The sequence below is a fragment of the Streptomyces harbinensis genome (assembly GCF_900116145.1).
Taxonomy (GTDB): domain Bacteria; phylum Actinomycetota; class Actinomycetes; order Streptomycetales; family Streptomycetaceae; genus Streptomyces; species Streptomyces carpaticus.
Window position 1 is genome coordinate 445635 of the sequence record NZ_FPAB01000004.1, and the last position, 57142, is coordinate 502776.

Genomic DNA, 57142 nt, shown 5'->3' on the forward strand with positions numbered 1-57142 from the left:
CCGGGGACGGTGACGGCGCCGACGCCGGGGGCGTTGACGGCGGGCATGTTCGTGCCGACGCCGGGGACGGTGACGGCGCCGACGCCGGGGGCGTTCACGGCGGGCATGTTCCCGCCGATGGCGGGCACGGTGACGGTCCCGGGAGCCGGGGTGTTGACCGACGGCATGGAGGTGCCGACGTTGGTCACCGGTACGACCCCGATCCCGGTGGCAGGCGGGCTGACCACCGGCACCATGGGGCCGAGGGTCGGCGCGCCGATGGCACCGACACCGGAGAACGGCACGTCCGCAATCAGCGCGCCCATGTTCGGCAGCGGGGGCAGGGAGAAGCCGACGCCGCCGATGTTCTGGTTGGCGAGGTTCAGACTGATCGGCGGCGGCGAGACCACCTGGACGCCGGCGGAGAAGTTGCTGCCCAGGCCCCCCGGCGTCAGCCCGCCGCCGATGTTCACCGGCGGCATCGTGCCGAACCCGCCGTGGTTGAAGCGCACCAGCTCACCGATGCCGGGCGGCGGGGAGAAGATGTTCACCCCGGCGGCTGCCGCGCCCGACACCTTGCTGGCGCCGCCGGCGAGCACGGCCGGGTCCAGACCGTAACGGTGCATGCCGAACAGACCGCGGTCGATGAACCCGATCCTCAGCGCCTGGCCGAGACCGACCAGCCGGATCTCGTTGGCCGCCACCGGCAGGAAGAACCGCAGGCCCTGGGTGCCGGTGATCCCCCGCCAGATGTTCACCGGCAGGTTCTTGACCGTGAAGACCGCGCCGGCGAACAGCTTGCCGATCTGGAACGACCTGACCCCGACGTTGTTGATCACCGACAGCCCGGCCATGCCCGGGGCGAACCGGAAATGGTTCAGATTGGCGCCGAACCTCAGCCCGAGGTTGTTGGTCTTGAGGAAGTTGGACGAGAAACGGAAGCCCTGCCACAGTCCGCCCGCGCCCTTGATCCACATGGCCCCGAACTGGGCGGCGCTGGTGATGCCGAAGAACGCCTTGCCGCCGGCGACACCGCCCTTGAAGCCGCCCTTGATGCCGCTCCACAGCTTCCCGACCGACAGGCCCTTGGTGGTCGGGGCGATGACACCCAGGATGGACAGCACCAGTTCGGTGACGCTGGCCTTGCCGCGGGAGAAGTCGACCGCGGTCTTGATCAGCAGCGCCACGTTCAGCGCCAGGGTGAACAGGGCGAGCGGGCCGCCGACGATGATGGCGGGGACGATCAGGATGATCGCCAGCCACCCGAGCGCCTTCCAGAACTCGTCGCATTCGTTCACCGGCGAGTCGATGCTGTTCCCGGCCTCGCGCATGACGCTGGCGGCCGTGCTCGCGGCGCTCTCCAGGTTCGACTTGGCGTCCTCGGCGGTGGACTTGTAGCCCTCGCGCTCGGCGTCGTCGTCCTCGCCAAGACCCGCGGCGGCGGCCAGTGCCTCGTCCGCCCGGCTCTGCTCCGTCCGCATCACCTCGACATAGGTCTTGAGGGCGGATTGGACCTTCTCGTGGGCCTCCTTGAAGGAGGAGACGTAGTTCCGCAGATCGTTGTCGATGATCTTGCGCAGCGCGTCGGCCGTCTTGCCGACGAACGCGCCGTCCGCGGTGTTCTTGACCTCGGTGAGCCCCTCGTCGATCGTCGTGGCGAGCGTGACGAGCTTCGCCTGGGACGTGATCAGCTCGTCCAGCTGGCCCGGGTCGCCGGGCGTCGGGTCGCTCTTGAGACCGAGGGCGCTCCAGTCCTCGGGACGAGCCATGGTCGGCACTCCTTCCGGGTCCCCGTGTTCGGTGAGGGCACTCCCCGGCGACACTGCACGGAGGGGTTTCCACCACTACTACGCGGCAGGCCCTCCGCCGGTTCAATCGGATCCCCGGAACAGCGGGCTTTCGCGTCATGTCACCGGAGGCTGCCGTCCGTTCACCCGCGCGGCACCGGACCGACCGCCGGGGAACGGGAGATGACGGCGCGGGAAAGGGCGCCCGGCGGGACCGGAACGCGGTACACCTCACGCGCGGGCGTTGAACCTTCTCCCCGGCTGGGGCGTAGAGAGGGCAGTACCCGAGGACCGTCCGGAGGACCCGTGGCCGACTTCTCCATCGACTACAGCCAGCTCCACACCGTGCAGGAGAAGATGCGTTCCCTGGCGGAGCAGGCCGGGTCGGGCGGTGGCGACGGCAAGTTCAAGGAGGTCGGCGAGGGCAGCCTCGGCGACGCGACCACCGTCTTCGGCAACCGGCAGCTGGCCGCCGCCTTCCAGACGTTCTACAGCCGCTCCCGCAGCCGGACCAAGCAGGCCAAGGACGGGCTGACCGAACTCGCCGACACCTTCAAAGGGGTCTCGGACTACTGGTTCGACACCGACGCCAACATGGCGGCCAGCGGTGGCGTGGACGCCCAGCGCGGGGAGTTCAACGAGTGGGTCAGCACCAAGGAGGCCCACGACCAGTGGGTGGCCGACAAAGAGGCCTGGGACAACATGCTGGAGGACATCGGGGCCACCGAGTACTTCCAGGAGAACCCGGACGAATCCATCCGCCAGGTGTGCAGCGGGTCGGACGCCCCCGACTTCTGCGAGGCGTGGCGGGAACTGGAGGCGGAAGGCAACCATGCCCTCAAGCCCGGCGACGAGCCCCCGAAACCCAAGGGTGACAAGCCGCCGACCGAGTACACGTACACGGACGACGAGGGCACGGTCAAGGTCACGCTCGAATACGACGACGACTACAACGTCACCAAGCAGACCTCGGAGATCAGCAACCCGAACGGCCTGTCCTACACCTCGGAGCAGGAATTCGACGGGCCGGCCCGGGAGGTCACCGTCGACGGCGACAAACGCACCATCCAGGACTACACCATGACCACCACCTACGGTGACGGCACCGAGAGTGTGGCCGTGGTGCGGTGGAACGAAGACGGTACCGGAACCATGGAAGTCACCGCCGATGACGAGGTGACCAAGTACACCCACAACGGCAAGAAGGACGCCGAGTGGGAAGAGGTCAAGGACTAGACCTCGCGACCGCAGCGACAAAGGGAGAACCACTCATGGCTGCCAACATCAGTCTGGACTACGCCGAGATCGAGCGGGTGTGCGGTGTCCTGGACGACGCCGTCGACAACACGCTCGTGCCGCGCATGAAGGAAGCGAAGGACGAGGTCGACGCGCTGCTCAACACCGGCCTGGTGCTGACCGCGACCAGCCCGGCGCTGGAGGCCAAGTACGAGACGTTCACCACGAACCTCATCGCCGGCGCCGAGGCCATCAAGGAGTACGCCAACCAGTTCAAGGAGATCAAGAAGTCCATCGAGAACATGGACGCCGACATGGCGGAGAAGATCAACGCCGGCTGATTTCCCTGTCGCACGCACCACCCACCACCACCGGAGAATTCCATGGCGAATGATGTCGTCTTTGATTACGACGCGATCGAGACCACCGCGTCGACGATGGGCAACAAGCTCGCGGATATCGCCGCCGAGCTGACGACCCTCAAGAACACCGTGGCCAATCTGCTCCAGAACGGTCTGGTCTTCGAGAAGGCCAGCCCCGCGATGACCGACGCGTACAACCAGTTCACGAACCAGCTGGACGCCTCGGCCAAGAACATCGACGAATACGCGAAGATGTTCCAGAACTTCGCCACCGAGATGGCCAACTCGGACGAGCAGATCACCAACGACGTCAACGCCGCCGCCGCCGAGGCCGCGGCCAACGCCGAGGGCTGATCCCGCCCGACCGTCCGCGCACAGCCGAACGGCCGCCCCCATCCTCCCGGGGGCGGCCGTTCAGCGTGTCCGCGGCGTACGCGGACGCCGGCGGCGTCAGCCGTCCAGCACCGTCAGCGGGACCTGCACCGCGATGGCGTGGCCGCCGGGACCCGACGTCCAGCCCCGGCCCTCCGGCAGCGCCGTCCGCACCTGCTCCGACGACAGCCGCGAGCCGATCAGATCACCCTCGCCGATCGTCTTCGGCCCCAGCAGCACACCGCTGCGCGAGCGCCGTGCGGCGCCCATCCAGCCGAGCGAGGAGATGGACTCGGCGGGCCCGGCCAGCAGCAGTCCCCGGCCCTGGTCGCGGCCCGAGGTGGCCACCGCCCGCAGGACCCGGTCCGCCCGGCAGTTGGCCAGCATGTCCGCGTCGTCCACCACGACGACCACCGGCCGGCCCGCGACCTCCTCCAGCGCCTCGGTCAGCTCCTCCGCCGACGGGTCGGTGTCCGTCATCACTTTCGCCAGCTCGTGCACGCCCAGCCGGCGCAGCTGCGAGTCGCGCGGGGTGATCACCACCAGCGAGGTGCCGCCCAGCAGCAGCGACACACTCATCGCCGCCAGCGTGGTGGAGCGGCCCGAGCGCGGCGGGCCCGCCACCACGAAGCTGCCGCCGCCCGCCGCGAAGTCGTAGCCCAGCGGGACGCCGGCGTCGCCGCCGATGCCCAGCAGCGCGAACAGCGGACGCCGCTGCTCGGCCGGCAGCTGCTCCATCGCCTCGGTGAAGCCGATCAGCCCGGGCAGCTGCCCGATGCGGAACGGCCGGCGCGCCTGCGGCACCTTGGCGTCCCGCTTGCTGGTCCGCCGGCCGACGGCGCGCAGCGCCTCGCCCTGGTCGGCCGCCGGGTCGCCGTCGCCCTCCTGGGGCAGCAGCCCGATCTGGGTCTCGACGCCGGACGGCGCCATCCAGCCGCGGCCCGGCGGCACATGGGCGGGCACCTTGCCGCGCGCCATGCCCACCAGGTGGTAGTCGCTGGGGTCGGTCTGCCGCAGCAGCAGCCGCCGGTCGTTGTGCGCGGCCAGCCGGCCGCCCAGCAGCAGCCGCTCGGAGGTGGCGATCACATGGATGCCCGCCGCCTGGCCCTCGCGGACCAGCCGGATGACGTCCGTGTACATCCGGCCGCCGTCGTAGTCGTCGATCATGGCGCTCAGCGCGTCCCAGCCGTCGATGAGCAGCAGCAGATGGGCCGGCCGCTGGTCCTTGGGCAGCTTGGCGCGCAGCTCGGTGAGGCTGGAGCAGCTGTGCTGGGACACCGCCCGCTGCCGGGTGGTGAGTTCGGTGACCAGCCGGCTCACCAGACGCTCCAGGCGTTCGGCGTCGTGCCGGTCGACGACCGCCCCGCAGTGCGGCAGCGTCTCCAGCGCGGCGAGCCCGCCGCCGGCCGAGTCGATGCCGTAGATGTGCAGATCGGCGCTGCTGACGGCCATCGCCGCCGAACCGGCGATCGTGCGCAGCACCTGGGTGCGGCCGGAGCGCGGGGCGCCGATGACGTACAGGTGGCCGAAGGTCGCGAAGTCGATGCTGCCCAGCCGCCGGTCCTGGAACTCGGGCAGGTCCAGCAGCCCGTACGGCACCAGCGGCAGCCCGCCCGGGGTGTCCGGTGTCTCGGTGGGCGGCAGGTCCTCCAGGCGCAGCTGCTCGGACAGCGGCGGCAGCCACGGGCTGGGCTGCTCGGTGTAGCCCTCCAGCTGCGCGGCGGCGGTGCTGATGGCCTGCACCAGGGCGAGCAGGTCGGTGGGGCGCTCGATGGGGACCGGGCGTTCGGCGTCCGGGAGGTCGTCGTCGTCCGCACCGAGGTCGGTGGGCCGGCCCAGGCCGCTCCAGGTCAGCTCGGCGGCCCGCACGGTCCGCCCGGGCGCCGGTGCCTGCGGCCCGTCCTCGACGGCCCCCGTCTGCTGCGCCGGGTCGGTGTCGGTGCGCTCGGCGCCGACCCAGGCCGTCTGGAACGGGGTGGGGTTGTTGTGGCCGCGGCGCAGCAGGGCCCGTCCCGGGTTGCCGGCGGAGATGGCCGCGGCGTCCGGGTTGTTGATGATGTCCTGGCTCTCGGAGCGGTCGGTGACGCGCAGCGCGATCCGCAGGTTGGTGTTGGCCTTGATCTCGTTGTTGACCGAGCCGCCGGGCCGCTGGGTGGCCAGGATCAGGTGCAGGCCGAGCGAACGGCCCCGCTGGGCCAGGGAGATCAGCCCGGGGACGAAGTCCGGCAGCTCCCGCACCAGGGTGGCGAACTCGTCGATGACGAGCAGCAGCCGGGGCAGAGCGGGCAGCCGCGGATCGCGGGCGCGCTTGAGCCGGTACTCGGGGTGGTCCTTGGCCTCGACGTCCGCGAGCAGCTGCTCGCGGCGGCGCAGTTCGGCCTCCAGGGAGGCGAGCGCGCGCTGGACGAGGTGCCCGTCCAGGTCGGTGATCATGCCCAGGGTGTGCGGCAGCTGGGCGCATTCGCGGAACGCGCTGCCGCCCTTGTAGTCCACCAGCACGAAGGCGAGTTCGTCGGGCCGGTTGGCGGCGGCCAGCGAGGCGATCATCGTCTGGAGGAGTTCGGACTTGCCGGATCCGGTGGTGCCGCCGATCAGTCCGTGCGGGCCGTCGCGCACCAGGTCGATGCGGAGCGGCCCCTCGTACCCCTGGCCGAGGGTGAACGTGGTGGAGGCGGGGCGCCGGGCCCAGGTCTGGAGCAGCACCTGCGGGTCCGGCGGCTCCTGGTCGATCAGCGGCAGCAGCCGGACATCGGCCGGCAGCCCGGAGTCGGCGTCCACCGTCACGTCCCGGATCGGGGCGATCGCGCGGGCGACCTCCTCGCACCAGTCGCTGGTCACCAGGTCGGCGCGCACGCCCTCGACGGTCGGCAGCCCGGAGATGCGGACCGTCAGGGTGTCCTTGTCCGCGGCCGAACTGTCCGAGGAGGCGGTGGTGATGACGGCCGTGCACTCCTCGGGCAGCAGCCGCTCCCGCTCGTCCAGGCAGACGCTGAAGATCCGCACGCCGGGCCCGGCGGTGAGCACCTCGATGATGCCGGGGACGTCCCGCAGCCGGCGGGAGCCGTCCAGGATCACCAGGGTGTCGGGGAAGTGCATCAGGGTGCGGCCCAGCGCCGAGGAGGCGGCGTCGGTCCTGGCCTTGATGTCGGCGACGAGTTCGTTGACGCGGTGCGCGGTGGACTCGGGGTCGTTGCCGACCGAGATGATGGTCCCGGCGGCGGCGGGCCGGTCCTGGCGCAGATGCGGCAGCCACCGCACCCAGCTCCAGGCGTCCGCGTGCTCGTTGCTGGTGAGGACGACGATCCGCAGATCGCGCGGGCTGTGCAGCACGGCGGACTGCGCCACCGCCCAGCACGCCACCCGGCGCGGGCCGGCGCCGGGGCCGGTGATGCCGACGACGCCGAGCTGCGTCATCTCCACGCAGTACGGCACGTCCGCCAGCCGCCAGTGCACGGAGGTGTGGTTGCTCTCCCGGGCCGAGTCGTTGATCTGCTTGAGCGAGGCGCGGGCGATGGTACCCACCCGCAGCGCCAGATGGTCGGGGTCGCGGCGGCGCCGCTCCCACAGCTGGTGGCCGGGCCCGGTGGCGGTCAGCAGCAGGGACGCCGGGTCGGGGAAGGTGTCGTTGCGCAGGACGCGTTCGGCGACGGTCGCGTTGCGCACCTCCAGCTCCAGCGCGGCGCGGCGCAGCCGGAACAGCCGCAGCTGCTCCTCGTACTGCTTGCGCCCGCTGCGCCGGCCGACCAGCCAGTTGCCGATCGCCATGATCGGGGTGAAGAAGACGAAGACGACGAAGAAGAACGTTCGGAAGAGGCTGACCATCACGAAGCCCATGACGAGCGGGGCGATCAGCATCAGGAACGGGAAGGGCCGGTTGCCGCGCTTGGCGGGCGGTCCCGCCATCCGCATGGACTCGGCGTCCAGGTGCGGGGCGATGCGCGGCGGCCGGTTGTACTCCACGGCCAGGCCGTCGGGGGAGGGGTTGACGGCGGCGTCGGCCTCGAACGGGGTGCTCAGCCGCAGCAGATGGTCGCCGAGCGACAGATCGGCCCAGGCGGGCCACTCCTCCTCGCCGTCGTCGGGCTCCGGCAGTTGGTGGACCGGCGGCAGCGGCGGCGGGGCCGGCTGCCCGTCGGGGCCCGGCGGGGGAGGCGCCACCGAGTGGCCGCCGGGGCCGCCGTCCTGGGTGCCCGCGGGCTCCTCGGCGGTCAGCGGGGTGCCGGTCTCGGGGTCGACGGGCGGCGGCGGGGTGAGGCTGCGCAGGCCGCAGCGCTCCGGGTCGGCGTCCTCGGGCAGCCGGAAGCTGACGCCGCCGTCGGCGGCGACGGTGATCCAGGTGCCGCGCCCGGGGGCGCCGCCGCCCGTCAGGCGCAGCGCGCAGCCGCGGTCGGTGCCGATCTCGTGGCTGCCGGGGCCGAGCAGCCAGACGTGGCCGGCGCCGGGGCCCGAGACGTGGCGGACCTCGATCAGCGGGGCGTCGCCGGCGTGCGGGGCCCAGGCGCGGGTGAGGGAGCGGCCGTCGTGGGAGACGGGGGCGTCCACGCCGAGCAGGGCGCCCTCGCGGATGCCGCTGGCGCCCAGGGTGGCGTCGGGGTCGAGCTGCCGGTCGCCCAGGTAGAGCTGCCCGGCGCCGAGTACGGAGCCGAGGTCGGCGACGGTGGCGTCCTCGGGGACGTCCAGCAGGTGGTCGGTGGGCGGGCCGTCGGGGACGGCGGTGGAGACGGTCAGTTTCACGGGAGTCCAGCGGCGTCGGGCGCTCTCGGGTCAGCTCAGTGCTGCGGGGAGCGGCTGGTGGTGGAGGGGGAGGTGGAGCCGGTGCCGGGGGACCGGGCGGCGGAGGTCTCGCCGGCCTCGGCGTCGGCCACGGATTCGAGCGGGGCGGCGGCGCTGCGCCCGAGCGGGACCTCGTCGGGTTCGGCCGCGCGGGGCTTGGCCAGGGTGATCTGCTGCTGGGCCTGGCCCTCGGCCTCCTCGAAGAGGTCGCCGGCGGCGTTGCCGGTGGGCGGGGCGGGCGGCAGGACGGGCGGGATGGTGGGCAGGACGCGGGCCAGGGCCCGGCCGAGGGCGTCGAAGAACGGGAGCAGCGGGGTGCCGGTGACGTACACGCGGGCGTGCCGGTCGGCGAGCAGCCGGCGGACGTGGCCGCGGCCCGGTCCGGTGACGATGACGCGCGGGACGGTCAGGTCGGCGGACGGCGGCGCGCTCAGCTCCACCGGCAGCGGGTCGGGCAGTTCGGTGGCGATGAGCACGGGCGCCAGGCCGAAGTGCGGTTCGGTTTCGCGGGCGGCGCGGTAGGCGTTGCGGACCGGCTCGCCCGGGTGGTTGCGGTGGACGCCCTCGGCGACGGTGACCAGGCCGGCCGGCAGCCGTACGTCCAGCTGGGCGGCGATGGCCTGGAGCAGGGCGGCACAGGCGCGCTGGTCGCCCTCGATCGCGAACTGCTGCGGCCCGGTGGCCAGATCGAGGAAGACGGCGCGGCCGGTGCCGTCCTCACTGGCGCCGAGCGCGACGATGACGGGGCGGTGGGCGTCCGGGTCGGGGGTGACGGCGGGGAGTTCGGCGCGGTCGATGCTCCAGGTGCCGGCCTCGGAGGAGTCGGCGAGCAGGACGGTGACCTCGCGGTCGTCGACGAGCGCGGCGTACGGGCGGGCGGGGGCGGCCTCCTGACGGGCGCGGACCAGGGCGCGTTCGGCGTCGCGCCAGGTGAGCGGGGCGCCCAGGTGGTGCACCAGCCGCCGCAGCCGGCGCCGGTGCTGGAACCAGGCGCGCACCGGTGCGGCGAACGCGTTGCGGGTCACGGCCAGTTCGCGCTTGACGCGGGCCCAGGCGGCCGACCAGCCGCCCATCCGCATGGCGATGGCCCGCAGGATGAGGAAGATGATCAGCAGCACGCCGATGATGCCGCAGATGCGGAAGATCGTCTCGCGGTGCTGGCTGAAGAACTCGAAGGGATCGGTGTTTCTCATGCCGCGGCATTCTCCCGTCGCATCTCGCGGCGCATGGCCAGCAGAGCGTAGTGGGTGCGGGACTTGACCGTCCCCTGGGGTACGCCGATGGCGCGGGCGGCATCCGCGCGGGACCGGTCGCACAGGTGGACCTGCACGAGGACCTCGCGGTGTTCGGGGGTGAGGCGGGCGAGCGCTCCGTGCAGCACGTGGCGGTTGACGACGGTGTCGGCGACGTCGGTCTCGGTGGTGCGCTGGAGCATGGGCGCCGGGACCACGCCCATGGGGACGGTGCGGTCGCGGCGGTGGGCGTCGACGGCGAGGTTGCGGGCGACGGTGTACAGCCAGGCGACGAGGCGGTCCTCGTCGTAGCCGGGGTCCTCCTCGGCGGCGTCGGCCGGCGGCGGATGCTGCGCGGCCAGCCGCCACACCCGGAGCATGGCCTCCTGGACGATGTCCTCAGCGCGGTGGGGGTCTCCGAGCGTCAGCCGGTTCACGTAGCGCAGCAGCCGGGCGCGGTACCCGGTGATGAGCCGGTGCAGCAATTCGCCCGGATCGCGTTGAGCGGTACGCATGGTTGCTCCATCCTCAGCGGCACGGCTTGGAGAGCGTATTCATTCGGCCTCCATATTTCTCCAGACCGAAGGGAAAATCCCGCCCATGAGGCTCAGATGTAGCTCAGATTTTTTATGACCGATACCTGCGGTTCTTCGGACCCGGGCGGGATACGGGCGGTATCCGGGCCGTAACAGGCGCGGAAACGGGCCCGGTTGTGGTGCCGTCGCAGGCCGGGGGCGGGGTTCCGGTGCCCGTTCGGACGGGCCCGGCCCCGTCGCGGGGCGCGGATTTCCACGCCCCGCGCGGAGTTCATCCGTGCCGGTCCGGGAGAAAAGAAAGAAGGTTGCGCAATGCGCGGACAGCGGCCGGATCAAGCGGTGCCGCGCTCAGATAACGGCCGGCGATCCCCAGTTGCCGGCCGGCCTCGGCGACGGTGGCGGTACGCCCCCCGGCGGCCTCGATACGGGCGGCGGCTTCCGCGGGTCGGTCACCGGCGGCCAGCAGCGCGGTCAGCGCGCGGGCGTGCGCGGGCGGGGCGCCGGCGAGCGCGGTGAGCACCGGCAGGGTCTTCTTGCCCCGGCGCAGATCGCCGTACACCGGCTTGCCGGTCAGGGCCGGGTCGCCCCAGATGCCGAGCACGTCGTCGCTCGCCTGGAACGCCACCCCGGCGTGCCGGCCGGCGCGGCGCAGCGCCTCCACGGTGCGGTGCGGGGCGCCGCCGAGGACGGCCCCGAGGGCGGTGGCGCAGCCGAACAGCGCGCCGGTCTTGCGCTCGGCCATCCGCCGGTACGCGTGCGGGGTGACGGCGCCGGGGCCGTACCAGGGGCGGTTCTCGAACCGCAGGTCCTCGGCCTGGCCGCGCACCAGGTCGCCGAGGGCGTGCACGAGGTGGCGGACGGCGGAGTGGGCGTGCGGGCCGCCGGAGCGCAGCAGGGTGTCGAGGGCGAGGGTGTGCAGCGCGTCGCCGGCGAGGACGGCGGGCCCGGTGCCGTACGCCTTCCACACGGCCGGGCGGGATCTGCGGCGTTCGTCGCCGTCCATGATGTCGTCGTGGACGAGGGAGAAGGTGTGGATCAGTTCCACGGCCACCGCGCCGGGCAGGGCGTCCTCGGGGTCGGCGCCGACGGCTTCGGCGGCCAGCAGGACGAGGGCGGGGCGCAGGCCCTTGCCGCCGGTGGTGTGGGCGGCCATCTCGCGCAGCCAGGGGTCGAGTTGACCGAGCGCGGCGTCGAGGGCGGGGGCGGTACGGGCGCGGGCGCGGGCGAGCGCGTCGGCGGCGGCGCCGTCGAGGGCGGCCGGCGGCTGGAGTTCCTGGATCATGGGGCTCCCTCGGCGGGCGTACCGAGCTCGGCGAGTGCCTTGTCGGTCATGTCGGCGGCGTGGTACAGCCCGATGCGCCGGAACTCGGCGCGCAGGGTACGCAGTTCGGTGGCGGTGCGGGCGCTGTCGCGCTCGCCGAGCCGGTACAGGGTTTTGGCGAGGCCGAGCCGGCACAGGGCCTGGCCGCGGAGTTCGTCGATGGCGCTGAACTCGGCCAGCGTCTCCTCGTAGGCGCGTCTGGCCTGCCGGTAGCGGCGGGCGCGGAAGAGGACGTTGGCGCGCATCTTGTGGTTGTAGGCGAGGGCGGAGGTGAGGTTCATCCGGCGGCAGGCGCGTTCGGCCTGCTCCAGGATGCGCAGCGCGCGGTCGGCGTCGCCGTCGCGGACCGAGACGATGTCGGCGATGCCGCGCTGGGCCCAGGCCCAGCCGCGTCGGTCGTCGGCGCCGCGGGCGATGGCGGCGGCCTCCTCGAAGAGGGCGAGCGCGCGGTCGAAGTCGCCGGTGTTGCGGTGGATCTGGGCGATCCCCTCCAGCGCCCAGACCGTGTGCCGGGCCTCGCCGCGCTTGCGGGCCTCGGCGAGGAGTTGTTCGTGCAGCCTTCCCGCTGCCTGGAAGTCCCCCTGTATGCGTCCGGTTTCGGCCAACCCGGCGAGGGCGTAGCCGCGGGCGACGACGTCGTCGCCGCGTTTGCCGAGATCGGCGGCGAGGGCGAGCAGCCGGCGGGCGAGCGGCAGGGCGCCGCGCTGCCGGGCGAGGGTGCCGCCGCTCCAGACCGCCCAGGCCATGGCGCCGAGATCGCCGGCCGCGCGGGCGGTGCGGTAGCTGGCCTTCCAGGCGGCGTCGGCCTGGGGCACCTGGCCGAGGCGGCGGTGCGCCTCGGCGACGGCGAGCCCGGCCCGGGCGACTTCGCGCTGGTCACCGTCGGCCTCGGCGGTGCGCAGCTGTTCGGTGGCGCGGTCGAGCACGTCGGTGAGGGAGGAGTTGACGGACAGGGTCGTCAGCGCGCCCTGGTATTCGGGCGCGAACGCTTTGGCGTACATGCGTGGCGACTATACACCAGATGTATACTCAGTATGTATAGCTGTGGTGCTGCTCCGACGATGAGACGAGCCGGAACCGCGAACGGCTCCGGCTCGTCCCCGCGTTCACCGATTCATCACCGCAACTGCCCAATCACCACCTGCACCTGGTACCCGAGCGCCGCCCGCGCCGTGTCCGAAACCGCACCCCTCGGCGCCCGCTCCAGCTTCCGCGCGAACGACTCCAGCGACGCCACCGCCGCCCGGCTGTTCCCCAGCTGCTCCCACTGGAGCTTCGCCACCAGCAGCGGCACCCCCAGCAGCGTGCCCGTCACCGGCTTCACCTCGCCCGAGCGCACGAACCCGTCCAGCGCGTCCTTCAGCGCCGACACCGCACCCGGCGTGTAGTAGTCCGGCACCGGCACCTTCGCCCACTCCGTCCCCGAGGACAGATGGAAACTCGGGTACGCCGGCTGGTTGTACGTGGTCTGCTGCCGCGCCACCTCCACCCGGTACTGCGGGTCGTGCATCAGCGTGTACAGCTTCCGGTCGGTCACCTCGGTGCTCGTGTAGATCCGGATCGCCGAACTGTCGGCCGTCCGCAGCAGCAGCTCCTCCCGCCAGTCACCGAAGATGTCCGCCACCAGCGACGGGTTGCCCTTGGTGTGGTTGTTCGCCCGGGTACCCTCCGCCGTCAGCAGCCGGCCGCGCTGCCAGTCGTCGATCGTCGGCGTCACATCGATCGCACCGTTCACGAACTGCGTCGTCATGTCCGCCGACCAGCGGATGCTCATGTTCGTCCCCGGCGTCTGCGCGCCCAGGTACTCACCGGTCGCGCTCCACAGCCCGATCCCCGAACCCCAGGTCTCAAGACCCCGGCGCTCCGGGTCGATGTCGCCGATCATGCCGCGCCCGGTGTCCACCCCGGTGTACCCGCCGTACAGCACCTCACCGGTCGCCGCGTCCCGCAGCGCGTACCCGTACGGCGCCCACGGGCCGCCCTCGTGCACCGTGTAGATCTCCAGACCCGGACGGTCCGGGTCGATGTCGGCGACATGCATCGCGTCACCGTGCCCCAGCTTCACGTACTCGCCGGGCACGCTGCTCTCCGGCGGACCGTAGTCGTACGAGCTGTACAGCAGCGAACCGTCGTGGTCGATCGTCGCCGAACCGTAGACGATCTCCTGCTTGCCGTCCCCGTCCACATCGGCCACCGACAGCGAGTGGAACCCCTGGGTGGTGAGCGTCCCGAACTCCGGGTCGGTGCCCTCCACCCCGTGCGGCGAGTCGTTGAACGGGTTGGACATCGGCGCCCAGCCGCTGTCCACGTACCAGTCCTCGGTCAGCTTGCGGCCGTCCCACCGGTAGGACACCAGCGTGCTGCGCGTGTAGTAGCCGCGCGCGAACACCGCCGAGGGGTGCTCGCCGTCCAGATAGGCCACCCCGCTGAGGAACCGGTCCACCCGGTTGCCCGGCTCGATGCGGTTCATCGCGTAGTCGCCCCACATCAGACCGTCGTCGTGCCGGCCCGGCTTGTAGGGGATCGTCTGCAACTCGGCGCCGGTCAGACCGTTGAAAACGGTCAGATACTCCGGACCGTCGACGATGAACCCCTCGAAGTTCCGCAGCCGGTTGTTGCCGCTGCGGCTCGGCGCGTACTCGTCGATGAAGTAATCCACCAGCTCCTCGGCGTCCGGGCGGGAGAGCGGGTACGCGAAGTCCAGCTCGTCCTCGGCGCCCAGCGCCTCCTCGATGGTGGCGGGCCAGTTCCCGGCCACCACCTCGGGGTGCTCGTGCCAGCCCTCGAAGACATCCGCCAGGTGGGCGGCGTACCCCTCGGCGCTCAGCCGGTAGTCGTCCCCGTGCCCGTACCCGGCGCGGACGTCCTCGCGGGGCATGGTGATGTACTTCTCGGAGGCGACCTCGCCGTTCTCGTCATAACGGATGATCTTGGTGCCGGGCGCGGTCTTGAACATCATCTCCGCACGGCCGTCACCGTCGAAGTCGTAGACCAGGAACTGCGTGTAGTGCGCGCCCGCCCGGATGTTCACCCCCAGATCGATCCGGTGCAGCAGCGTGCCGTCGAAGCGGTAGGTGTCGATGTAGACATTGCCGGTGTAGCCGACCTGGGAGACATCCTTGGAGTTGGACGGGTCCCACTTCACGATGAACTCGTACTGACCGTCGCCGTCCACGTCACCGACGCTCATGTCGTTCGCGGAGTACGTGTACGCCTCACCGGCCGGGGTCACCCCGTCGGCCGGCTTGCGCAGCGGCAGATCGTAGTACCCGTCGGACCACGGCGAGACGGCCGCGCTGCGGTCCACCTCCACCCCGTCCACCAGCGCCGCCACCTGGTACGTCGCGCCGTCCGAGCCGTCGCCGTCCAGGTAGTTGGTACTGTCGGTGACGGTCCCGAGCAGCTGCCCGTCCCGGTACACCCGGAAGTCCGCGCCGGTCATCCCGTGCTCACCCGCGCCGGTGACCTCGTGCCCGAGCAGCCGCCAGCTGAGGAATACCCCCTCGTCGGTGGCGACGGCCACCAGACCACGGTCCAGCTCCTCCAACTGCACGCCGCTGGGCCCCGGCTGCCCGGGCCTGGCCTGCGCCACCCCGGCACCCGCCGCGCCCGCGAGCAACCCACCCGCCAACACGACGGCAACGGCGCCGCGCAGCAACCGGCTGTCCCGTCTCGCTCTCGTCGGTCTCATGAACGTCCCTTCGCACCCGACCGATTGATTCGTTTCAATAAACGGCCGCGACGCTACGGGGGCCATGCCCCCGGGTCAAGACTTCGCGCAGGAGTTGCTGGTGGGGAGGGGTCGGGCCCGTTCGCGGATCTCAGTGCTGCCGCTCTTCATGAGGACGGGGAGCGAACGCTGTGGCGGGCTTCCGAGCGACGAGCGGCTTCGGTGGCCGGCTCAGCAGAGCCCTTCCCGGTCGGCCCATGCCGCAAAGCCGCCCGGTTTGAAGGGGAGGCGGTACTGACTGATGAGAAGGTCATCGGCGACTGCCGAGACGAGGGATACCGTGAGGAGTCCCGCGCGGATCCCGTCGCACAGCAGTCCCAGAGTGCCGCGCAGCTCGACAGGACGGTCGCGGGCGGCTTTCCTGGCCACGCGGTCATCGACGACCGCGACGGCACCAGGTAGGGATTCGGCTAAGGCAAGTACCCCGCACTCGCCCATGTTTTTACGCCCGTCCCGACCGACCAACTGACGCTCGTAGTGGACGAAGGCTGTGAGGTGGGCAGGTGATTCGAGGCGGACGGTTTCGATCCAATCCGCCTCCAGCACGGAGCGCAGGTGGTGGTACTGCGGAACTCCTTCGCGCAACTCGGCTTCGACCACGTCGGGAATCACTGCGTCGTATTCCTTGAGAAGGATCTTGAGAACCCCCAGCCACTGTGCTTCTGCAAAGTGGCTCAGCGGCCCGGTGTCCAGGACGTAAGCAGTCCGGGCGCTGGTCATGAGGTCATTTTCCAGATCTCCGCCTCCGGCGCAGGGGGCAGGTCGGGCAGCGAAGAGCGGTCGAAACTTCCACGGAGCAGCCCGAGAGCACGCTCGGCAGTGATGACCTCGCGCCGGTAGAGCTTGAGTACCGCCTGTTCGTAGGGTCGAGGCATGGCCAGCGGCGCGAGTTCGTCCCGGACGACGAGATTCTTCTCCACGATATCGGCCTGTTTGGTGTGCACCCGGCGGATATCCTCCGCGCGGTGGTTTTCCACCAGGTCAAGGTCGAGGAGCCTGCGCGCCAGCGTCGCCATGTCTGTTCCGTAGTGGCTCGCGGCTCGCACGGCAGCGTCACGCCACGTCTCGTCAGAAGTGCGCAACCAGGCCGCCCATCGCTCTCGCAGATCGTCCCTGGGCAGGAGCAGCGCACGCGCGAAACGGTCCAGCCTTGCCTCGATGTCACGGGTTTCTGGTGCGCTGGTCACTCGCCAGTCCAGCGAAAACTGATCGGCGACCAGGTAGTGCCCCAGTTCGTGGGCGGCGGCGAGGCGGCGCCGGCCGACCCGCCAATGTCCGTTGATGAGCGCGACGCCGCCACGTCTCAGCAATACGGTGCCCGCGTCCGCCCCTTCACCCAGATCCATTGCGAAGACCAGCAGTCCCACGCCGGCGGCCAGTCCGGAGATGTCATGCAGCGGCTGGTCCGGCTCCAGGCCAAAGAGCCGGCGCGTCGAGGCCGCCAGATTCTCCGCATCCTCCATCGTCGTGGGGTGATCCACGGGCTCCGGCTGTCCTCCGACCACATCCGGGCAGTGGGCGGAGACGAACTCGGCGTCTCGAACCAAAGAGTCCATCTCTGTGTCGATGACCTGTACCGCCACCCCTGGCTGGGCATTGCGGTATGAGGTGAGCGCGGGCGGAGCCTCGTCGACGAACCATTCCACACGGCGTCTCAACTCACGTGCGATCGCCACCAACTCCACAGCGGCTACGCGGCGAGTTCCGGACTCGATCTTCGCCAGCACAGTGCGGTCTATGCCAATGGAGGCTGCCAGCTGATTCTGGGTAATCCCGAGCTCTGCTCTGGCCTCGGCTACGCGCCTGCCAATCTCCATGTGTGCGAATTTAGCACAGTGCATCGCGGATCGACTACACACAGTGCAGGGGAATGGCTTAAGGTGACTACTGCTGCGGTCCCGCGATACGGCGGTGGGCGTCCTCCAGCATGTGGCGCATCGACATGCGGAAGAGTTCGGCCTGGTGGGCGGCGCCGATGAACGTCGTGTGGCCGAACACCTCCAGCACCACCAGCCCGTGCATGTGGCCCCACAGGCTGAGCAGCAGGGAGGTGGCGGGCGGCGGGAGGGTGCCGTCGGCCATGGCGTCCAGGTGGCTGCCGAGTTCGGGGGAGAGCCGGGCGGTGTCAGCGGCGGCCAGTTGTTCCGGGGTGAAGCCGCCGAACAGTTCCTCGTGGAAGATCGCGCTGATCCGGCGCATCGCCTGGGTGGTGGGCCCGTCCGGGGGCGCCGCGTAGTTGCGCAGCGGTGTCCCGTACAGGAGCTGGAACTCCTCGGGATGGGTGATCGCCCAGCGCCGGTAGCCCTCGGTGCCGGCCAGGACGCGGGTGACGGCGTCGCCGTCCGGGGCGGTGTCGATCGCCGCGCGGACGGCGTCGGCGAGGTCGTCGTACGTCGCGGTGATCAGCCCGGTGATGAGGGCGTCCCGGCTGGGGAAGTAGTGGTACAGCGACTGGACGCTCATCCGCAGGTCGCGGGCGATGCCGCGCAGGGACAGTCCTTCGGGGCCCTTCCCGGTGACCTGGCGGCGGGCGGCGTCCAGGATTTCCCGGGTGGCCGCTGCCCGGCGCCGCTCGCGGAGGGTGAGCGGGGGCGTCGCGACGTCGTCCGTGGGCATGGCGCCGACCCTACGACGGTGCGCGGGGCGGTCGTTCGTGCGGGGGTGTCAGGTAAATCTGACACTCCCGTACCCGCGTTCGGCTCATTAACGTCGTGGCCGCGCCGGTCGATCGGCGCTCCCCCCTTGGCAGCCCCTGCCTCCGCACCCCGCTCCACCCTGCCCATGCACAAGGAGAATGTCCGTGTTCGACCGTATAGCCGAGCTGGCGATCCGCCGGCCCCGGCTCATCCTCATCGTCGCCTTCGTGGCGGTGCTCGTCATGGGAGCCGTGGGCGGTGGCGCCTTCGACAGACTGCGCGACGGCGGGTTCGACGATCCGGCGTCCTCGTCCAGCCGGGCCGGCGAGATCATCGAGGAGAAGTTCGGCGGCGAGACCAATCTGATCCTGCTGGTCGAGGCCCCCGACGGGGTGGACGACCCGGCCGCACGGGAGAGCGGTGCGGCGCTGGTCGCCGAACTCCGCTCCGAGGACGGCCTCGCCAACATCGTCTCCTACTGGGAGACCGGCAGCCCCGATCTGCGGTCGCAGGACGGCACCGAGGCGCTGGTCCTCGCCCATGTCCGGGGTGAGGAGACGGAGCTGGCGCAGCACACCGACGCTGTCGTCGACGGGTACACCGGTACGTACGACGGCACGCTGACCGTCCGGGCCGGCGGTGGCGCCGCCATCGGCTCCGACATGTCGACGCAGGTGGTGGACGACCTCATCCTGGCCGAGGTCATCGCCGTGCCGCTGGTCCTGCTGCTGCTCCTGGTCGTCTTCGGCAGCGTCGTCGCCGCGCTGCTGCCGCTGGTCATCGTGGTCATCGCCATCGCGGGCACCTTCGCGCAACTGGCGATCCTGGGCGGCATCACCGAGGTGTCGATCAGCGCGACCAACCTCACCACCGCTCTGGGCCTCGGTCTCGGCGTGGACTACGCGCTGCTCATGACCAGCCGGTTCCGCGACCGGCTGGCGGCCGGCGTACGGGTCGAGGACGCCGTACGGCAGACGGTGGTCACGGCGGGCCGGACCGTCGCGTTCTCCGCCGCGACGGTGGCGGCGGCCCTCGGCACGCTGCTCGTCTTCCCGCAGTACTTCCTGCGGTCCATCGGCTACGCGGGCGTCGGGGTCGTCGCCATCGCGGCGGTCAGCACGCTCTTCGTGATGCCCGCGCTGTTCATGCTCCTGGGCCACCGGGTCAACAAGGGCCGCATGCCGTGGGCCAAGCCCGGCGCCCCCGTCGTCCAGGGCTCGCTGTGGGGCCGGCTGGCGCGCGCCGTGATGCGGCGTCCGGTGCTCACCGCGCTGCCGGTGCTGGCGGTCCTGCTGGCGAGCACCGCGCCGCTGCTGGGCATCACCTTCGGCGTTCCCGACGAGCGGGTGCTGCCCACCGGCGCGGAGAGCCGCCAGGTGTCCGAGGCGCTGCGCGACAACTTCGAGGGCAACGACGACGCCGCGCTGCACATCGTGATCGACGAGCCGGTCGCCGGGCCCGAGCTGGCCGGGTACGCGGTCGGACTGTCGGCGCTCACCGGCGTCGTCCGGGTCGAGTCCAGCGCGGGGACGTTCGCCGACGGCTCGGCGACGGCGGTCGCAGCGGGCAACCCCGGGCTCGGCCGGGACGACGCGGAGCGGATCACCGTGGTGAGCGGTCTGACCCCGGCCTCCGACGCGGCGCAGGACCTGGTCAGGGAGGTGCGGGCGATCGCCGGCCCGGGCGGGTCGCAGCCGCTGGTCGGCGGCTCGGACGCCGCGCTCATCGACTCCAAGGACTCCATCGGGGACCGCATCCCGCTGGCCCTGGGGCTGATCGCCGGCACCACGTTCGTCCTGCTGTTCCTGTTCACCGGCAGCATCGTCCAGCCGCTGCGCGCGCTGGTGCTCAACATGCTGACGCTGGGCGCCACCCTCGGCGTGATGACCTGGATCTTCCAGGAGGGCAACCTGTCCGGGCCGCTCGGCTTCACCCCGCAGCCGATGGAACTGGCCATGACGGTGCTGATGTTCTGCATCGCCTTCGGCCTGTCCATGGACTACGAGGTGTTCATCACCAGCCGCATCAAGGAACTCCACGACGAGGGCGCGGACAACGGGACGGCGGTGGCCGACGGCCTGGGCCACACCGGACGCATCGTCACGGCGGCGGCCGTACTGCTGGCGGTGAGCTTCTTCGCCTTCGGCACCGCCCAGATCAGCTTCATGCAGATGTTCGGCCTGGGCAGCGGGCTGGCGATCCTGCTGGACGCCGTGGTGGTGCGCGGGGTGCTGGTGCCCGCCTCGATGCGGCTGCTGGGCCGCTGGAACTGGTACGCGCCGGCGGTGCTGCGGAAGGTCCACGCCCGGATCGGGCTGCGCGAGGGCGGCACCGCGCCGCAGCCGGCGACCGTACAGCCGCCGTCCCCCGCTCACCCGCCGCTGCCGCGCCGGGAGGACACGACCCGGGTCTGATCACCGGGTTCCGGGTCCGCCGCGTTCAGGCCGGCGGACCCGCCAGGGGCGGCGCCCGGGGCACGGAGCGCCGCCCCGCCGGTGTCAGCGGCGGGGCGTCACCGGGTCACCGGGTCACCGGGTCACCGGGCGACCCAGCCGCCCAGCGTGTTGACGTTCTCCTCGGCCGCCCGGCGGATCGCGTCGGTGGAGCCGAGCAGAGCGGGTGGCAGATACGGGGAGCGGACGGTCAGCTCCCAGCCGTGCACCTGGACGGCGAGGCCCGCCAGGGCCAGGGCGGTCATGGGCAGCAGGGTACGGGGCGCGGGATCGTCGCCCAGTTCGTCCGGGTAGGCGGCGAGCCGTGCGGCCAGCGCGTCCTCGAAAGCCGGTTGGTCGTCGTTCAGGAGAACGCGCAGCAGGCGGTGGTCCGGGGTGAGGTCCCCGGCGGCGGCGTCCAGGGCGCGGGCGGCCTCGGCGCGTTCGGCCGGGTCCGGCTTGCGCAGCGGGACGGTGGGCCAGTGCCGAGGCTGATGGCCGGCCGCCTCGGTCAGGTACGGGCAGAGCGCGTCCATCGCGGCCAGCTCGGCGGGCCGCGCCTCGGGCGTGTACCGGGAGTACGGCACGCCCGTGCGCAGTTCCTTGGCGTAATCCCCCCGCATCACCAGGCCGTGCGCCCGCTGCCAGTCCCAGAACCGGCCGCTCACCACACAGACGGCGAACGCGTCCAGCCAGTCGCCGGCATCGGGGGCCCGGCTGACATCGGTGAAGTCGTCGCTGTCGAAGGTGCAGAGGCGGTCGAAGGTGAGCGGGAAACGGATCTCCTGGTCGCCGTTGGGGAAGCAGCCGACGCTCAGCACGCCCAGGTAGCACTCGGCGGCCGTGTGCAGGATGTCGTCCACGTGCTTGTCGCGCGCGGAGCCGGGCCCGAACCGGGCGGCGAGATGGTCGATCAGCGCCTCGCCCAACTCGCGCAGGCCGCGCAGGGTGATCCCCTGCCGGGACAGCTCGTACGCCTGGTCCCGGACGTGCGCCCGGATGTCCTGCCCGGCGCGGGCCAGCCGGTCCTCGCCGATCGCGTGGCGCGTCATGTCGTCCACCGTCCCTGTCGTGCCTGTCGTTGCTGTCGTTGCCGCCACCGTGTCTGGCGCGGCACCTGGTCCCCGGCCTCCGGTGGCCCCCGCCGCCCGGTCAGCCGTCGTCACGGGAGGCCGCGTCCGCCCACGGCGGGATGTTCTCCTCGGCCGCGCGCCGCATCGCGTCCGTGGAGCCGAGCAGCCCGGGCAGCAGATACCCGGACGGTACGGCGAGGTCCCAGCGGTGCGTCTGGACGGCGAGGGCCGCGAGGGCGAGGGTGTCGAGGGGGAGCAGGGTCCGGGGCGCGGGGTCGTCGCCGAGTTCGTCCGGGTAGGAGGCGAGCCGTGCGGCCAGCGCGTCCTCGAAAGCCGGTTGGTCGTCGTCGAGGAGGACGCGCAGCAGACGCTGGTCCGGGGTGAGGCCCCCGGTGGCGTCCAGGGCGCGGGCGGCTCCGGCGCGTTCGGCCGGGTCCGGCTTGCGCAGTGGCACGGTCGGCCAGTGCTTCGGCAGATGACCGTCCATCGGCGACAGGTAGGGGCACAGCGCGTCCATCGCCGCCAGGTCCGCCGGCCGCGAGCCGGCGGTGTGGCGGGAGTACGGGTTCCCCTCGTGGATCAGCCTCGCGTAATCCCGCAGACGGGGGCCGATCACCCGGAGCCAGGCCCGGATCCGGCCGCTCACCACGGCGATCGCGAAGGCGTCCAGCCAGTCACGGGCCGCCGGGGCCCAGCCGCCGCTGGAGAACCGCGTGTCCTCGCTGCCCAGGACGCGGCCGGTGAGCGGGAAGTGGATCTCCTGGTCCCCGTCCGGGGCGATACCGGTGCTCAGCGCCTCGACCGCGCACTCCGCCGCCGTCTCCAGGATCGCCAGGACCTCCGCGTCGGGCGCGGTACCCGGCACCGTCCTGGCGGCGGCCCGGTCCAGCAGCCCGCCGGCCATGCGGCGCAGCTCTTCCGGCGTGACCCCCTCGTCCTCCAGCCCGTACTGCCACGACCTGGTCCAGTCCCCGATGTCCCGGTCCAGGCCGGCCAGCCGCGCCGCGCCGATCCCGTGCCGCATCGCGTCCCCCACGCCGCTTGCCCTCCCCGCTCACCCGACCGGAACGGAACCGAAGCTACCAGCGGCCTCCGACAGTCCCCGGCCGGACCGCGCGCCCGGACCGCGCGCCCGGCACCACGGCGCGATGACCACCTCTTCCGCTCCCGCCGCCACTACGCTCGGCCTGGCCGCCCCGGCCCGCCCCGGCCCGCCGACCGACCGAGGAGACCCCGTATGCCCGCTGAACTGGTGCTCGGCACCATGACCTTCGGCGACACCGTCGACGCGGCCGGCGCCGCCGCCATGCTCGACCTCGCCGAGGAAGCCGGTATCACCCAGCTGGACACCGCCAACGTCTACGCGGGCGGCGCCTGCGAGGAGATGCTGGGCACCCTGCTGGCCGGCCGCCGCGACCGGTTCCGTATCGCCTCCAAGGCGGGCGTGCCGCACGAGGACGCGCGCGGGGCCGCACCGCTGTCGGCCGGCGCGCTGCGCCGCAGCGTCGAAGGCAGCCTGCGCCGGCTGCGCACCGACCGCCTCGACCTCTTCTACCTCCACCAGCCCGACCGGGCCACCGCCATCGGCGAAACCCTCGACGCGCTCGCCGGACTCGCCGCCGACGGCCTCATCGCGGAGGTCGGCGTGTCCAACTATCCCGCGTGGGGCATCGCCGAACTCCGCTGCGAGGCCCGGCGGCGCGGCGCCCCCGTACCGGCGGTGTCGCAGTCGCTGTACAACCTGATCGCGCGCCGGATCGAGGAGGAGTACGCCGAGTACGCGGCCGGCGCCGGGATCGCCACCGTCGTCTACAACCCGCTCGGCGGCGGGCTGCTGACCGGCCGGCACCGGTTCGAGGAACCGCCGGAGCACGGCCGGTTCGGCGACGCGCGGATGGCGGCGATGTACCGCGAACGGTACTGGGACCGGCAGCTCTTCACCGCCGTGACCGAACTGACCGTGATCGCGGACGGCCTCGGCATCCCGCTCCCCGAACTGGCGCTGCGCTGGCTGGTGGACCGGCCGCTGGTGGACGGCGTGCTCATCGGCGCGTCCCGAACCGAGCAGTTGCGCGCCAACATCGCCGCCGCCGGGCGTGGCCCGCTGCCCGCCGAGGCCGGCGAGCGGATCGACGCCGTGTGGCAGACCCTGCGCGGCCCGGCGCCCGCGTACCACCGCTGAGCGGCGGGGCGGGGCGGGCGGACGGCCGGACCGCCCGCTCGTCCTCAGCGCTCCCCGTCGTCCTCGTACACGTGGACGTGACCGCCCTGCGCCGCGTAGACACGGCTGTTGTCGTGGGCGGTGATGTGCTGCACCTGGCTGCGGATGCCCTCGCGCCGCTCGGCGGTCAGCGCCCGCAACTCCTCGGCGGCCCCGGATCGGCCCCGGGCCGCTCCCGCCGATTGTCAGTGGGGGCGGCTAGGTTGAGCGCTCTGGCCTGTCTCGGGGGGCGGGCCAGCATTCTTCATGTCCGGTCGCCGGGCGGGAGGGGCGCGACCGAGAAGAGATAGAGCCCGGCGTCCCCGGCCACGGCGAGCTGTCCGCCGGACGGCGAGAACGCGGCGTGGTGAAGAGGGGCGTTGGTGCGGAACCAGCAGATCGGCTGGAGGTCGTGGAGGGAGAAGAGGCCGATCAGGTGGGGATCGGCGATCAGGGCGAGGTGGGTGTCGCTGGCGGTGAGACATGCGACGGACTCGATCGGCGGGGTTACTCCGGTGGCGGAGCCGCCGGTCCGGACCGGGACCAGATGGTCCGAGCGGTCGGTCGTGAACTCCCACGGCACCAGCATCGTCTTGCCGTGCAGCCTGAGGGAGCCGATCAGGCGGTCGCCGGTGGGAGCGAAACACAGGCCGGTCCACAGCGGGCGGTCCACGGCAAGGCGGGCCTGTCGTTCCGCTTCTCCGGGGAACACCAGGCGGAGCGGCCCGCGACGCCCGCCGGTTACGGCGTAGGCGCGCTCATCCGGGGCAAAGGCCACCAGGGTCCCGCCGAGGCTGAACTCCTCCGGCCCCAGTTCGCCGATCTCGCGCAGGAACGCGTCCTGCTGCGTCGGATCCCGCCGCGTGTAGGGGTGCGGTTCGACGCGACGCAGGAGACCTCGGCCGGGCTGTGCGGGGTCCATGAGGTACCAGCCGTCCTGGTGGGCCAGGACCGCCACTTCCTCTCCGCCAGGAGCCCACATCACCTGCTGGAGCGCGGTTCTCGGTGCCGGCCTGCGGGCGGCGCCCGCCGAGTCCAGGGCCCAGAGTTTCAGGGTCGCATCATCCTGCCTCGTGATCAGGGTGCCGTCCGGACGCCAGACCACGGCTTCCTGCGGGAGCTCGCCGCGCCCGACACTGACCGGTTCGGAGGCGGGTTCGGCAGGCGTGCCGTGCTGGATGGCCTCGTCCTGGGGAACCGCCCACCGCTGGAGCTGAGTGTCCCCGGACAGCCGGTCCGCCGTCACCAGCTCTCCGCCCGAGGGTGACCACCGGAGGCAGGCGGGCGAGTCCGACTGCCGCTCCCACGTGGTGACGCTCCCGCTCGATGGAAGCAGAACCATGCAGAGGTCTTCGCAGGCGAGTGCGATGCCCGCACCACCCGGCCGCCAGCTCAGGGCGTGGCCTCGGCCGGTGAGGTCCGGATGCCTGCGCGACGTGGGTGGCGCAGGGGTATGCGGTTCGGCCCAGTGGACGAGGGCTCCGTCGCCCGCTTCCGAACCTGTCGCGTGGGCGATGAGCCCGTGGTCGGGGTGCCAGTCCAGGGTGTCGTAAAGGCCGGACAACTCGATGTCTGGCGCCGTCAGTTGCTCGGGCGGCGTGCCGGTCCCGGGAGTCCAGAGGCGTACCTCCCGCCGGCCCCAGGTCACTGCAAGCGAACGGGAATCAGGTGACCAGGACGTGGCGGGGGCATCAGCGTCCCAAGGCTGCCTGGGCACTGTCAGAACGTCGATCTTCTGCCAGGTCGTCGTGTTGAGAACGGACACGGCGTATGCCTCATGTGCTGCCTCCGGATCGTCGTCCGGTATTTCTTCCCGGGGGGAAGCCGACGTGACGAGGACATCGGCTTCCTCGATCAGTGCCAGGCGACGTCCGTCCGGGCTCCAGTGAACGGCCTCGATGAGCGTCCAGTCGTGGCCGGGCCACGCGTACACGCTCTCCCAGGTGTCCGTGTCGTAGATCTCCAACGCCGGTTCGGCGCCGACCGTGGCCAGCAGGGGCAGGGTCGGGTGCAGGTCGATGGCGGTGACGAGGCCGCCCGGCTTCCGCACCGACACCGAGCGCAGCAGCATCCCGTCGTCGCGGTCCGGCAGGGGATGCTCCGCCCGGAGGGGCAGATCCTGGTCCGCGTGTTCCAGGGCCAGTGGCCGTCCCAGCAGTCGGGTGGCCAGGGTCACCGCCACGTCGGTCGCCGCCAGGCCGCCGCCGGTGAAGAGGTGGCCCTCTTGGCGGACGAAGTTTCCCAGCTCGCGGGCGTGGTCGTCCTCCGGGCGGGCCGAGGCGTACAGCGTCAGGTCCGCTTCCAGCGCGGTCGGGCCGCCTTCCGACAGGCGGGCGGTCAGGAAGCGCGTGTCCCGCAGCAGTGCGGCGAACTCCGCCCAGCGCTCCGCCTGGTGCAGGTGGTAGGCGAGCCCGTGCAGGAAGCCGCGTTCCCGCGGCGGCAGCGCGTGCCAGCCGTCCGCCGGGCGCAGCGCGTCCAGCAGCCGGCCGCTCACCGCCGCCATCCCGGGCGGGTCCGCGCGGCGCAGGGTTTCGCGGGGCAGGTCGTGCATCTGGAGGCCGTCGGGGTGCGGGAGCTGGGCCAGGGAGCGGGAGACGAAGCGGCGGGCTTCGTTCCTGGTGCGCAGCGGGCTCAGGTTCCACAGCCGGGACAGCAGCCAGTACGGGATCATCTCGCCCTCGGGGAAGGCCGCCAGCGAGACGTAGTGGTCCCGCGACGCGTCGTCCGGGAGGTCCATCAGGCTCAGTTCGAGGGTGCGGGCGATGCCGCGTTCCACCCGGGGGTCGTGCAGGTCGTCGAGGGCGGCCGGGCCGGCGCCGTCCAGTTCGTCGAGGACGGCGGTGACGGCCTCCTCGACGGTCATGCCGTCCATGTTGACCAGGCGCCGCAGCATGGCGAGGGCCAGCGGCCAGCGCCCCACCCGGTCGAGCAGCGGGCGCAGTTCGGTGCTGCTACCGCGGCCGAGCATGGCCACGGCCTCGTCGTCGCTCATCGCGTCGACGGCGATCTCCGTGCCGTCCAGCAGACCGGGCCGACGGGTGGTGACGAGGACGGTCAGCCCTTCCCCGACCAGGAACGGCCGGACGTCGTCGGCGTTCCAGGCGTCGTCCACGACCAGCAGCGTCCGGTTCTCCGCTGCCGCCAGCGCCGTCCTGAACGCGCCCGCCGCCGCGTGCACATCCGCGTACGTCTGGGTACGGGAGCCGGTGAGCGCGGCGGTCAGTTCCGCCAGTGAGGCGACGATGCGTTCGATACCGGGACGCTGGCCCAGTTCCGCCCACAGCACCCCGCCGGTGAAGGCGCGGGCCGCCCAGCCGGCCATGGCGGTCTTGCCGTAGCCGCCGCCACCGGCCAGCAGCACCAACGCGTCCGGCCGCAGCGCGTCGGTGATCCTCCGGCCGAGCGCCTCCCGCAGGACGAACCGGGTGGGGGCGGCGGGCGCCATCCGGGGCAGCGGGGATGGGGCGGGGGCCGGTGGCGGCCGGTGGACGTGCACCGTGTGGGCCTGCACCACATCGCGTGCGCGGCCCGAGAATTCGTTGCCCGTCTGCCCCTGCTCCCCCTGCATGCGCCCCAGTTTCGGCGACCGGTGGCTGCTCCGACAAGCGCCGCAGGGACAGTCGGGCCCTATCCGTAGCGGCGTATCCGGTCGGCTTCCTCGTCCGTCTGCCGGTCGTACGGGTCCGTGCCGGGGGGCACATTCTCGCGTGCCGGGTCGGGGCCCGGGTCCCGGTCGGTGTTCGGGTCCGTATTCGGTTCGGTTTCCGGGTCGGGGATCGGCTCCAGGGGCACCGGCACGTCCTCGTCCTCCGCCGGGGGTTGTGTGGCGGGGAGAACCGGGGAGGGCACCGGGTCGGGGACCGCGCCCGTCGAGGTGCCGATGCCCAGGAGCGCGAGGCCCGCCAGGGCCAGGGCCCCCGCTCCCGCCGCCGTGGTGAGGGCGGTGCGGCGGCGGCGCAGGCGCCGGCCGCCCGTCACGGCCGCGTCGGTGACGCTGGGCAGCGGCGGTTCGTCGCGCAGCGCGATGTCGAACGCGGCGCGTACGGTGGCCGCTTCCTGATCCGTCATGTCGTGACGCACGTCGCGTCTCATGTCGGGGCTCACCTCCCGGTCACCTCACTCGGCAGTTCTGCGACCAGATGCCGCAGCCGGGCCAGGCCCCGGGCGCTCTGGCTCTTCACGGTGCCCGTGCTGACGCGCAGCGCCCGGGCGGTCTGTTCGACGCTCCAGTCCTCCCAGAACCGCAGCACCAGCACCGCACGGTAGCGGGGCGGCAGCGACATCAGGGCCGTCTGCATCACCATGCGCAGTTCGGGCCCGGCGGGTTCGGGGGCGGGCGCGTCGGGGAGGTCGGCCACCGTGTTCTCCCGCCACAGTCCCTTGCGCCGCTGGTCGATGAAGGTGCGGGTGAGGATGGTCCGGGCGTACGCCTCGACGTTGCCGTCCCGGCGGACCCGGGACCAGGAGGCGTACAGCTTCATCAGGGTGGTCTGGGTGAGGTCCTGGGCCTGGTGCCAGTCGCCGCACAGCAGGTAGGCGGAGCGCCGCAGGTGCGCCTCACGGGCCTCGGCGAACTCCCGGAATTCCCGCTCCCGGCGGACCGCTGCCTTCATCCGCACCCACCTTCGCTCGTTCCGCTCCTCTTCTCTGTACGGGGTGGGGTGCCGGGAAGGTTGCATGCCGGACGGGAGACGGTTGCCACAGCGGCGCCGGGCAACCCGCGTGCGGCGCGGGCCGTACCTCTTCACACACGGGGGCCACGGCCCCCGCCGGTCCGTTGACTCACTGGGGAGATCCTGATGAACGTTCGTATGCGGCGGGTCCGCCGTACGCTGATCGGCCTGGCCGCCGGGGGTGCCCTGGCGGTGGCGGGGTGGGGCGTGGCCTCGGCCGCCCCCGCCGACGGGGAGGGGCCGGCCGCGAGCGAGCGGGTGGAGCCGGCGCCCGCTCCGGTGGACGAGGTGGCGGAGGAGCCCGAGCAGGACGTCGTCGCGCCTGCCCCGGTTCCGGCGGAGGAGGCTGCCGAGGAGTCCGAGGTGCCCGAGGTCGCGCCCGCGCCCGTGCCGCCGGTGGACGAGGTGGCGGAGGAGCCCGCGCAGGACCGGGTCGCACCGGACCCGGTTCCGGCCGAGGAGGAGCCGAGCGAGGTGGCGCCCGCGCCCGTGCCGCCGGTGGACGAGGTCCCGCAGGAGGTGGCGCCCGCGCCCGTGCCGCCGGTGGACGAGGTTCCGCAGGAGGTCGCTCCCGCGCCCGTCCCGGTGCCCGCCGAGGCCGCGCCGGGGAAGTAGACAGCACCCCGTCCCGTCCCTGACGGCCAGGACCGGGCGGCCCGCCGCCTACCCGCCGCCCCCGCCCACCGCCGGGATGCCCTCCGCACCCAGCGCCCGGTTGATGCCCGCCGCCCAGCTCCGCCCGGCGGTGCTGAGCCGGGGGCGGGGGACGAGCGGCACGATGTGGCTGTTGAACTGCACCAGCATCAGCTCGTCCCCCGTACGCACCGGGCCGTCCCCGTCCGACACCCGGGGCCAGCACAGCGCCTCGCCGGGCCCGAGCGCGGTCAGGGACGGGCCGTGGTCCTCCTCCGCCGTCCGGGGGCGGGGCAGCGGGCCCTCGGGTGTGAGCCGGTAGCGGCCGGGGGCCGGCAGGCCCGGGCCGAGTCCGGCGGCGCGCCGTGCGTGGACCAGGATCTGGCTGAGCGCGGGGAGTTCGCCGTGGACGGCGCGCGAGGCGGGCAGTTCCGGCAGCAGCTGGGCCAGGATGTGCAGGCCCAGGACGGGCAGCAGTCCGGCGGCCCGTTCGGCGGCGTGGGTGAGGGAGACCGCGGTGTGGAAGCGCGGGTTGATGCCGACGGCGAGGACCCGGCTGCCCTCGGTGACCAGGTCGAGCCCGAAGACGCCCCGGTAGCCGCGGGTGCGCAGCACCTCGCCGACCCGGTACGCCGCTTCGCGCGCCGCCGCGTGTGTTCCGGGTGGCAGGTCGGCCGGTCCGGTCAGCTGGCTGCCGCAGGGGGTGCCGCGGTGCGGGGTCAGCTCGGGCAGGCCGACCAGCTGGTGGCAGACGGCGGAGACGACGGTGCGGTCGCCGCCCGCGCAGCCGGTGACGGTGAGGGACAGCCCGGGGACGTGCCGGCTGAGCCGCAGTTCGTGGCCTTCCCAGACGCACAGGGCGCGGACGAGTTCGGGCCGGCTGGCGACGCGGACGGTGCCGCGGCCGAGCAGGTGGTTCTCGCGGCGCTGGAGGACGGCTCTGGGCCAGCCGGCGGGCCAGTACGCGGCGGAGCCGAGGCGGCCGGTGGCGGGGACGATGACGTGGTCGGGGACGGGGACCCCGGCCTCGGCCAGCAGCGGCAGGACGTCGATCTTGTCGTCGGCGGCTGCGGTGACGGAGGGTTCGGGGGCGAGCAGCCGGTAGCCGTGGGCGCGGGCCCAGGCACGGGCCCGGTCGGCGGCCGGGGTGCCGGTTCCGGGGGCGAACGCGACGGCCACCCGGCGCGGGTCGGTGGCGGGCGGGCCGTCCGGGGGGTGGGGCGGGGTCGGGCCGGGTGGCTCGTGCCGTATCCGGCGCCATTGAGCGTCGGCCGTCAGGGCGTGGCTGAGGAGGGGCGAGCGGTCCAGCCAGACCGCCTCGTCGACCAGTTCCGCCAGCAGCGCGAACCCGGCGCCGGCCGGTACCCCTTCCAGTACGGCCTCTCGCATCGCGGCCCACCGCCTCCCGACGTCCTCGTCCGTCCGCCCGTCCGTCCGCCCGCCCGTCCGTCCGGCTGTCCGGCCCGGGACCGAGCCGGACGACTGTAGGCACCGCGCCGCCCGCCGGCCGCGGCCGTCCGGGAACTTCACCGCGCAAACACCCCGTTCGGGTGAGACCGGCCCGCGCTCGCCCGAACACCGTTACGGATGCCCCGGCGGCGGGAGTTCAACGCCCGCCGGGTGGGCGATCGGGTGTGCCGCCGGGCCGCGGGCCGGTCGCGGTGCCCGGCTCGGGTGTCCGTTCTTCTCGTTCTTTTCCGGACGGCGTGCTAGCCTCGGAATTAGTTGCAGTTGTGGTTCCCAAGCGTGAAATGCTCCTGTCGCTGCCGGGGTCGTCGATCCCGGTCGGGTAGGGGCTTTTTTGTTTTCCGGTTTTCCTCCGGTGGGGCAATCATCGCGGCGACACGGGGTCGGCAGGGTGCCGGCTCCGGTACTGCCCCGAAGGAGATTTGACATGGCCAGTGGCACCGTGAAGTGGTTCAACTCGGAAAAGGGCTTCGGCTTCATCGAGCAGGAGGGTGGCGGCCCCGACGTCTTCGCCCACTACTCGAACATCGCCACCCAGGGTTTCCGTGAGCTTCAGGAAGGCCAGAAGGTGACCTTCGACGTCGTGCAGGGCCAGAAGGGCCCGCAGGCGGAGAACATCGTCCCTGCCTGATCGCGGACGTTTGCGCGCGCGATGACGTGCGCCGGGCCGGCCCCCAGCATCCTCGGATGCGGGGGCCGGCCCTTTGTCGTGCGGTGTGCCGTATCCCCCGTGGGCCCGGCCCGGCCCGGCCCGCGCCCCGGGCGGTCAGGCGGTGGCGGCCCGGGCCGCCGGCGGGGCGAGGTGGCGGAGGAGTTCGGCGGGGGTGAAGGCGTGCTCGACGACCATGGCCGCCGCCCCGTACACCCCGGCGCGCTCCCCGGCCGCCGACTGGACGATGCGCAGGTCCTGGGTGGCCAGCGGCAGTGACCGCTGGTAGACGACCTCGCGGATGCCCGCCACCAGGTGTTCGCCGGCCTGGGAGAGCGCCCCGCCGATGACGATCCCGGACGGGTTGAACAGGCTCACGGCCGTGGCGAGGACCTCGCCGATCTGGCGTCCGGCCTGCCTGATGAGCTTGAGGGTGGTCACCGAGCCGTTCCTGGCCTGGGCCACCACATCGGCGCTGTTCTGCGCCGGCATGCCCAGCTCCGTGAGCCGTGCCGCCAGGGCGGCGCCGCTGGCCAGGGCTTCCAGGCAGCCGGTGTTGCCGCACCGGCACGGGACGTCGGTCTCGTTCGGCAGCTGGACGTGGCCCATGTCGCCGGCCACGCCCTGGGAGCCGCGGTGCAGCCGGCCGTCGGCGATGAGGCCGCTGCCGATGCCGGTGGCGATCTTGACGTAGATCATGTGCTGCCACTCGGGCCACTGGGAGCGGTGTTCGCCGAGCGCCATGAGGTTGACGTCGTTGTCGACGAGCACCGTGGTGCCGAGCAGCTGGTGGACGTAGGCGGGGACGTCGAAGCCGTCCCAGCCGGGCATGATCGGCGGGTTGGTGGGCTTGCCGGAGGCGTGCTCGACGGGCCCGGGCAGGCCGATGCCGATGCCGAGCAGGTCGGTGCGGTCGCGGCCGGCGGCGTGCAGCAGGGCCTCGCCGTGTTCGCTGACCTGCTTGAGGACGGTCTCGGGTCCGGCCGCGATCTCCAGCGCCAGGTCCTCCTCGGCCAGCACGGTGCCCGACAGGTCGGTGACGGCGGCCTTGGCGTGGGTGGCTCCGACGTCGGCGGCCAGCACGACTCGCGCGGCGGCGTTGAAGGCGAAGGCGGACGGGGGCCGGCCGCCGGTGGAGCGGGCGTTGTCGGTCCGGTGGAGCAGCCCGGAGGCGAGCAGGGTGTCCACGCGTTCGGCCACGGCGGAGCGTCCCATGCCGGTTTCCGCGACCAGTTCGGCGCGGGTGCGCGGGCGGCCGTCCCGCATCAGCCGCAGCAGTACGGCCGCACCGGCCGCCTGCCCGGCCGAGGGCAGGCCGTCCTCCGCCTCCGTCATGGTGAGCCCCGCCCTTCTGTCGTTTCCGGACCGTAAGCGCATGATTCACGATACAACGCAGGGGCCTTACGTCATGTACCACCCGATCTTCCCGCACAAACTGCTGCACTTTCTATTGACGCCCGGCAAAAGCCTCTTTACGTTGACGGCCATGACAGGCCCACCGAAGGCGTCCGGCCCGTCCCCGGCACAGGAACCGGCCACGGACGCAGCCGAACCGCTGCTCGCGATGCACGGCATCGTCAAGCACTTCCCGGGCGTCCGCGCCCTCGACGGCATCGACCTGGACGTCCTCCCCGGCGAGGTGCACTGCCTCCTCGGCCAGAACGGCGCCGGCAAGTCCACGCTCATCAAGGTGCTGGCCGGCGCGCACCAGCCGGACGCCGGCCGCATCCTGTGGCGGGGTGAGGAAGTCCGCTTCCCGCGTCCGCAGGCGGCCCTGGACCGGGGCATCGCGACCATCTACCAGGAACTCGACCTGGTGGACGGGCTGTCCGTGGCGGAGAACATCTATCTCGGCCACGAGCGCGCCGCCTTCGGCTTCACCGCCCGCCGGGAGATCACCACGGCCACCGCCGAGCTGCTGAGGCGCCTCGGCCACCCGGAGATGTCGCCGTCCACCGAGGTCGGCGCGCTCTCGGCGGCCGGGAAGCAGATCGTCTCGATGGCCAGGGCCCTGTCGCACGACGCCCGGCTGATCATCATGGACGAGCCGTCCGCCGTCCTGGACCAGGAGGAGGTCGGACGGCTGTTCACGGTCGTCGCCGATCTCGCCGCCCAGGGCATCGCGATCATCTACATCTCGCACCGCCTGGAGGAGATCCGGCGGATCGGCGACCGGATCACCGTCCTCAAGGACGGCCGCACCGTCGCCACCGGGCTCGCGGCCGCCGACACCCCGACCTCGGAGATCATCCGGCTGATGACGGGGCGCTCCATCGAGTACGTCTTCCCCGAGCGTCCCGGCGTCGCCGAGGCGGAGCAGCCGGTGCTGGAGGTGGAGAACCTTTCGCGCCCCGGCGAGTTCTCCGATGTCTCCTTCGCGGTGCGCCCCGGGGAGATCCTGGGCCTGGCGGGTCTGGTCGGCTCCGGCCGCTCGGAGATCCTGGAGACCGTCTACGGCGCCCGCAAGGCCGCGACCGGCACGGTCCGGGTCGGCGGCGAGAAGGTCCGCGCGGGGCGGGTCGGCTCGGCGATGGCGGCCGGGATCGGCTTCTGTCCCGAGGAGCGCAAGAGCCAGGCGCTGATCCTCTCGGACGCCGTCTACCGCAACATCACGCTCGCCTCCCTCTCCCGCTTCCAGCGCGCCGGATTCCTGAACAGCGGCGGCGAACAGGAAGCCGCCGCCGAGCACACCGAGGCGCTGGACGTGCGCCCGGCCGGGGTGACCCGCCCGGTGGGCAATCTGTCCGGCGGCAATCAGCAGAAGGTGGTGCTCGCCCGCTGGTTGCTGCGCGGCTGCCGCGTGCTGTTGCTGGACGAGCCCAGCCGGGGCGTGGACGTCGGCGCCCGCTCCGAGATCTACGCCCTCATCCGCGAACTGTCGGCGCAGGGCATCGCCGTGGTGATCGTCTCCAGCGAGATCGAAGAGGTCATCGGACTCTCCGACCGGGTGCTGGTGATCGCCGACGGACGGGTCGTCGCCGAGGCGGCGGCCGATGACATCGACGAGCACCGGGTGCTCGATCTCGTAATGGAAGGTGATGCGGCGTGACCGCGCAGACCCACGCCAAGCAGGCGCCGGACGGCGCCGTGCCCCAGGGGCCGCCGAGCGGCCGGGCCCGGATCGGTGCCTTGCTGAGCAGCCCGGCCGGCCGCAATCTGGGTCTGGTCGTCGCCCTGTTGCTGCTGTGCGTGATCGGCATGGCGACGGTCGGCGACCGGTTCGGCTCCTTCGACAACATGATGACGATCCTGCGGTCCGCGTCGGTCATCGGTGTGATCAGTGTGGGCATGACCTTCGTCATCACCGGCGGCGGCATCGACCTGTCCGTGGGCGCGATCGTGGCGCTGGCCTCGGTGTGGGCCACCACGATCGCCACCCAGCAGATGGCGGCCGACTTCCACTGGATCGTGATCGTGACCACCGCGTTGCTGGTGGGCGCCGGCGCGGGACTCGTCAACGGCTTGCTGATCGCGTACGGGAAGATGGCGCCGTTCATCGTCACGCTCGCGATGATGGCCGCGGCGCGCGGTCTGGCCGAGCTGATCTCGGACAAGCGGACCCAGGTGGTCACCGAGCGCGGTCTGATCGACTTCTTCGGCGGCAAGGTGCTGGGCGTCCCGGTCCTCGTCATCATCTTCGCGCTGGTGGCGGCGGGTGGCTGGCTGCTGCTCAACCGCACCACCTTCGGTCGCCGCACCCTCGCGGTCGGCGGCAACCCGGAGGCGGCCCGGCTGGCGGGTATCGACGTGCGGCGGCACACCACGATCCTCTATGTCCTGCTCGGTCTGGCCTGCGGTCTCGCCGCCGTGATGCTCATGGCCAGGACGACGGCCGGGATCGCGACCCACGGCAGCATGTACGAACTGGACGCCATCGCCGCCGTGGTGATCGGTGGCACGCTGCTCAGCGGCGGCCGGGGAACGGTCGTCGGCACCGTGTTCGGGGTGCTGATCTTCATGACGCTGACCAATGTGTTCGTCCTCAACAACCTCGACACCTCCACCCAGGCCGTGGCCAAGGGCGCGATCATCGTCGCCGCCGTGCTGCTGCAGCAGCGGGTGGCCTCCCGGGGCAGTACGCCCTAGCGACCCGGTTCTCTCCGCGTCATCCGCACCACCCGCACCACCCGCTTCGTCTCTCCTTCCTTTCTCTCTCGCTCGGAGACAGTCATGTCCATGCCCAGAAAAGCCGCTCTGGCCTGTGCCGCCCTCGCCACCACCGGTCTGCTGGCCTCCTGTACCAGCAACTCCACGGACAGCGGAGACAGCGGCGGTTCGACCACCGTCAGCTCCAACGACGACCCCGGCGAGAACGTCGTCATCGGCTTCTCCGGCCCCCAGGCCAGCCACGGCTGGATGGCCGCCATCAACCGCTTCGCCGAAGAGGCCGCCGCCCAGTACGACGACGTCGATCTGCGGGTCGCCGAGGGCACCAACGACCCCAGCACCCAGGTCAGCCACATCGAGACGTTCATCAACGACCGGGTGGACGCCATCGTCCTGCTGCCCACCGACGGCGCCGCGCTCACCCAGGTCGCCACGCAGGCCATGGAAGCCGGCATCCCGGTGATCAACGTCGACCGCGAGTTCTCCGACGACGCCGCCGCCCGCCTCACCCTCCTCGGCGACAACTACGGCATGGGCGTCTCCGCCGGCGAGTACGCCTGCGGGCTCATCGCCGAACACAACCTGGGCGACGACGCCGTCATCGCCGAGATCGCCGGCATCGACTCGCTGCCGCTCACCCAGGAACGCTCCCAGGGCTTCGCCGACGCCCTCGCCACCTGCGGCCAGGACGTCGACAACCGGGTCGCCGCCGAGTTCACCGTCGACTCGGGGGAGCGCGCCGCCTCCAACCTCCTCCAGGCCGCACCCGAGATCGACATCATCTGGAACCACGACGACGACCAGGGCGTCGGCGTCAAGGCCGCCTTCGACAACGCCGAACGCGACGAGTTCTTCTTCATCGGCGGCGCCGGCTCCGCCAACGCCATGCGCTGGATCGAGGCCGGTGAGATGGAGGCCACCGTCATCTACCCGGCCACCCAGGCCGGCGACGGCATCAAGCTCGCCCGTCTCATCGCCCAGAACCGCGGCATGTCCGACCTCGTCCAGATCGAAGTCCCGCGCCGCATCGTGCTCGACGCCCCTGTCGTGACGGCCGACAACCTCGACCAGTACACCCCGATGGGTTTCGAGTCCTAAGGAAGGCCAGCCTTCATGAGCTCTCTCAGCAGCACGCCAACGCCACCACCGGCCCGGGGCGATGACCCCCGGGGCCCGGAGCGGAGCGACATCGGCATCGGCATGATCGGTTACGGCTTCATGGGAGCGGCCCACTCCCAGGGCTGGCGCAACGCCCGCAGCTTCTTCGACCCCCCGCTGCGTCCGCGTTTCGCCGCCCTCGGAGGCCGCAACCGGGAGGCCGCCGGCCATCTCGCCGACCGGTTCGACTGGCCCGTCGTGGAGACGGACTGGCGCGCGCTCATCGCCCGCGACGACATCGGCATCGTCGACATCTGCACGCCGGGCGACACCCACGCGGAGATCGCGATCGCCGCGCTGGAAGCGGGCAAGCACGTGCTGTGCGAGAAACCGCTCGCCAACTCGGTCGCCGAGGCCGAGGCGATGGTGGCGGCAGCGGAGACGGCCCGCGCGCGCGGGATCCGGTCGATGCTGGGCTTCACCTACCGGCGGGTCCCCGCCCTCACCCTGGCCCGCCGGCTGGTGGCCGAGGGCCGGATCGGCGAACTGCGGCACGTCCGCGCCCGCTACCTCCAGGACTGGCTGGGCGACCCCACCGCCCCGTACACCTGGCGGATGTCGCGCGAGCGCGCCGGCTCGGGCGCGCTGGGCGACATCGGGGCGCACGCCGTGGACATCACCCAGTACGTCGCGGGTGAGTGGATCACCGGGGTCTCCGGCCTCACCGAGACCTTCGTGCGGGAGCGCCCGCTGGCGGACGGCAGCGGTACGGGGCAGGTGACCGTGGACGACGCGGCTGTCTTCACCGGGCGGCTGGCCGGCGGCGCGCTCGCCTCGTTCGAGGCGACCCGGTACGCCACCGGCCGCAAGAACGCGCTGCGGCTGGAACTCAACGGCACCCGCGGCAGCCTGGCGTTCGACCTGGAGGACCTCAACGTCCTGCACTTCCACGACGCGACCGCCGCCACCGCCACCCAGGGGTTCACCCGCATCCTCGTCACCGAGGCGGAACACCCCTACCTCGACGCCTGGTGGCCGCCGGGGCACGGGCTCGGCTACGAGCACGCCTTCGCCCACCAGTCCGTCGACCTGCTGACCGCCATCGCCGAAGGCACCGACCCCGAGCCGTCGTTCGCCGACGGGCTGCGGGTGCAGCGGCTGCTCGCGGCGGTGGAGGAGAGCGCCGCGGCGAACGGCGTCTGGACCGCCGTTCCCCTCCCCTGACGCGCTCACCCCCGTCCCCCCGCTCCGCACCTCCCACTCCGTAGGCCACCCCCAACCCACAGGAGCCGTCATGTGTTACGGATACGACGGAGACAGAACACTCACCGAATCCCTGGCCGCCCGCGGCCTCGGCCGCCGCCGGCTGCTGCGCGGCGCCGCCGTCGCCCTCGGCGCCGGCGCGCTGGCGGCCGGCGGCGCGGCGAGCGCCCTGGCGGCGCAGCCCGGCGCCGCGCCCGCCCAGGCCGCCACCGGCCTCGGGCTCCGTCACGGCCACGGGAAGGGCCGCAAGCCGCTGGTGCCGCCCGGCAAGATCAGCATCCAGCTGTACACGCTGCGCGACGCGCTCGGCGGCGAGCCTGGCTACGACGCGACGCTGCGCGAGCTGTCCCGCATCGGCTACAACAAGGTCGAGCAGGCGCTGGGCTACTACGGCCGCAGCGCTCGCGAGCTGCGCCGGTTCTACGACCGGCTCGGCATCCGGGCGACCTCCAGCCACGAAGGCATCAGCGAGACCGACGAGGCGCTGCGTACCAAGATCGACAACGCCAGGACGCTGGGCCAGAAGTACATGAACGTCCCGTACCTGGCCTCCAACAGCGCGGACGAGTGGAAGCGCTGGGCCGAGCGGATGAACGTCGAGGCGCGCGCCGCCTGCCGGGCCGGGATCCGCTACGGGTACCACAACCACGCCCACGAGTTCACCGCCGACCTGGGCCGCGGCCGTACCCCCTGGGACATCCTCTCCGCCGAACTCGACCCGCGCTACGTCCACCTGGAGATCGACCTCTACTGGACGGTGACCGCCGCGATCGAGCTGGGGGAGAGCGACCCGGAGGGCTTCTCGCTGGATGTGATCCGGGCCGCCCCGCAGAGCGTGCTCCAGTTCCATGTGAAGGACCGCAGTGCCACGGACGGGGACACCTCCGACCTGGGCACCGGGATCATCGACTTCCCGCGGATCTTCCAGGCACACCAGGTCAAGGAGTACATCGTGGAGAACGACCGCCCCGATGTGACCCCGATCGAGACCGCGCGCGTCGGCTACCGCTACCTGCGTCGCTGACGGCCATCCCACTGTGCCCCCGGCGGCGGTTGGACGACCGCCGCCGGGTGAGCCCTGCCACCGTCCGCCGGCACGGACGGCGGCGCCCGGGCTCGTACCGCCGGTCAAACCCGCAATGAAACGCACCTATTGGGGATGCAATGCGAAGAAAAAAGACCCTGACCGCCTGGGTGGCGGCGATGGCGGCCGCTGTGATCAGCCTACCCGCCGTCGCGGTGGCCCATGACGGGCATCCGCACCCGGACCCCACGCCCCCCAACCCCACCTCCGAGTTCCAGAAGGTCACCCTCAACGACAGCCCGGGCGAGCCGATCGACCTGGCGGTGCTCCCCGACGGCCGGGTGCTGCACACCACCCGCGACGGGCAGGTGTGGCTCAACAACCCGCGCAACGGCCTCAACACGCTGGCCGCCCAGCTCGATGTGTACACGCACGACGAGGAGGGCCTGCAGAGCGTCGCCATCGACCCCGGCTTCAACGGCCTCACCAACCGCTGGGTGTACCTCTTCTACGCGCCGCCGCTGGACACCCCCATCGACGACCCGGCCACCCCGGACATCAACGAGGGCGACGCGCCGATCACCGGCAGCCCGGAGGACTTCGCCCCGTTCGAGGGCGTCAGCCGGCTCTCCCGGTTCCAGCTGCGCGGCAACACCCTGGACCTGAGCACCGAGCAGCAGATCATCGAGGTCGAGGCCGACCGGGGCATCTGCTGCCACGTCGGCGGCGACATCGTCTTCGACCGGGCCGGCAACCTTCTCCTCTCGACGGGTGACGACTCCAACCCGTTCGACTCGGCCGGCTACACCCCGATCGACGAGCGGACCGACCGCAACCCGGCGTACGACGCGCAGCGCACCTCCGCCAACACCAACGACCTGCGCGGCAAGGTGCTGCGGATCAAGGTCAACCGGGACGGCTCGTACTCCATCCCGCGCGGCAACCTCTTCCCGCCCGGGACGGAGAACGCCCGGCCCGAGATCTATCTGATGGGGCTGCGCAACCCGTTCCGGATGGAGATCGACCCGCGCGACGACACCCTGTACGTGGCGGACTACTCGCCGGACGCCCGCACCGACAACCCGCAGCGCGGCCCGGCCGGCACCGGCAAGTGGTTCGCGGCGCGCACCGCGGGCAACCACGGCTGGCCGTACTGTGTGTCGCCCGACATGCCGTACGTGGAGTACGACTTCGCGACCGGTGTCTCCGGCGAGCCGTTCGACTGCGCGGCGCCGGTGAACGACTCGTGGCGCAACACCGGGCTGCGCGAGCTGCCGCCGGTGGAGCCGGCGCAGCTGCTGTACGGCTACGACGAATCGGCCGAGTTCCCGGAGCTGGGCGCGGGCGGCATCGGCCCGATGGCCGGCCCGGTGTACGAGTACAACTGGCTGATCGACAAGCTGCCGGGCTCGCGGGCCTGGCCGAAGGAGTACGCGGGCAAGCCGCTGTTCTTCGAGTTCACCCGGGACCGGATCTGGGGCCTGTCCCTGGACCGGCAGGCGCAGATCAGCCAGGTGCAGGACGTGCTGCCGGGGATGGAGTTCTCCGCGCTGATGGACATGGAGTTCGGTCCGGACGGCGCGCTGTACGTCCTGGAGTACGGCAAGGGGTACTTCGCGCAGAACCCGGAGGCGCAGCTGGCGCGGATCGACTACATCGGCAAGAACGGCAACCACTCGCCGGTGCCGGTGGTCTCGGCGGATGTGACCAGCGGGCACGCGCCGCTGACGGTGAACTTCTCCAGTGAGGGGACGGTCGACCCGGACGGGGACCGGCTGCTGTACGCCTGGGACTTCAACTCGGACGGCAAGATCGACTCGCGCAAGAAGAACCCGACGTTCACCTACAAGGAGGACGGGGTCTACACGGCCTCGCTGCGGGTGACGGACATCGGCGGGCGGGACCGGGGGCGGTCGGCGAACGCCGAGGTGCAGATCGTGATCGGCAACGACGCGCCCGAGGTGCGGTTCATCAAGCCGGAAAGCGGCGGTGAGTTCTCCTTCGGCGATCTCATCGAGTTCGAGGTGGAGGTCACCGACGACCAGCCGGTGGACTGCGCGCGGGTCACGGTCACCTACATCCTCGGCCACGACGACCACGGTCACCCGATGACGACGGCGCGCGGCTGCTCGGGCACCATCCGCACCGGCACCGACGACTCGCACGACCCGGAGCACGACAACCTGATGGGCGTGTTCGTGGCGAGTTACACCGACCCGGGCGTGAACGGGCTGCCCCCGCTCACCGGCACGGCCGAGGTCACGCTCAATCCGATCCATCACTGATCTGTCCATCTGTGTCATGACTGATTGGGAATGACATCGGGGATTGATCAGGACTGAACGGGATTGACCGGGTGGCCCCGGCCCAGGGACGACGGGGCCGGGGCCACCCGCAGAACCACTGACCAGGAGGTCTGCTCATGTCACCGCGGACACCACGCATCGGCGCGTGGTTCATCGGCGCCCGGGGATCGGTGGCGACCACCGCCACCGTCGGAACCCTCGCGCTGCGCGCCGGGCTCGCCCCATCGGACGGCTGTGTGACGGAACTGCCACCGGTCGCGGCGGCCGGGCTGCCCGCCCTCACCGGCATCGTCACCGGCGGCCACGAAATCGGAGAGGGCTCGCTGCCCAAGCGCGCCGAGGAACTCGCGGCCGGCGGGGTGTTCCCCGTCGCCCTCGCCCGCGCGCTGTGCGCCGAACTCGCGGAGGCGGACGCCCGCATCCGCCCCGGCACCGCCCCCGGCGGCGAGACCCAGCGGGCGGCGGCGCGCCGTATCCAGGACGACCTGACGGCGTTCCGGGACCGGCACGGCCTGGACGAGGTCGTCGTGGTGGACGTCTCCAGCACCGAGCCGCCCGCCGCCGAAACCCCCGAACTCACCTCCCTGGACCGGCTGGAGGAGGCCCTGGACCGGGGCGAGTCCCCGCTGCCGGCCAGCTCGCTGTACGCGTACGCCGCGTTCCGGGCCGGCTGCCCCGTGGTGGCCTTCACCCCCAGCCCCGGGCCGGCGCTCCCGGCCGTCGCCGAACTCGCCCGGCGGGCGGGCCTGCCCTGGGCCGGCTCGGACGGCAAGACCGGCGAGACACTGCTGAAGTCGGCGCTGGCCCCGATGTTCGCCCACCGGGCGCTGGCCGTCCGCTCCTGGGCGTCGGTCAACCTGCTCGGCGGCGGCGACGGCCGCACCCTGGCCGACCCGGCGGCGGCGGAGAGCAAGCTGCGCACCAAGGGCCAGGGGCTGGAGACGATCCTGGGCCACCCGGTCGACGGCCCGATGCACATCGACTACGTCGCCGACCTCGGCGACTGGAAGACCGCCTGGGACCACGTGTCCTTCGAGGGCTTCCTCGGCACCCGCATGTCGCTCCAGTTCACCTGGAACGGCTGCGACTCGGCGCTCGCCGCCCCGCTCGTGCTCGACCTGGTCCGGCTCACCGCGCGCGCCAAGCAGGCGGGCCGCTCCGGGCCGCAGGCCCCGCTCGGGTTCTTCTTCAAGAACCCGGCCGGCACCGAGCAGCACGACCTCGGCGAGCAGTGGCGCGCCCTGGTCGACTGGTGCGCGGAGCTGGCCGCCGAGGGCACCGGCGCTGCGGACGGCACCGGCGACGGTGACGGCACCGGCGACGGTGACGGGCAGGGACACCGGGACGGCACCGGGGCCGGGGCGTGAGGCCGCGCGACGCCGCCGAACTCGTCCGGCTGCCGGCCGCGCTGACCGCCCCGGGCGACAGCCTGGCGGGCGCGGCGGCGGCCGGCTGGCCGTACGGCGGACGCACCTGGGCCGCCCCGGCCGCCTCGGTCTGCCTGTATCTGGCGGGCATGGCGCTCAACGACTTCGCGGACAGCGACCTGGACGCCTTCGAACGGCCCGAACGCCCGGTGCCCTCCGGCCGGGTGGCGCCCTTCCAGGCGCTGGGCACGGCCGTGGCGCTGAGCGGCGCCGGTCTGGGCCTGGCGGCGGTGGCCGGCGGGACGCGGGCGCTGCGGGTGGCCGTGCCGCTGACGGCGGCGGTGTGGAGCTACGACCTGTGGGCGCAGCGCACGGCGGCCGGCCCGGCGGTGATGGCGCTGGCGCGCGGCCTGGACGTGCTGCTGGGCGCGGGCGGTGACCTGCGGCGCGCGGCGCTGCCGGCGTTCGCGGTCGCCGCGCACACGGCGGGGGTGACCACGCTCAGCCGGGGCGAGGTGTCCGGCACCACCGGACGCGCCGCCGCGGCGGCCCTGACCGGCACAGCGACCGCGGCGGCCACGGCGGCGGCGCTGGCCGCCACCCGCACGGGCCCGGCGGCCGGAACCCGGCCGCGTACCGCAGCCGCCCCCCGTACCGCAGCCGCACCCCGTCCCCGCACCGGCCGGCGTACCCGGGTGGCCGCCGGGGTCGCCACCGGCGCCGCGCTCGCCGGGTACGCCGCCACCGTGGGCCGCGCCCAACTCGCCGCGCTGCGCGCCCCCGGCCACGCCCCGACCGTCCGCGCCGCCACCGGCACCGGCGTGCGCGGCGTCACCGGGTTGCAGTCCGCGCTGCTGGCGGGCGCGGGCGCCCCCGTCCTGGCCGGCGCGCTGACCGCCCTGGGCGGGCTCGCCCGCGTCGCCTCCCGAAAGGTTTCCCCCACATGAGCGACGGACTGCGCTTCGGCTACGGCACCAACGGCTTCGCCAACCACCGCCTGGAGGACGCCCTCGACGTCATCGCCGGCCTCGGCTACGACGGCGTGGCGCTGACCCTCGACCACCACCACCTGGACCCGTTCGCCCCCGGCCTGGCCGCCCGAACCGCCGCGGTCGCCCGCCGTCTTGAGCGGCACGGCCTGTCCGTGGTGATCGAGACCGGCGCCCGCTACCTCATGGACCCCTGGCACAAGCACGAGCCGACCCTGGTCTCCGCCGAGGGCCGCGACCGCCGGGTGGAGTATCTGAACCTGGCGGTCCGGGTCGCCGCCGATCTCGGCGCCGAGGCCGTCTCGTTCTGGTCCGGCATCCTGCCGCCCGGCACCCCGCCCGAGGAGGGCTGGGAGCGGATGGCGCGCGGCACGGAGGCGGTGCTGGCGACGGCCGCCGCCCGGGACGTGGTCTGCGCGGTGGAGCCCGAGCCCGGCATGTTCCTGGACACCCTGGCCGGGGTGACCGAACTGCGCCGCCGGCTCGGTGATCCACCGGGCCTGCGGTACACCGTCGACATCGGCCACACGGTGTGCAACGAGAGCGCGGACACCGCCGACTGCGTCCGCTCCGTGGGCCCGCTGCTGGCGAACGTCCAGGCGGACGACATGCGGCCCGGCGTCCACGACCATCTGGAGTTCGGCGAGGGCGACATCGACCTGCCCGCCACCCTCGCGGCGCTGCGCGAGGTCGGCTACGGGGGCCTGGTCGCGGTCGAACTCCCGCGCCATGCCCACGCCGCCCCCACCGTGGCGGCCCGCGCCCTGGCGGCCCTGCGCGCGGCGGAGGCGGCCCGATGAGCGCGCAAGGAGCCCCGCTGTCCGCCGTCTTCCCGGCGCTGGCCCGCACGGTGGGCCGCGCCGGGGCGCACGCCGCGCGCGTCACGCTGCTGCGGGACGCGGCGCGCGCCGGCACCCTCACCGACACCGAACTGAGCGAGCTGTACGACTTCGGCGACTCCGACGAGAAGCTCGCCGTCCTCACCGCCCTGGGCACGCCCGAACTCCTGGACCGCCCCGAGCTGCTGCCGCTGACCGAGGACGCGCTGCGCACCAACGACCCGCGCCTGGTGGCGGCGGCCATGGGCGGCTACGCGGCCCGCCACCTGCCGTCGGCGGCCTGGCGGCACGGCGTCCTCAAGTGCCTGTTCATGGCGGTGCCGCTGGACGCGGTCAGCGGCTGGGCGGACCGCGCGGACGCCGAACTGGTCCGGATGACCCGCGCCTTCGCCGCCGAACGCGAGGCGGCCGGTCGCCCCATCCCGGACGACGCGATACGACTGATGGAACGGAACGCCAGCTGATGCGCATCTTCGACCCCCACATCCACATGACGTCCCGCACCACCGACGACTACCGGGCGATGTACGCGGCGGGGGTGCGCGCCCTCACCGAGCCGGCGTTCTGGCTGGGCCAGCCGCGTACCTCGGTGGGCTCGTTCCGCGACTACTTCGACACGCTGGTGGGCTGGGAGCGGTACCGGGCGGCGCAGTTCGGCATCCGGCACCACTGCACGATCGCGCTCAACCCGAAGGAGGCCAACGACCCCCGGCTGGCCGGCGTCCTGGACCTGCTGCCCCGCTATCTGGCCAAGGACGGGGTGGTGGCGGTCGGCGAGACCGGCTTCGACGCGATGACGGACGCCGAGGAGAAGGTCTTCGTCCGGCACCTGGAGCTGGCGGTCGAACACGGCCTGCCCGTCCTCGTCCACACCCCGCACCGTGACAAGGCGGCGGGCACCCGCCGCACCCTGGACCTGGTGGCGGCCTCCGGACTGCCGCCCGAGCGGGTGCTGGTGGACCATCTGAACGAGGTGACGGTGGAGCTGGTCGCCGACAGCGGCTGCTGGATGGGGTTCTCGATCTACCCCGACACCAAGATGGACGAGGACCGCATGGTCCGGATCCTCACCGAGTACGGCACCGACCGGATGATCGTCAACTCGGCCGCCGACTGGGGACACAGCGACCCGCTGAAGACCGCGAAGACGGGCGAGGCGATGCGGGCGGCCGGCTTCTCGGCGGACGAGATCGACCAGGTGCTGTGGCGCAACCCGGTGGAGTTCTACGCCCAGAGCGGCCGGCTGCTGCTGGACGACACGGACACCGAAGGGGGCGCGGCCGGGGACGGCTGGGAGGGCAACTCCATCCGGCGCGGCGAACCCAAGGACGCGGCGTGAGATTCCGGCACCGGGACGGCACCCGGGTCCACCTCGCCTACTGCACCAACGTCCACCCCGCCGAGGACCTGGCCGGCGTCCACCGCCAGCTGGAGGTGTTCGGCGCCGGCGTCCGGTCCCGGCTCGGCGTGCCCCGGCTGGGCCTCGGCCTGTGGCTCCCGGCACCGCTCGCCGCCCGGCTGGCCGCCGACCCGGCCGCGCTGCGCGGGCTGCGCGCCGCGCTCGGGAACAACGGCCTGGAGGTGGTGACGCTCAACGCCTTCCCGTACCGGGGGTTCCACGACCCGGTGGTGAAGAAGGCGGTGTACCACCCGGACTGGACCGAGGAGGACCGGCTCGGCTACACGCTGGACTGCGCCCGGGTGCTCGCCGCGCTCCTCCCGGACGACGCGGCGCGCGGCAGCATCTCCACCGTTCCGCTCGCCTGGCGCGACCCGTGGGACACCGGCCGCGCGGCCTCGGCCCGTACCCTGCTGGACCGGCTGGCCGGCGGCCTGGCGCGGATCGAGGCGGAGACCGGCCGGACGATCCGGGTCGCCTTCGAACCCGAACCGGGCTGCGTCGTGGAGACCACGGCGCAGGCGGCCACCCACCTGGCCGGGATCGACACCGGCCGCCTGGGCGTCTGCCTGGATCTGTGCCATCTGGCCGTCGCGTTCGAGGAGCCGGCCGGCGCGCTCGGCCGGCTCGCCGGCGCCGGCCTCCCGGTGGTGAAGGCGCAGGTGTCGGCCGCCCTGGAGGCGGCCGACCCGGCGGAGGAGGCCACCCGGGCCGCGCTGTCCCGCTACACCGAGGACCGCTTTCTGCACCAGGTGCGCGCGCACGGCGGCGGCGCCCGCGACGACCTGCCGCAGGCGCTCGCCGAACTGCCCGCCGGCTCCCCGTGGCGGGTGCACTTCCACGCCCCGCTGCACCGCCGCCCGCAGCCCCCGCTCACCTCGACGACCGACCAGCTGCGCGCCACCCTGCACGAACTGTTCGCCGGGCCCGCCGCGCTGACCGACCACCTGGAGGTCGAGACGTACACCTGGTCCGTCCTGCCCGAACAGCACCGCCCGGCCACCGACGCCGAACTGGCCGACGGGCTCGCGGCGGAACTCGCCTGGGCACGCGACGCCCTGCACGACACCGGCCTCAAGGAGGAGGACGCATGACGAGCCCCGAGCGCATCCTGCTGCTCAACGTGGTCGGCCTGACCCCGCGCCTGCTGGCCCACGCCCCGAACCTGCGCGCCGTGGCCGAGGCCGGCTGGCAGGCCGAACTGACCCCCGTACTGCCCGCCGTCACCTGCTCCGTGCAGTCCTCGATGCTGACCGGGCTGCCGCCGTCCGGCCACGGCATCGTCGGCAACGGCTGGTACTTCCGCGACCAGGGCGAGGTCCATCTGTGGCGCCAGCACAACCGGCTGGTGGCGGGCGAGAAGGTGTGGGACGCGCTGCGCGCCCGGCACCCCGGCTACCGGGTGGCGAACGTCTGCTGGTGGTACGCCATGGGCGCCGACACCGACTGGACGGTCACCCCGCGCCCCGTCTACCACGCGGACGGCCGCAAGTCCCCCGACTGCTACACCCGCCCGCCGGAGCTGCACGACGAACTGGTCGAGGAGCTGGGCCCGTTCCCGCTGTTCCACTACTGGGGCCCGACCGCGTCGCTGGCCTCCAGCGAGTGGATCGTCGCGGCCACCCGCCGCCTGATGCCGCGCGCCGACCTGACGCTGAGCTACGTCCCGCACCTGGACTACGACCTCCAGCGCTACGGCCCGGACAGCCCGCAGGCGATCCGCGCCGTCCAGGACGTGGACCGCGTCCTGGCCCCGCTGCTGCGGGACGCGCGGGAGAGCAGGACGACGGTGGTGGTCGTCAGCGAGTACGGCATCACCAAGGCATCCCAGCCGGTGGACGTCAACCGCGCGCTGCGCCGGGCCGGGCTGCTGGAGGTGTACACGCAGGAGGGCATGGAGTACCTGGACCCCTGGACCTCCCGCGCCTTCGCGGTCGCCGACCACCAGGTGGCGCACGTGTACGTGCCGGACGAGGCCGACCTGGCGAAGGTGCGGGCGCTGTGCGCGGAGCTGCCGGGGGTGGCCGAGGTGCTGACGAAGGAGGAACAGCAGGGGTACGGGCTGGCGCACGAGCGCTCGGGCGAACTGGTGCTGGTGGCCGATCCCGAGGCGTGGTTCACGTACTACTACTGGCTGGACGACGACCGCGCGCCGGACTTCGCGCGCGGGGTGGAGATCCACCGCAAACCGGGCTACGACCCGGCGGAGCTGTTCTTCGACCCCGACAACCCCCGCGCGAAACTCCAGGCGGCGGCGGGCCTGGCCCGCAAGAAACTGGGCCTGCGCTACGCGATGAACGTGGTCCCGCTGAACCCCACCTGGGTCACCGGCACCCACGGCCGCCTCCCGGCCGACCCCCAGGACGGCCCGGTGCTGCTGTGCTCCACCCCCGGCGCGCCCCGTGCCGAGATGTCCGCGACGGAGGTGAAGCAGCTGATCCTCACGCTGGCAGGGGCAGGTGTCAGCGCCGATCGGGAGTGACGGCGGGTACGACGGATCGCTGGATCAGGCCCCGTCCGGTCGAGATACCGGTGCCGTCCCAGGGCAGGTTGTAGTCGCCCACGGCCCACACGGCACCGGAGTCACCGGCCGGTGCCAGGTCATGGAAGATGTAGGTCGGTGACTGGTTGTCGCTGTCCGGGGCCCAGGCTCCGAACTCCTTCGTCCAGCCGGTTCCGTCGAAGTACCAGAAGACCGGGGCGGAATCGGCCGGGTCGGTGCTGTCCATTCCGGCGACCCACAGACCGCCGGTCGCGTCCACGGTGATCGCGTCCAGGTACAGGTGAGAGAGCGATCCGGTGATGTCCCGCCATTCCGTCCCGTCCCAGTGCAGGACGCCCGGGATGGGCGGGGCGCCGCGCGGTGCGGTGGCCCAGCCGGCCACGTAGACGTTGCCGGGCTCCGCCACGGCCAGCGCCGTGATGTCCGTTTCCGTACGAGCCGGGGGGTCGGCCAGCCGGGTCCAGGTCGTGCCGTCCCAGTGGTAAGCCACCGGATGTCCACCGTCCACCGGGTACTGCATGCCGGTCGCGTAGGCGTCATCGGCGGAGAAGGCATCGAGCCCTCTGATGTTGACGAGATGGGGCAGTTCGAAGTTCTGCCAGACGCCATCCGCGTAGGTCTGCAGGGAGCTGCCACCGACGAAGAGCCTCCCGGGCACAGCCTTGATGGGTACCTCGGGCCAGGAGCGCCCGACGGGGTGGGGAATGGGCACGGTGGTCCAGCTCTCACCGTCGTAGTGCGCGAGAACGGCATCGAGCCCGGACAGGCCGTGCACCCAGACATCATCGGCCGCGGCCGCACTGACCGAGGACCACGTCCACACCTGCGGCAATCCCGGTGCGGTGTCCTCGCTCCACCGCACTCCGTCCCAGCGCATGACGACGCCCCGCTGGCCCTGCCTGCCGACGGCCCACGCGAGGTCGTCGTCGACGGCGGACACGGACTCGACGGTTTCGATCGGACTTTCGCCGGACAGGGACAGCTCCCAGCCGGCCGTCGCTGTCGGCGTCGCCTCGTGGGCGACGGCACCCCCCGTGGCGAACAGGGCGGTGGCCAGGACCATGGAGGCCGCGGCGGTACGGATCAACTGCCGTCTGTGCATCGGTGAGCGATTCCCTTCACTCTGTCAGCGCGAACAACCCCGTGAACATGTCACGACCGGTCACTTCGCGCCAGAGCGCCTTCCCCGAGCCCGGTCAGGGGGTGCGGGCGGGCGGCGCCGGCGGGGGGAGGAAGAGGGTGCCGCGCAGTGCGCCCCGGAGTGTCCGGGTGCCGACCGTCAGCCAGGCGAGGACCAGGAAGGCGTACAGCGCGAGCGCGGTGGCCGTGAAGAGGTGGGCGCCGAGGCGGTCGGCGAGGCCGGCGGAGGCCGTCACGCAGGTGCCGACCGGGAAGGTGAAGCCCCACCAGGCCAGCGAGAACGGCAGCCCCCGGCGCGCCTGCCGCACCGTGAGCGCGGCGGCCAGCGCCAGCCACATCAGCGCGAACCCCCACACCGGCACGCCGTACAGCGGCACCGCAGCCCGTACGGCGGCGGCGTACGGGGCGGGCAGCACCCCGGGGGCGGCGTCGGCCAGCAGGTGGACGGCCGTCACCGACTGGCCGAGCGGGCCGAGCACCATCCACAGGGTGGGGACGAGGGCGGCCGGCCCGGGGCCGTGGTGGGCCAGCCGGGACCACAGCTGCGGCAGCAGGATCAGCGAGCAGCACAGGCTGATGCCGAAGAGCGCGGCGCACACCAGCAGCAGGGTGAGCCGGGGCTGTCCGGCCGGCAGGTGTGGGACGAGCGCCGCCCCGGTCGCGGCGGACACCATCGGGGGGACCACCGGCATCAGCCAGCCGCCGAACGCGGCGTCGGCCGGGGCGGGTTCGCCGGTCATGGTGCGGTAGGGCACGGCGACGCAGGTGAGCAGGCCGAGCGCGGTGCCCGCCGCCCACAGCACGGCGCCGGCCCGTACCGCGAGGTGGGTACCGAGCAGGTCGGCGCCGAGCGCGACGGTGCCCGCGCCGACGGTGAGCAGCGCCATCGCGGGGGCGCCCCAGAAGTGGCCCATCACCGGGTGCCCGGCCAGTGCGCGGGCCCGGTCGGGGTGGCGCACCGCGTGCGCGGTCCAGGCGCCGAGCAGCGCCAGCAGCAGGAGCGTGGCCAGGGCCCACACGGCGGTCGCGGCGGGGCGCAGTGCCTGGCCGCCGACCGGCAGGGTGATGGCGGCGTTGCCGACGATGCCGGTGCCCATGACGGCCGCGAACCAGTTCGGTCCGAGGTTCCTGAGCAGGTCGGCGGGGTGGTCGAGGGCGGGCAGCAGGCGGCGCGGGGGCCGGTCCACGGGTGGGGCGGCGGGTGGGGCGGGGGAGTGGACGGCCATGGGTTCCAGCCTGGCGGGCGGGGGCGGCGGGCGGTAGGGATCAGTCGGGTATGAGCCCATAAACTGCTCTTATGCCCCTGCCCCGTCGCGTGAGCGACCTCGCCCCGTTCGAGTTGCTGCTCGCCGTCGCCCGGCTGGGCAGCCTCGGGGCCGCCGCCCGCGACCACGGGATCAGCCAGCCGGCCGCCAGCTCCCGGATGCGGCAGCTGGAGCGCCGGCTCGGCCTCACCCTGCTGGACCGCTCCCCGCGTGGCTCCACCCTCACCCCCGAGGGCGCCCTGGTCGCCGACTGGGCCCGCGCCGCCACCGACGCGGCGGCGGCCCTGGAGGCGGGCATCGGCTCCCTGGCCCGCGCCGCCCACGCCCGGCTGCCCGTCGCCGCCAGCCTCACCGTCGCCGAGTATCTGCTGCCGCACTGGCTGGCCCGGTTCCACGCGGTGGCCCGGGACACCGCCGTCTCCCTCACCACCCTCAACTCCGAGGACGTGGCCGCGGCGGTCCGCTCCGGCGCCGCCCGGCTGGGCTTCGTCGAGGGGCCCGAGGACCCGGCCGGCCTGGTCAGCCGCACCGTCGCCCGCGACACCCTTACGCTCATCGTGCCGCCCGGCCACCCCTGGACCCGGTACGGCGACGGCGGCGTCCCGGCGGCGGAGCTGGCCGCCACCCCGCTCATCACCCGCGAGGCCGGCTCCGGCACCCGGCGCCACCTGGACCGCGCGCTGCGCCTGCACACCGGGGAGGAGCCCGTCCCGCCGCTGCTGGAGCTCTCCAGCACCACCGCCATCAAGACGGCGGTCGGCGAGGGGGTGGGCCCGGCCGTCCTCAGCTCGCTGGCCAGCGCCGGGGACGTGGCGGCCGGGTCCGTCGTCCCGCTGCCGGTACGCGGCCTGGACCTCACCCGCCGGCTGCGCGCCGTGCACCGCCCCGACCGTCCGCTGGGCGAGGCCGCCCGCACCCTGCTGGACTGCGCCCGCGAGCTGCCCGTATCGCACGGCTGACCCAAACCCCCGTACCGCACCGGGCCGTTGGCGTGCGCCGCTCCGGCTACGCTGACCCTCCTCGGACGCCCGCACACACCACCCACGGGGGGACACGCCATGCCACTGGAGTTCGGACTGTGGCGGATCGACGGCAAGCCGGAACGCGTACAACGGCGCCCCCTGGCCCGCGAAGCCGTGCTGGAGGACCTCATCGTCGCCGACCCGGACATCCTCGGCCGCCCGCTGCTGCTGATCGGCCGTCAGGTGCACACCGGCCACAACGGGTTCATCGACCTGCTCGCCATGGACGAGGAAGGCGCCCTGCACGTCCTGGAGCTCAAGCGCGACCGCACCCCGCGCGAGGTGGTCGCACAGATCCTGGACTACGGCTCGTGGGTGCGCGACCTCGGCAACGAGGACATCCGCGCGCTGTACGCCCACCACGCGCGCGAACACGGGCTGCCGACCGAACTGGACGAGGCGTTCGCCGCACGCTTCGGCGGCAGCCCGCCCGACACCCTCAACAGCGCGCACACCCTCACCGTCGTGGCCGGCGAACTCGACGCCGCCACCGAGCGGATCATCACCTACCTCGCCACCGGCTTCGGCGTCCCGGTGAACGTGATGTTCTTCCGCACCTTCGAGGACGACGGCCGCTCCTACCTCGCCCGCACCTGGCTCATCGACGAACCGGAGACCGCCCCGGCCCCGGCCGGCCGCCGCGGCGGCACCCGCGAACCGTGGAACGGCACCGACTGGTACGTGTCCTTCGGCGACGAGAGCGGCGGACGCGACTGGGACGACGCCCGCCGCCACGGCTTCGTCTCGGCCGGCGGCGGCGACTGGTTCTCCCGCACCCTGCGCGCCCTGCCGCACGGCGCGCGGGTGTTCACCCACATCCCGAAGTCCGGGTACGTGGGCGTGGGCACCGTCGCCGGCCCCGCGCGGCCCTTCGAGGACGCCGAGCTGGAGGTCGACGGCACCGTGCGGCGGCTCGCCGCGCTGGAACTGAAGGGCACCTACAGCCGGGACGGTGCCACCGCACCGGGCGAGGGCGAGGAGGACCGCCGGGAGTGGGTCGTCCCGGTCTGCTGGGAGCGGACGGTGCCCCGCGAACTCGCCGTGTGGCGCCCCGGGTTCTTCGCCAACCAGAACTCGGCGTGCAAGCTGCGGGCCCGCTTCACCGCCGAGGAGGTCACCCGGCACTTCGGCCTCGGCTGACCGGGGCCGGACCCCGCGCCGTCCGCCCCTCAGCGCAGCACGCGCAGCGCCCGCAGCCGGTTGACGGCGGCGGCCACCTCGTACCGGCGCGGTACGGCGAAGTCCTCGTCGTGCACCGACAGCAGCGCGGCGACCCCCTCCGGGCCCGCCAGGTCCGTCTCCAGCAGGTCCAGGGCCTGCGCCAGGGTCCGCCGGCCGTCGAGATGCCCCCGCCGCACCAGCAGTTCGACGGCCAGCCCGACGCCCGTCACCTGCGGCCCGTCCGTCAGCTGTTCGACGGCGCGCAGGTCCACCTCGTGTTCGCCGAACACCAGGTAGTCGGTGCCGCGCGAGCGGATCCGGGTCCTGCCCTTGGCGGTGGCGTCCAGCGACGCCGGGTCGGGGCGGCGGTGCACCACGCCGGGGAACGACTCGGCCTCCGCCCGCCGCCCGGTGGGCACGGCGGCCACCTCGCGGGCCCGGGCGGTGGCATCCGTCGGCCGGTAGGCGTCCATCATGATCACCCGGTCGGCGACGTCCAGATAGTCACCGCTGCCGCCCATCACCAGCACCGTGGAGACACCGTGGTCGCGGTGCAGCGAGCGGACCGAGTCCACCAGCGGCGTCAGCGGCTCCCGTTCCTTCGCCACCAGGGCCTGCATCCGGGCGTCCCGGATCATCAGATTGGTGGCGGCGGTGTCCTCGTCGATCAGCAGCACCCGGGCCCCGGCCTCCACCGCCTCGCACAGCGACGCCGCCTGCGAGGTGGAGCCGGAGGCGTTGTCCGTGGAGAAGTCGGTGGTGTCCGCGCCGCCCGGCAGATGGTCGACGAACGCGTGCAGATCCACCCGCTCCACCCGGCGCCCGTCCTCCGCCCGCAGCTTCACGGTGTCCGCGCGGGCGGCGACCCGCTCCCGTCCGTCGCCCGGCACGTGGTCCCACACGCCCGCCTCCAGGGCGCGCAGCAGCGTCGACTTGCCGTGGAAGCCGCCGCCGACGATCAGGGTGACACCCTCCGGCACGCCCATGCCGGTGACCTCCCCGGCGTTCGGCAGCGTGACAGTGACCCGCAGCTCCTCGGGCGAGCGGAACGGCACCACGCCGGCGCCGCGCGCCGGACGGTCGTCCGCGCCGCTGCGGCGCGGCAGCAGCGCCCCGTCCGCCACGAACCCGACCAGGCCGAGCCCGGGCAGCGCCGCGCGCAGCGCCGCCGCGTCCTCGACGGTCTCCACGAACTCCCGTACCCGGGCCGCCTCCAGCGCACCGGCCCGCAGCGCCCGGTCGGCCAGCCGGGTCAGCCCCGGGCCGAGCAGCCGCCACGCCTCCCGCCCGTCGATGCGGCGGCGCGGCCCGGGCAGCGCGACGCCGAGCCGCAGCGTCACCGAGCCGTCCGCGCCGACCGTGCAGGAGCTGCGGTCCAGCACCTCCTGCCCACCGGCGTCCAGGTGGTACGCGCGCTCCCCGCGCGCCTCGCGCGCGGCGCACCGCACCAGGTACCCGGCGAGCGCCCGCCGCCGTACCGGGGTGGCCCACAGCTCCGGGTCGAACCCGGCCTCCCGGCCGTCGATCCACAGGGTGACCCGGCCGGGCGGCGCGAACGGATCCGCCTGGGCCCGCACCAGCCGCAGCGTCCGGCCCGCCCCCAGCCGCCAGGCGCCGGCGAGCCCCCGGTACCGCCCGTACGGCGCCCCGTCGAGCCTCTCCAGCTCCCGCTCCAGCCCGTCCCGCGGCTCCTGCCGTGCCATGTGCGCGTCCCGATCCGTGTGGGGGTGTGCCGTCCGCCGCATTGTAGGAACGGCGGCCGGGGACCGGCGAAGGCCGGGCTGGGGCGTCTGCGGGCTCCGTCAGGACACGGTCACCGCCCGGCCACGGCGTCCGCAGGGAGTGCCACGACAACTACGCTGCTCCCACGAGACGTTGGCTCCGACCCGCACGTCGGTGACCCGTCCCCAGCGAGCCCGCATCCGCGGCCCCGCAGCCCATGAGTCACCGGACCACCCCGACGGCGGCGGCCGACGCACCGCACGGCGACAACCGGTCCACGAACGGGAGCGACACCATGAGACTCGACGATCACCGCGTCGTCATCACAGCCGCCGGCCGCGACTTCGGGCGGACCCTGGCGATCCGGTTCGCGGACCTCGGAGCCGAGGTCTACCTCTCCGCTCGCGGTCTCGAAGCCGCCGAACGGGTCGTTGCGGAGATCCGCGACCGTGGCCACGAGCGGGTGCACGCCTTCGCCTGCGACCTGACGGACCCCGCCTCGATCCGTGACTTCGCCTCCGGCGTCGCGCGGCACACGGACCGTGTCGACCTGCTCATCAACAACGGCTCCCGCTGGCTCGAAGGGCCGGACCTGCTGTCCGCAACGGACACCGATGTCATCGACACCATCACCTCCGGTGCCACCGGCACGGTCCTGACCGTGAAGAACTTCCTCCCCCTCCTCCTCAACTCGGACAGGCCGGACATCGTGACGATGGTCTCCGCCTGCGGAACAGCGGGCCATCACCGCTCGGACGCCCACGACGCCTTTTACACGGCGAAGAGCGCCCAGGCCGGGTTCGCCGAGATCCTCTCCAAGCGCCTGCGACCCCAGGGCGTCCGGGTGATCTCGCTCTACCCGCCCGACTTCGACAACGCCGACCCGCTCTCCGAGGAGTGGGACACCACCCCACGCGGGTCCCAGGACGCGCTCACCTCGCACTCGCTCGTGGACTGCGTCCTCTTCGCGGTCGGCCAGCCCCGCGACTGCTTCATCAAGGCATTTCACTTCGAACAGGTCTGATCGCCGCCCACACCCGGTGGCTGAGACCGGTCCGGAGCCGCATCACCGGCTCCGGACCACGGGCGTGCCGAGGGCACCGCCACCCGGCGCCGGGCCGCGCCGCGCCGCGCCGCGCCGGGAGCCTCACCCCCGCCCGTCGCGCTTCGGCTTCTTCTTCCGGGCCTCCCGCTTCTTGCGCTGCGCCACCTCGTAGGCGGACCACGCCCCTTGGTGCCGCTCGCACCGGGACGTGCCCGCCATCGCACTCTTGCGGCACCTGCCGCCCGCCTTCGTCGGTGCTCCGCACCTGGTCATGCCACCTGCCCTGGCTCGCGACGTCCGCTGTCCCCCGCAGCATGGCGACGAGGGCCGCCCGTCCGGCAGAGCGTGCGCGCCCCTCGTCGGGGCACGCCGGAGCATGCGCGGTCACACACGCTCGCTCAGGTCTCGCAGGCGATGCCGTCACCGTCACGGTCCAGGCCCTTGCGGTAACCGGGCTCTCCCACGTACAGCGGCGCCCGCCCGGCCGCGCGGACGGCGTCGCAGTTCTCGTAGTGCGCCCAGGAACCGCCGTCGTCTCCGGAACCCCCGGACGCGCTCCCCGGGGCTGGCTCCGGGGCGGGGACCGGGTCCGGGTCCGGCGCGGGATCGGGCGCGGGCTCCGGCGGATTGAGCCGGTCGTTCTCGAACGCGGGGCAGTCCACGCCGGGTCCGGTGAGGGACAACCGCGCCTCCAGCTCCTCCGGCTCCGTGATCTCCTCGCCCGCGCCGGGCCGCTGGAAGCAGACGATCCAGTCGCCGTACCCGTCCGGAAGCTCGACATCCCGGTACGCGCTGCTCACCGCGACGTCCGTCAGCCCGTACGAGGTGAGCAGATCCACCGCCTCGTCATGGGGCAGTTCCAGGACGGACGGGACCTTCGGGTGCACCACGGGGAGGCCGTCGGCCGGCGGGCAGGGCGTGTCCTCGCGGACGACGGCGAAGTCGATCTCCGTTCCCGGCGCGACGGCGCTGCCCGCGCCGGGCGTCTGGAAGCAGACGGTCCAGTTCTCCTCGCGCCACTGGCTCACGTCCTCGTCGGTGGCGTCGTGGGAGACCGTCGCGTATCCGTCGGCGCGCGCGGCCTCGACGGCGGCGGCGAGATTCTGGCCGGCGTAGTCGGGGACGGTGACCAGCTCTTCCTCCTCCGTCTCCTCGACATCGGCCGCCACCGTCTCGGCGTCCGTGCCCGCGTCCTCCTCCGGTGGGTCGGAGACGACGAGGAGGAGCAGCCAGACGGCCGACAGCCCCATCGCCACCACCTTCTGTGGCCGTGCCCATCCGCTGCGCCAGGCCAGCCAGATACCGACCGGCGGGAAGAACACCAGCAGAGCGACGATCAGTGCGGGGTGCCGCCACCTCGATCGGACGGACGGGGAAGGCGGGGTCTGCATGGCGTTCGGTGATCCCTCCGCTGCGCGGTGTGAGGAAAGAGCAGGCACGCTACCGGACTTGGGCCCGTGTGCAGGCATTTTTCCGACCTGTGGGGACCCCGCCCGATGCGTACGCGCGTACGACGGGTGAATGTGCCCGGATGCCCCCGCACCCGGTGGTCCGCCGCTGCACACTGCTGAGTGCGCTCACCCGGCGGACGGCAACCGCCGGCCGGGGGACTCCGGGCGCCGCGTGCCCGGGCGGACCCGGGCGGCGTCCGGGGAGGGGAGGCACGCGTGACGGTCGACGAACGGGCGGGCGGCACCGCGCTCCCCGCCCCCGCACCCCCTCCCGTACACCGCCCGGCCACCGCCGTCCCCCGGCACGTCGCCTGCGTGATGGACGGCAACGGCCGCTGGGCCGCGCAGCG

Annotated in this window: 45 protein-coding genes and 3 pseudogenes (1 of these 48 running past the window's edge); 24 read left to right on the forward strand and 24 right to left on the reverse strand. The window is 72.8% G+C overall.

Features of this window, described 5'->3' with window-relative positions:
• Window positions 1–1748 (reverse strand): annotated as a pseudogene (locus BM385_RS13460) (hypothetical protein); the annotation flags it as partial.
• 324 nt (window positions 1749–2072) lie between these two features.
• Here BM385_RS13460 and BM385_RS13465 point away from each other — a divergent pair.
• The 3 genes from BM385_RS13465 to BM385_RS13475 are packed head-to-tail and all read left to right on the forward strand — an operon-like array spanning window position 2073 to window position 3718.
• On the forward strand, window positions 2073–3002 hold the full coding sequence (locus tag BM385_RS13465) for a hypothetical protein (RefSeq protein WP_019436467.1): 930 nt from the start codon (window positions 2073–2075) through the stop codon (window positions 3000–3002).
• A gap of 35 nt (window positions 3003–3037) precedes the next feature.
• Window positions 3038–3343 (forward strand): hypothetical protein, encoded by a 306-nt coding sequence (locus BM385_RS13470; RefSeq protein ID WP_019436468.1) that lies wholly within the window; start codon window positions 3038–3040, stop codon window positions 3341–3343.
• Window positions 3344–3385: 42 nt separating this feature from the next.
• Window positions 3386–3718 (forward strand): WXG100 family type VII secretion target, encoded by a 333-nt coding sequence (locus BM385_RS13475; protein ID WP_093843170.1) that lies wholly within the window; start codon window positions 3386–3388, stop codon window positions 3716–3718.
• Between the two features lie 96 nt (window positions 3719–3814).
• On the opposite strand, the gene BM385_RS13480 is transcribed toward BM385_RS13475, so the two are convergent.
• The 11 genes and pseudogenes from BM385_RS13480 to BM385_RS13520 all read right to left on the reverse strand — a co-directional run bounded on the left by BM385_RS13480 (window position 3815) and on the right by BM385_RS13520 (window position 17944).
• Window positions 3815–8470 (reverse strand): FtsK/SpoIIIE domain-containing protein, encoded by a 4656-nt coding sequence (locus BM385_RS13480; RefSeq protein ID WP_019436470.1) that lies wholly within the window; start codon window positions 8468–8470, stop codon window positions 3815–3817.
• Between the two features lie 35 nt (window positions 8471–8505).
• On the reverse strand, window positions 8506–9702 hold the full coding sequence (locus BM385_RS13485; RefSeq protein WP_019436471.1) for a hypothetical protein: 1197 nt from the start codon (window positions 9700–9702) through the stop codon (window positions 8506–8508).
• Window positions 9699–10256 carry a sigma-70 family RNA polymerase sigma factor gene (locus BM385_RS13490; protein ID WP_019436472.1) on the reverse strand — a complete coding sequence of 186 codons (558 nt, stop codon included), beginning with the start codon at window positions 10254–10256 and terminating at the stop codon, window positions 9699–9701. The genes BM385_RS13485 and BM385_RS13490 overlap by 4 nt, the downstream gene beginning before the upstream one ends.
• A gap of 292 nt (window positions 10257–10548) precedes the next feature.
• Window positions 10549–11559 carry a polyprenyl synthetase family protein gene (locus tag BM385_RS13495; protein ID WP_019436473.1) on the reverse strand — a complete coding sequence of 337 codons (1011 nt, stop codon included), beginning with the start codon at window positions 11557–11559 and terminating at the stop codon, window positions 10549–10551.
• Complete coding sequence (locus BM385_RS13500; protein ID WP_093843171.1) at window positions 11556–12599, reverse strand: tetratricopeptide repeat protein; 1044 nt, start codon at window positions 12597–12599, stop codon at window positions 11556–11558. The genes BM385_RS13495 and BM385_RS13500 overlap by 4 nt, the downstream gene beginning before the upstream one ends.
• Before the next feature lie 116 nt (window positions 12600–12715).
• On the reverse strand, window positions 12716–14557 hold the full coding sequence (locus BM385_RS28205) for a rhamnogalacturonan lyase family protein (RefSeq protein WP_496560004.1): 1842 nt from the start codon (window positions 14555–14557) through the stop codon (window positions 12716–12718).
• Window positions 14531–14869 (reverse strand): annotated as a pseudogene (locus BM385_RS28465) (rhamnogalacturonan lyase family protein); the annotation flags it as partial. The gene BM385_RS28205 and the pseudogene BM385_RS28465, both read right to left, overlap by 27 nt.
• A gap of 18 nt (window positions 14870–14887) precedes the next feature.
• Window positions 14888–15355, reverse strand: a pseudogene (locus BM385_RS28470) (rhamnogalacturonan endolyase family protein); the annotation flags it as partial.
• A gap of 144 nt (window positions 15356–15499) precedes the next feature.
• A complete protein-coding gene (locus BM385_RS13510) occupies window positions 15500–16048 on the reverse strand; it encodes a PIN domain-containing protein (protein ID WP_093843173.1) in 549 nt (182 codons plus the stop codon).
• Entirely contained in the window at window positions 16045–17145 is a 1101-nt protein-coding gene (locus tag BM385_RS13515; protein WP_093843174.1) for a helix-turn-helix domain-containing protein, read from the reverse strand. The genes BM385_RS13510 and BM385_RS13515 overlap by 4 nt, the downstream gene beginning before the upstream one ends.
• A 67-nt stretch (window positions 17146–17212) precedes the next feature.
• Complete coding sequence (locus BM385_RS13520; protein ID WP_093843175.1) at window positions 17213–17944, reverse strand: TetR/AcrR family transcriptional regulator; 732 nt, start codon at window positions 17942–17944, stop codon at window positions 17213–17215.
• A gap of 178 nt (window positions 17945–18122) precedes the next feature.
• Here BM385_RS13520 and BM385_RS13525 point away from each other — a divergent pair, with 178 nt between their 5' ends.
• Window positions 18123–20378, forward strand: coding sequence for an MMPL family transporter (locus BM385_RS13525; RefSeq protein ID WP_093843176.1), 2256 nt, complete (start codon window positions 18123–18125; stop codon window positions 20376–20378).
• Between the two features lie 122 nt (window positions 20379–20500).
• On the opposite strand, the gene BM385_RS13530 is transcribed toward BM385_RS13525, so the two are convergent.
• Together BM385_RS13530 and BM385_RS13535 are read right to left on the reverse strand one after the other, a co-directional pair.
• Window positions 20501–21448, reverse strand: coding sequence for an immunity 49 family protein (locus BM385_RS13530; protein WP_093843177.1), 948 nt, complete (start codon window positions 21446–21448; stop codon window positions 20501–20503).
• 100 nt (window positions 21449–21548) lie between these two features.
• Window positions 21549–22505 carry an Imm49 family immunity protein gene (locus BM385_RS13535; RefSeq protein ID WP_093843178.1) on the reverse strand — a complete coding sequence of 319 codons (957 nt, stop codon included), beginning with the start codon at window positions 22503–22505 and terminating at the stop codon, window positions 21549–21551.
• A gap of 201 nt (window positions 22506–22706) precedes the next feature.
• Here BM385_RS13535 and BM385_RS13540 point away from each other — a divergent pair, with 201 nt between their 5' ends.
• Window positions 22707–23651 carry an aldo/keto reductase gene (locus tag BM385_RS13540; RefSeq protein ID WP_093843179.1) on the forward strand — a complete coding sequence of 315 codons (945 nt, stop codon included), beginning with the start codon at window positions 22707–22709 and terminating at the stop codon, window positions 23649–23651.
• Window positions 23652–23695: 44 nt separating this feature from the next.
• Here BM385_RS13540 and BM385_RS28210 read toward each other — a convergent pair whose 3' ends face one another.
• The 4 genes from BM385_RS28210 to BM385_RS13555 form a co-directional block, all read right to left on the reverse strand.
• Complete coding sequence (locus BM385_RS28210; protein WP_281376872.1) at window positions 23696–23830, reverse strand: hypothetical protein; 135 nt, start codon at window positions 23828–23830, stop codon at window positions 23696–23698.
• 104 nt (window positions 23831–23934) lie between these two features.
• On the reverse strand, window positions 23935–27237 hold the full coding sequence (locus BM385_RS13545; RefSeq protein WP_093843180.1) for a hypothetical protein: 3303 nt from the start codon (window positions 27235–27237) through the stop codon (window positions 23935–23937).
• Window positions 27238–27296: 59 nt separating this feature from the next.
• Complete coding sequence (locus BM385_RS13550) at window positions 27297–27761, reverse strand: hypothetical protein (RefSeq protein WP_139275171.1); 465 nt, start codon at window positions 27759–27761, stop codon at window positions 27297–27299.
• Between the two features lie 8 nt (window positions 27762–27769).
• Window positions 27770–28282, reverse strand: a complete 513-nt coding sequence (locus BM385_RS13555; RefSeq protein WP_019434092.1) for a SigE family RNA polymerase sigma factor — start codon at window positions 28280–28282, stop codon at window positions 27770–27772.
• A 186-nt stretch (window positions 28283–28468) separates the two neighbouring features.
• Here BM385_RS13555 and BM385_RS13560 point away from each other — a divergent pair, with 186 nt between their 5' ends.
• Window positions 28469–28957: a hypothetical protein gene (locus BM385_RS13560; protein ID WP_175542978.1), complete on the forward strand. Its 489-nt coding sequence runs from the start codon at window positions 28469–28471 to the stop codon at window positions 28955–28957.
• A gap of 48 nt (window positions 28958–29005) precedes the next feature.
• On the opposite strand, the gene BM385_RS13565 is transcribed toward BM385_RS13560, so the two are convergent.
• A complete protein-coding gene (locus BM385_RS13565; RefSeq protein ID WP_093843183.1) occupies window positions 29006–30364 on the reverse strand; it encodes a hypothetical protein in 1359 nt (452 codons plus the stop codon).
• A gap of 505 nt (window positions 30365–30869) precedes the next feature.
• On the opposite strand from BM385_RS13565, the gene BM385_RS13570 reads away from it, so the two are divergent.
• On the forward strand, window positions 30870–31073 hold the full coding sequence (locus BM385_RS13570) for a cold-shock protein (protein ID WP_019434089.1): 204 nt from the start codon (window positions 30870–30872) through the stop codon (window positions 31071–31073).
• A gap of 135 nt (window positions 31074–31208) precedes the next feature.
• Here the strand turns inward: BM385_RS13570 and BM385_RS13575 are convergent, their stop codons facing one another.
• Window positions 31209–32426, reverse strand: a complete 1218-nt coding sequence (locus BM385_RS13575) for an ROK family transcriptional regulator (RefSeq protein WP_019434088.1) — start codon at window positions 32424–32426, stop codon at window positions 31209–31211.
• Between the two features lie 229 nt (window positions 32427–32655).
• On the opposite strand from BM385_RS13575, the gene BM385_RS13580 reads away from it, so the two are divergent.
• The 13 genes from BM385_RS13580 (at window position 32656) to BM385_RS13640 (ending at window position 47965) form a co-directional block, all read left to right on the forward strand.
• Window positions 32656–34140, forward strand: a complete 1485-nt coding sequence (locus BM385_RS13580) for a sugar ABC transporter ATP-binding protein (protein WP_093843184.1) — start codon at window positions 32656–32658, stop codon at window positions 34138–34140.
• Entirely contained in the window at window positions 34137–35177 is a 1041-nt protein-coding gene (locus BM385_RS13585) for an ABC transporter permease (RefSeq protein ID WP_093843185.1), read from the forward strand. Before BM385_RS13580 ends, BM385_RS13585 begins: the two co-directional genes overlap by 4 nt.
• A gap of 90 nt (window positions 35178–35267) precedes the next feature.
• Window positions 35268–36296: a substrate-binding domain-containing protein gene (locus BM385_RS13590; protein ID WP_093843337.1), complete on the forward strand. Its 1029-nt coding sequence runs from the start codon at window positions 35268–35270 to the stop codon at window positions 36294–36296.
• Window positions 36297–36398: 102 nt separating this feature from the next.
• On the forward strand, window positions 36399–37520 hold the full coding sequence (locus BM385_RS13595; RefSeq protein ID WP_093843186.1) for a Gfo/Idh/MocA family protein: 1122 nt from the start codon (window positions 36399–36401) through the stop codon (window positions 37518–37520).
• A gap of 70 nt (window positions 37521–37590) precedes the next feature.
• Window positions 37591–38583 (forward strand): sugar phosphate isomerase/epimerase family protein, encoded by a 993-nt coding sequence (locus tag BM385_RS13600; RefSeq protein WP_093843187.1) that lies wholly within the window; start codon window positions 37591–37593, stop codon window positions 38581–38583.
• A gap of 140 nt (window positions 38584–38723) precedes the next feature.
• Window positions 38724–40868, forward strand: coding sequence for a PQQ-dependent sugar dehydrogenase (locus BM385_RS13605; protein WP_093843188.1), 2145 nt, complete (start codon window positions 38724–38726; stop codon window positions 40866–40868).
• A gap of 137 nt (window positions 40869–41005) precedes the next feature.
• Window positions 41006–42256 (forward strand): inositol-3-phosphate synthase, encoded by a 1251-nt coding sequence (locus BM385_RS13610; RefSeq protein ID WP_093843189.1) that lies wholly within the window; start codon window positions 41006–41008, stop codon window positions 42254–42256.
• On the forward strand, window positions 42253–43203 hold the full coding sequence (locus BM385_RS13615) for an SCO3242 family prenyltransferase (RefSeq protein ID WP_019434080.1): 951 nt from the start codon (window positions 42253–42255) through the stop codon (window positions 43201–43203). Before BM385_RS13610 ends, BM385_RS13615 begins: the two co-directional genes overlap by 4 nt.
• Entirely contained in the window at window positions 43200–44045 is an 846-nt protein-coding gene (locus tag BM385_RS13620) for a sugar phosphate isomerase/epimerase family protein (RefSeq protein WP_093843190.1), read from the forward strand. The genes BM385_RS13615 and BM385_RS13620 overlap by 4 nt, the downstream gene beginning before the upstream one ends.
• A complete protein-coding gene (locus tag BM385_RS13625) occupies window positions 44042–44548 on the forward strand; it encodes an EboA domain-containing protein (RefSeq protein WP_093843191.1) in 507 nt (168 codons plus the stop codon). Before BM385_RS13620 ends, BM385_RS13625 begins: the two co-directional genes overlap by 4 nt.
• A complete protein-coding gene (locus BM385_RS13630; protein WP_093843192.1) occupies window positions 44548–45423 on the forward strand; it encodes a TatD family hydrolase in 876 nt (291 codons plus the stop codon). The genes BM385_RS13625 and BM385_RS13630 overlap by 1 nt, the downstream gene beginning before the upstream one ends.
• Entirely contained in the window at window positions 45420–46577 is a 1158-nt protein-coding gene (gene eboE, locus BM385_RS13635; protein ID WP_093843193.1) for a metabolite traffic protein EboE, read from the forward strand. The genes BM385_RS13630 and eboE overlap by 4 nt, the downstream gene beginning before the upstream one ends.
• Window positions 46574–47965: an alkaline phosphatase family protein gene (locus tag BM385_RS13640; protein WP_019434075.1), complete on the forward strand. Its 1392-nt coding sequence runs from the start codon at window positions 46574–46576 to the stop codon at window positions 47963–47965. Before eboE ends, BM385_RS13640 begins: the two co-directional genes overlap by 4 nt.
• Here the strand turns inward: BM385_RS13640 and BM385_RS13645 are convergent.
• Entirely contained in the window at window positions 47946–49088 is a 1143-nt protein-coding gene (locus tag BM385_RS13645; protein WP_093843194.1) for a hypothetical protein, read from the reverse strand. The genes BM385_RS13640 and BM385_RS13645 overlap by 20 nt on opposite strands.
• A 94-nt stretch (window positions 49089–49182) precedes the next feature.
• Complete coding sequence (locus BM385_RS13650; RefSeq protein WP_093843195.1) at window positions 49183–50352, reverse strand: TDT family transporter; 1170 nt, start codon at window positions 50350–50352, stop codon at window positions 49183–49185.
• Between the two features lie 71 nt (window positions 50353–50423).
• On the opposite strand from BM385_RS13650, the gene BM385_RS13655 reads away from it, so the two are divergent.
• A complete protein-coding gene (locus BM385_RS13655; protein WP_175542979.1) occupies window positions 50424–51350 on the forward strand; it encodes a LysR family transcriptional regulator in 927 nt (308 codons plus the stop codon).
• A gap of 99 nt (window positions 51351–51449) precedes the next feature.
• The gene (locus BM385_RS13660; protein WP_093843196.1) at window positions 51450–52553 is read left to right on the forward strand and encodes an endonuclease NucS domain-containing protein; all 1104 of its coding nucleotides are present in this window, start codon (window positions 51450–51452) and stop codon (window positions 52551–52553) included.
• Window positions 52554–52582: 29 nt separating this feature from the next.
• On the opposite strand, the gene BM385_RS13665 is transcribed toward BM385_RS13660, so the two are convergent.
• Window positions 52583–54277: an ABC-ATPase domain-containing protein gene (locus tag BM385_RS13665; RefSeq protein WP_093843197.1), complete on the reverse strand. Its 1695-nt coding sequence runs from the start codon at window positions 54275–54277 to the stop codon at window positions 52583–52585.
• A gap of 314 nt (window positions 54278–54591) precedes the next feature.
• On the opposite strand from BM385_RS13665, the gene BM385_RS13670 reads away from it, so the two are divergent.
• Window positions 54592–55320, forward strand: a complete 729-nt coding sequence (locus BM385_RS13670; protein WP_019434069.1) for an SDR family oxidoreductase — start codon at window positions 54592–54594, stop codon at window positions 55318–55320.
• A 419-nt stretch (window positions 55321–55739) separates the two neighbouring features.
• Here the strand turns inward: BM385_RS13670 and BM385_RS27140 are convergent, their stop codons facing one another.
• Window positions 55740–56732 (reverse strand): excalibur calcium-binding domain-containing protein, encoded by a 993-nt coding sequence (locus BM385_RS27140; RefSeq protein ID WP_175542980.1) that lies wholly within the window; start codon window positions 56730–56732, stop codon window positions 55740–55742.
• Window positions 56733–57110: 378 nt separating this feature from the next.
• Between BM385_RS27140 and uppS the strand changes: the two genes are divergently transcribed.
• Window positions 57111–57142, forward strand: the beginning of a protein-coding gene (uppS, locus tag BM385_RS13680; protein ID WP_037756013.1) for a polyprenyl diphosphate synthase. It continues 658 nt past the right edge of the window; 32 of the gene's 690 nt are visible here — the first part of the coding sequence; the start codon lies at window positions 57111–57113; its stop codon lies off the right edge, out of view.

What these genes read in the sequence shown, in the direction of transcription:
- BM385_RS13540 (WP_093843179.1), top strand. Translation starts at nt 22,707, where the DNA reads ATGCCCGCTGAACTGGTGCTCGGCACCATGACCTTCGGCGACACCGTC.
- BM385_RS13490 (WP_019436472.1), bottom strand. Translation starts at nt 10,256, where the DNA reads ATGCGTACCGCTCAACGCGATCCGGGCGAATTGCTGCACCGGCTCATC.
- BM385_RS13620 (WP_093843190.1), top strand. Translation starts at nt 43,200, where the DNA reads ATGAGCGACGGACTGCGCTTCGGCTACGGCACCAACGGCTTCGCCAAC.
- BM385_RS13565 (WP_093843183.1), bottom strand. Translation starts at nt 30,364, where the DNA reads ATGCGAGAGGCCGTACTGGAAGGGGTACCGGCCGGCGCCGGGTTCGCG.
- BM385_RS13525 (WP_093843176.1), top strand. Translation starts at nt 18,123, where the DNA reads ATGTCCGTGTTCGACCGTATAGCCGAGCTGGCGATCCGCCGGCCCCGG.
- BM385_RS13640 (WP_019434075.1), top strand. Translation starts at nt 46,574, where the DNA reads ATGACGAGCCCCGAGCGCATCCTGCTGCTCAACGTGGTCGGCCTGACC.
- BM385_RS13570 (WP_019434089.1), top strand. Translation starts at nt 30,870, where the DNA reads ATGGCCAGTGGCACCGTGAAGTGGTTCAACTCGGAAAAGGGCTTCGGC.
- BM385_RS13470 (WP_019436468.1), top strand. Translation starts at nt 3,038, where the DNA reads ATGGCTGCCAACATCAGTCTGGACTACGCCGAGATCGAGCGGGTGTGC.
- BM385_RS13630 (WP_093843192.1), top strand. Translation starts at nt 44,548, where the DNA reads ATGCGCATCTTCGACCCCCACATCCACATGACGTCCCGCACCACCGAC.
- BM385_RS13600 (WP_093843187.1), top strand. Translation starts at nt 37,591, where the DNA reads ATGTGTTACGGATACGACGGAGACAGAACACTCACCGAATCCCTGGCC.
- BM385_RS13560 (WP_175542978.1), top strand. Translation starts at nt 28,469, where the DNA reads ATGAACGTTCGTATGCGGCGGGTCCGCCGTACGCTGATCGGCCTGGCC.
- BM385_RS13555 (WP_019434092.1), bottom strand. Translation starts at nt 28,282, where the DNA reads ATGAAGGCAGCGGTCCGCCGGGAGCGGGAATTCCGGGAGTTCGCCGAG.
- BM385_RS13495 (WP_019436473.1), bottom strand. Translation starts at nt 11,559, where the DNA reads ATGATCCAGGAACTCCAGCCGCCGGCCGCCCTCGACGGCGCCGCCGCC.
- BM385_RS13530 (WP_093843177.1), bottom strand. Translation starts at nt 21,448, where the DNA reads ATGACGCGCCACGCGATCGGCGAGGACCGGCTGGCCCGCGCCGGGCAG.
- BM385_RS13475 (WP_093843170.1), top strand. Translation starts at nt 3,386, where the DNA reads ATGGCGAATGATGTCGTCTTTGATTACGACGCGATCGAGACCACCGCG.
- BM385_RS13515 (WP_093843174.1), bottom strand. Translation starts at nt 17,145, where the DNA reads ATGGAGATTGGCAGGCGCGTAGCCGAGGCCAGAGCAGAGCTCGGGATT.
- BM385_RS28205 (WP_496560004.1), bottom strand. Translation starts at nt 14,557, where the DNA reads ATGATGTTCAAGACCGCGCCCGGCACCAAGATCATCCGTTATGACGAG.
- BM385_RS13610 (WP_093843189.1), top strand. Translation starts at nt 41,006, where the DNA reads ATGTCACCGCGGACACCACGCATCGGCGCGTGGTTCATCGGCGCCCGG.
- BM385_RS13485 (WP_019436471.1), bottom strand. Translation starts at nt 9,702, where the DNA reads ATGAGAAACACCGATCCCTTCGAGTTCTTCAGCCAGCACCGCGAGACG.
- BM385_RS13605 (WP_093843188.1), top strand. Translation starts at nt 38,724, where the DNA reads ATGCGAAGAAAAAAGACCCTGACCGCCTGGGTGGCGGCGATGGCGGCC.
- BM385_RS13660 (WP_093843196.1), top strand. Translation starts at nt 51,450, where the DNA reads ATGCCACTGGAGTTCGGACTGTGGCGGATCGACGGCAAGCCGGAACGC.
- BM385_RS13520 (WP_093843175.1), bottom strand. Translation starts at nt 17,944, where the DNA reads ATGCCCACGGACGACGTCGCGACGCCCCCGCTCACCCTCCGCGAGCGG.
- BM385_RS13645 (WP_093843194.1), bottom strand. Translation starts at nt 49,088, where the DNA reads ATGCACAGACGGCAGTTGATCCGTACCGCCGCGGCCTCCATGGTCCTG.
- BM385_RS13545 (WP_093843180.1), bottom strand. Translation starts at nt 27,237, where the DNA reads ATGCAGGGGGAGCAGGGGCAGACGGGCAACGAATTCTCGGGCCGCGCA.
- BM385_RS13595 (WP_093843186.1), top strand. Translation starts at nt 36,399, where the DNA reads ATGATCGGTTACGGCTTCATGGGAGCGGCCCACTCCCAGGGCTGGCGC.
- BM385_RS13655 (WP_175542979.1), top strand. Translation starts at nt 50,424, where the DNA reads ATGCCCCTGCCCCGTCGCGTGAGCGACCTCGCCCCGTTCGAGTTGCTG.
- BM385_RS13670 (WP_019434069.1), top strand. Translation starts at nt 54,592, where the DNA reads ATGAGACTCGACGATCACCGCGTCGTCATCACAGCCGCCGGCCGCGAC.
- BM385_RS13575 (WP_019434088.1), bottom strand. Translation starts at nt 32,426, where the DNA reads ATGACGGAGGCGGAGGACGGCCTGCCCTCGGCCGGGCAGGCGGCCGGT.
- BM385_RS13665 (WP_093843197.1), bottom strand. Translation starts at nt 54,277, where the DNA reads ATGGCACGGCAGGAGCCGCGGGACGGGCTGGAGCGGGAGCTGGAGAGG.
- BM385_RS13580 (WP_093843184.1), top strand. Translation starts at nt 32,656, where the DNA reads ATGCACGGCATCGTCAAGCACTTCCCGGGCGTCCGCGCCCTCGACGGC.
- BM385_RS13590 (WP_093843337.1), top strand. Translation starts at nt 35,268, where the DNA reads ATGCCCAGAAAAGCCGCTCTGGCCTGTGCCGCCCTCGCCACCACCGGT.
- BM385_RS13625 (WP_093843191.1), top strand. Translation starts at nt 44,042, where the DNA reads ATGAGCGCGCAAGGAGCCCCGCTGTCCGCCGTCTTCCCGGCGCTGGCC.
- BM385_RS13550 (WP_139275171.1), bottom strand. Translation starts at nt 27,761, where the DNA reads ATGAGACGCGACGTGCGTCACGACATGACGGATCAGGAAGCGGCCACC.
- BM385_RS13650 (WP_093843195.1), bottom strand. Translation starts at nt 50,352, where the DNA reads ATGGCCGTCCACTCCCCCGCCCCACCCGCCGCCCCACCCGTGGACCGG.
- BM385_RS27140 (WP_175542980.1), bottom strand. Translation starts at nt 56,732, where the DNA reads ATGCAGACCCCGCCTTCCCCGTCCGTCCGATCGAGGTGGCGGCACCCC.
- BM385_RS13500 (WP_093843171.1), bottom strand. Translation starts at nt 12,599, where the DNA reads ATGTACGCCAAAGCGTTCGCGCCCGAATACCAGGGCGCGCTGACGACC.
- BM385_RS13510 (WP_093843173.1), bottom strand. Translation starts at nt 16,048, where the DNA reads ATGACCAGCGCCCGGACTGCTTACGTCCTGGACACCGGGCCGCTGAGC.